Origin of the sequence: Paenibacillus mangrovi (assembly GCF_022898935.1) — a bacterium.
GTDB classification, from domain to species: Bacteria; Bacillota; Bacilli; order Paenibacillales; family Paenibacillaceae; genus Paenibacillus_AQ; species Paenibacillus_AQ mangrovi.
Genome location: NZ_JALIRP010000019.1, coordinates 1 through 57,671, shown reverse-complemented (window position 1 = coordinate 57,671; position 57,671 = coordinate 1). Strand labels below are relative to the sequence as shown.

General features: G+C 48.7%; 53 protein-coding genes, 9 tRNA genes, 2 rRNA genes and 1 other RNA gene. 7 read left to right on the top strand and 58 right to left on the bottom strand.

Features of this window, described 5'->3' with window-relative positions:
* The 6 genes from MUG84_RS26155 to MUG84_RS26130 form a co-directional block, all read right to left on the bottom strand.
* Window positions 1-120, bottom strand: a 16S ribosomal RNA gene (locus tag MUG84_RS26155); the annotation flags it as partial.
* Between the two features lie 504 nt (window positions 121-624).
* The gene (locus MUG84_RS26150) at window positions 625-855 is read right to left on the bottom strand and encodes a cold-shock protein (protein ID WP_244731085.1); all 231 of its coding nucleotides are present in this window, start codon (window positions 853-855) and stop codon (window positions 625-627) included.
* A gap of 95 nt (window positions 856-950) precedes the next feature.
* Window positions 951-1,154, bottom strand: a complete 204-nt coding sequence (locus MUG84_RS26145; RefSeq protein WP_244731083.1) for a cold-shock protein — start codon at window positions 1,152-1,154, stop codon at window positions 951-953.
* A 458-nt stretch (window positions 1,155-1,612) separates the two neighbouring features.
* Window positions 1,613-1,990 (bottom strand): steroid Delta-isomerase, encoded by a 378-nt coding sequence (locus tag MUG84_RS26140; RefSeq protein WP_244731081.1) that lies wholly within the window; start codon window positions 1,988-1,990, stop codon window positions 1,613-1,615.
* Window positions 1,991-2,066: 76 nt separating this feature from the next.
* Entirely contained in the window at window positions 2,067-2,819 is a 753-nt protein-coding gene (locus tag MUG84_RS26135; RefSeq protein ID WP_244731075.1) for an SDR family NAD(P)-dependent oxidoreductase, read from the bottom strand.
* A gap of 397 nt (window positions 2,820-3,216) precedes the next feature.
* Complete coding sequence (locus MUG84_RS26130; RefSeq protein ID WP_244731073.1) at window positions 3,217-3,777, bottom strand: MarR family winged helix-turn-helix transcriptional regulator; 561 nt, start codon at window positions 3,775-3,777, stop codon at window positions 3,217-3,219.
* Between the two features lie 163 nt (window positions 3,778-3,940).
* Between MUG84_RS26130 and MUG84_RS26125 the strand changes: the two genes are divergently transcribed.
* On the top strand, window positions 3,941-4,336 hold the full coding sequence (locus tag MUG84_RS26125) for a VOC family protein (protein WP_244731071.1): 396 nt from the start codon (window positions 3,941-3,943) through the stop codon (window positions 4,334-4,336).
* Between the two features lie 54 nt (window positions 4,337-4,390).
* Here the strand turns inward: MUG84_RS26125 and ssrA are convergent.
* The 11 genes from ssrA to MUG84_RS26070 all read right to left on the bottom strand — a co-directional run bounded on the left by ssrA (window position 4,391) and on the right by MUG84_RS26070 (window position 17,884).
* Window positions 4,391-4,757: a transfer-messenger RNA gene (gene ssrA / locus MUG84_RS26120) on the bottom strand.
* 238 nt (window positions 4,758-4,995) lie between these two features.
* The gene (gene smpB / locus MUG84_RS26115; RefSeq protein ID WP_244731069.1) at window positions 4,996-5,478 is read right to left on the bottom strand and encodes an SsrA-binding protein SmpB; all 483 of its coding nucleotides are present in this window, start codon (window positions 5,476-5,478) and stop codon (window positions 4,996-4,998) included.
* A gap of 208 nt (window positions 5,479-5,686) precedes the next feature.
* On the bottom strand, window positions 5,687-8,374 hold the full coding sequence (rnr, locus tag MUG84_RS26110; protein WP_244731061.1) for a ribonuclease R: 2,688 nt from the start codon (window positions 8,372-8,374) through the stop codon (window positions 5,687-5,689).
* A gap of 359 nt (window positions 8,375-8,733) precedes the next feature.
* Entirely contained in the window at window positions 8,734-8,967 is a 234-nt protein-coding gene (gene secG / locus MUG84_RS26105; RefSeq protein WP_244731059.1) for a preprotein translocase subunit SecG, read from the bottom strand.
* A 215-nt stretch (window positions 8,968-9,182) separates the two neighbouring features.
* A protein-coding gene (locus MUG84_RS26100; protein WP_425313284.1) for an IS3 family transposase occupies window positions 9,183-10,537 on the bottom strand; the annotation gives its coding sequence in 2 pieces (ribosomal slippage) (window positions 9,183-10,069 and window positions 10,069-10,537; 1,356 coding nt in all).
* Window positions 10,538-10,633: 96 nt separating this feature from the next.
* Complete coding sequence (eno, locus tag MUG84_RS26095; RefSeq protein ID WP_244731054.1) at window positions 10,634-11,920, bottom strand: phosphopyruvate hydratase; 1,287 nt, start codon at window positions 11,918-11,920, stop codon at window positions 10,634-10,636.
* Window positions 11,921-11,986: 66 nt separating this feature from the next.
* Window positions 11,987-13,531: a 2,3-bisphosphoglycerate-independent phosphoglycerate mutase gene (gpmI, locus tag MUG84_RS26090; protein WP_244731052.1), complete on the bottom strand. Its 1,545-nt coding sequence runs from the start codon at window positions 13,529-13,531 to the stop codon at window positions 11,987-11,989.
* Window position 13,532: 1 nt separating this feature from the next.
* On the bottom strand, window positions 13,533-14,285 hold the full coding sequence (gene tpiA, locus MUG84_RS26085; RefSeq protein ID WP_244731049.1) for a triose-phosphate isomerase: 753 nt from the start codon (window positions 14,283-14,285) through the stop codon (window positions 13,533-13,535).
* A 45-nt stretch (window positions 14,286-14,330) separates the two neighbouring features.
* Window positions 14,331-15,512 carry a phosphoglycerate kinase gene (locus MUG84_RS26080; RefSeq protein ID WP_244731048.1) on the bottom strand — a complete coding sequence of 394 codons (1,182 nt, stop codon included), beginning with the start codon at window positions 15,510-15,512 and terminating at the stop codon, window positions 14,331-14,333.
* A 196-nt stretch (window positions 15,513-15,708) separates the two neighbouring features.
* Window positions 15,709-16,719, bottom strand: a complete 1,011-nt coding sequence (gene gap, locus MUG84_RS26075) for a type I glyceraldehyde-3-phosphate dehydrogenase (protein WP_244731047.1) — start codon at window positions 16,717-16,719, stop codon at window positions 15,709-15,711.
* 112 nt (window positions 16,720-16,831) lie between these two features.
* Complete coding sequence (locus MUG84_RS26070) at window positions 16,832-17,884, bottom strand: sugar-binding transcriptional regulator (RefSeq protein WP_244731046.1); 1,053 nt, start codon at window positions 17,882-17,884, stop codon at window positions 16,832-16,834.
* 326 nt (window positions 17,885-18,210) lie between these two features.
* Here MUG84_RS26070 and MUG84_RS26065 point away from each other — a divergent pair.
* Together MUG84_RS26065 and clpP are read left to right on the top strand one after the other, a co-directional pair.
* Window positions 18,211-18,285: transfer RNA gene (locus tag MUG84_RS26065), tRNA-Arg, on the top strand.
* A gap of 186 nt (window positions 18,286-18,471) precedes the next feature.
* Window positions 18,472-19,068, top strand: a complete 597-nt coding sequence (clpP, locus tag MUG84_RS26060) for an ATP-dependent Clp endopeptidase proteolytic subunit ClpP (protein WP_342346149.1) — start codon at window positions 18,472-18,474, stop codon at window positions 19,066-19,068.
* Between the two features lie 112 nt (window positions 19,069-19,180).
* Here clpP and MUG84_RS26055 read toward each other — a convergent pair whose 3' ends face one another.
* The 13 genes from MUG84_RS26055 to MUG84_RS25995 form a co-directional block, all read right to left on the bottom strand.
* Window positions 19,181-20,299 carry a PdaC/SigV domain-containing protein gene (locus MUG84_RS26055; RefSeq protein ID WP_244731045.1) on the bottom strand — a complete coding sequence of 373 codons (1,119 nt, stop codon included), beginning with the start codon at window positions 20,297-20,299 and terminating at the stop codon, window positions 19,181-19,183.
* 212 nt (window positions 20,300-20,511) lie between these two features.
* Window positions 20,512-21,720 (bottom strand): DUF2087 domain-containing protein, encoded by a 1,209-nt coding sequence (locus tag MUG84_RS26050; RefSeq protein ID WP_244731037.1) that lies wholly within the window; start codon window positions 21,718-21,720, stop codon window positions 20,512-20,514.
* A 157-nt stretch (window positions 21,721-21,877) separates the two neighbouring features.
* A complete protein-coding gene (locus MUG84_RS26045) occupies window positions 21,878-22,873 on the bottom strand; it encodes a polyamine ABC transporter substrate-binding protein (RefSeq protein WP_244731095.1) in 996 nt (331 codons plus the stop codon).
* 132 nt (window positions 22,874-23,005) lie between these two features.
* Window positions 23,006-23,812: an ABC transporter permease gene (locus MUG84_RS26040; protein ID WP_244731029.1), complete on the bottom strand. Its 807-nt coding sequence runs from the start codon at window positions 23,810-23,812 to the stop codon at window positions 23,006-23,008.
* Window positions 23,809-24,660 (bottom strand): ABC transporter permease, encoded by an 852-nt coding sequence (locus tag MUG84_RS26035; protein ID WP_244731028.1) that lies wholly within the window; start codon window positions 24,658-24,660, stop codon window positions 23,809-23,811. The genes MUG84_RS26040 and MUG84_RS26035 overlap by 4 nt, the downstream gene beginning before the upstream one ends.
* Window positions 24,657-25,631 (bottom strand): ABC transporter ATP-binding protein, encoded by a 975-nt coding sequence (locus MUG84_RS26030; protein ID WP_244731021.1) that lies wholly within the window; start codon window positions 25,629-25,631, stop codon window positions 24,657-24,659. The genes MUG84_RS26035 and MUG84_RS26030 overlap by 4 nt, the downstream gene beginning before the upstream one ends.
* 381 nt (window positions 25,632-26,012) lie before the next feature.
* Window positions 26,013-26,765 carry an SIMPL domain-containing protein gene (locus MUG84_RS26025; protein ID WP_244731019.1) on the bottom strand — a complete coding sequence of 251 codons (753 nt, stop codon included), beginning with the start codon at window positions 26,763-26,765 and terminating at the stop codon, window positions 26,013-26,015.
* Between the two features lie 161 nt (window positions 26,766-26,926).
* Window positions 26,927-28,441 carry a methyl-accepting chemotaxis protein gene (locus MUG84_RS26020; protein ID WP_244731010.1) on the bottom strand — a complete coding sequence of 505 codons (1,515 nt, stop codon included), beginning with the start codon at window positions 28,439-28,441 and terminating at the stop codon, window positions 26,927-26,929.
* Between the two features lie 233 nt (window positions 28,442-28,674).
* Window positions 28,675-28,944 (bottom strand): HPr family phosphocarrier protein, encoded by a 270-nt coding sequence (locus tag MUG84_RS26015; RefSeq protein WP_244731008.1) that lies wholly within the window; start codon window positions 28,942-28,944, stop codon window positions 28,675-28,677.
* A 96-nt stretch (window positions 28,945-29,040) separates the two neighbouring features.
* Window positions 29,041-29,970 (bottom strand): DNA-binding protein WhiA, encoded by a 930-nt coding sequence (gene whiA / locus MUG84_RS26010; protein ID WP_244731006.1) that lies wholly within the window; start codon window positions 29,968-29,970, stop codon window positions 29,041-29,043.
* Between the two features lie 7 nt (window positions 29,971-29,977).
* The gene (locus MUG84_RS26005; protein ID WP_244731004.1) at window positions 29,978-30,964 is read right to left on the bottom strand and encodes a gluconeogenesis factor YvcK family protein; all 987 of its coding nucleotides are present in this window, start codon (window positions 30,962-30,964) and stop codon (window positions 29,978-29,980) included.
* Between the two features lie 14 nt (window positions 30,965-30,978).
* Window positions 30,979-31,848 (bottom strand): RNase adapter RapZ, encoded by an 870-nt coding sequence (rapZ, locus tag MUG84_RS26000; RefSeq protein ID WP_244731087.1) that lies wholly within the window; start codon window positions 31,846-31,848, stop codon window positions 30,979-30,981.
* Between the two features lie 266 nt (window positions 31,849-32,114).
* Entirely contained in the window at window positions 32,115-33,065 is a 951-nt protein-coding gene (locus tag MUG84_RS25995) for an ROK family glucokinase (RefSeq protein WP_244731002.1), read from the bottom strand.
* Between the two features lie 305 nt (window positions 33,066-33,370).
* Here MUG84_RS25995 and MUG84_RS25990 point away from each other — a divergent pair, with 305 nt between their 5' ends.
* The 4 genes from MUG84_RS25990 to MUG84_RS25975 are packed head-to-tail and all read left to right on the top strand — an operon-like array spanning window position 33,371 to window position 36,834.
* Complete coding sequence (locus MUG84_RS25990; RefSeq protein ID WP_244731000.1) at window positions 33,371-34,309, top strand: ABC transporter ATP-binding protein; 939 nt, start codon at window positions 33,371-33,373, stop codon at window positions 34,307-34,309.
* On the top strand, window positions 34,306-35,043 hold the full coding sequence (locus MUG84_RS25985; RefSeq protein ID WP_244730998.1) for an ABC transporter permease: 738 nt from the start codon (window positions 34,306-34,308) through the stop codon (window positions 35,041-35,043). Before MUG84_RS25990 ends, MUG84_RS25985 begins: the two co-directional genes overlap by 4 nt.
* Before the next feature lie 3 nt (window positions 35,044-35,046).
* Complete coding sequence (locus MUG84_RS25980) at window positions 35,047-36,201, top strand: sensor histidine kinase (protein WP_425313283.1); 1,155 nt, start codon at window positions 35,047-35,049, stop codon at window positions 36,199-36,201.
* A gap of 30 nt (window positions 36,202-36,231) precedes the next feature.
* The gene (locus MUG84_RS25975; protein ID WP_244730994.1) at window positions 36,232-36,834 is read left to right on the top strand and encodes a response regulator transcription factor; all 603 of its coding nucleotides are present in this window, start codon (window positions 36,232-36,234) and stop codon (window positions 36,832-36,834) included.
* Window positions 36,835-37,175: 341 nt separating this feature from the next.
* On the opposite strand, the gene trxB is transcribed toward MUG84_RS25975, so the two are convergent.
* The 28 genes from trxB to MUG84_RS25835 all read right to left on the bottom strand — a co-directional run.
* Window positions 37,176-38,123 (bottom strand): thioredoxin-disulfide reductase, encoded by a 948-nt coding sequence (trxB, locus tag MUG84_RS25970; RefSeq protein ID WP_244730992.1) that lies wholly within the window; start codon window positions 38,121-38,123, stop codon window positions 37,176-37,178.
* Window positions 38,124-38,143: 20 nt separating this feature from the next.
* Entirely contained in the window at window positions 38,144-39,895 is a 1,752-nt protein-coding gene (locus tag MUG84_RS25965; protein ID WP_244730990.1) for a tetratricopeptide repeat protein, read from the bottom strand.
* 331 nt (window positions 39,896-40,226) lie between these two features.
* Complete coding sequence (locus tag MUG84_RS25960; RefSeq protein ID WP_244730989.1) at window positions 40,227-41,174, bottom strand: ribose-phosphate diphosphokinase; 948 nt, start codon at window positions 41,172-41,174, stop codon at window positions 40,227-40,229.
* A gap of 23 nt (window positions 41,175-41,197) precedes the next feature.
* Complete coding sequence (gene hisJ, locus MUG84_RS25955) at window positions 41,198-42,022, bottom strand: histidinol-phosphatase HisJ (protein WP_244730988.1); 825 nt, start codon at window positions 42,020-42,022, stop codon at window positions 41,198-41,200.
* A gap of 14 nt (window positions 42,023-42,036) precedes the next feature.
* Window positions 42,037-42,735, bottom strand: a complete 699-nt coding sequence (gene hisIE / locus MUG84_RS25950; protein ID WP_244730987.1) for a bifunctional phosphoribosyl-AMP cyclohydrolase/phosphoribosyl-ATP diphosphatase HisIE — start codon at window positions 42,733-42,735, stop codon at window positions 42,037-42,039.
* Window positions 42,732-43,490, bottom strand: coding sequence for an imidazole glycerol phosphate synthase subunit HisF (gene hisF, locus MUG84_RS25945; protein WP_244730986.1), 759 nt, complete (start codon window positions 43,488-43,490; stop codon window positions 42,732-42,734). The genes hisIE and hisF overlap by 4 nt, the downstream gene beginning before the upstream one ends.
* Before the next feature lie 26 nt (window positions 43,491-43,516).
* On the bottom strand, window positions 43,517-44,248 hold the full coding sequence (hisA, locus tag MUG84_RS25940; RefSeq protein ID WP_244730985.1) for a 1-(5-phosphoribosyl)-5-[(5-phosphoribosylamino)methylideneamino]imidazole-4-carboxamide isomerase: 732 nt from the start codon (window positions 44,246-44,248) through the stop codon (window positions 43,517-43,519).
* Between the two features lie 57 nt (window positions 44,249-44,305).
* On the bottom strand, window positions 44,306-44,935 hold the full coding sequence (hisH, locus tag MUG84_RS25935; RefSeq protein WP_244730984.1) for an imidazole glycerol phosphate synthase subunit HisH: 630 nt from the start codon (window positions 44,933-44,935) through the stop codon (window positions 44,306-44,308).
* The gene (gene hisB / locus MUG84_RS25930; RefSeq protein WP_244730983.1) at window positions 44,936-45,544 is read right to left on the bottom strand and encodes an imidazoleglycerol-phosphate dehydratase HisB; all 609 of its coding nucleotides are present in this window, start codon (window positions 45,542-45,544) and stop codon (window positions 44,936-44,938) included.
* Window positions 45,534-46,841: a histidinol dehydrogenase gene (hisD, locus tag MUG84_RS25925; RefSeq protein WP_244730982.1), complete on the bottom strand. Its 1,308-nt coding sequence runs from the start codon at window positions 46,839-46,841 to the stop codon at window positions 45,534-45,536. Before hisD ends, hisB begins: the two co-directional genes overlap by 11 nt.
* A gap of 53 nt (window positions 46,842-46,894) precedes the next feature.
* A complete protein-coding gene (gene hisG, locus MUG84_RS25920) occupies window positions 46,895-47,527 on the bottom strand; it encodes an ATP phosphoribosyltransferase (RefSeq protein ID WP_244730981.1) in 633 nt (210 codons plus the stop codon).
* Between the two features lie 91 nt (window positions 47,528-47,618).
* Window positions 47,619-48,785 (bottom strand): ATP phosphoribosyltransferase regulatory subunit, encoded by a 1,167-nt coding sequence (locus tag MUG84_RS25915; protein WP_244730980.1) that lies wholly within the window; start codon window positions 48,783-48,785, stop codon window positions 47,619-47,621.
* Window positions 48,786-49,031: 246 nt separating this feature from the next.
* Window positions 49,032-50,234, bottom strand: a complete 1,203-nt coding sequence (locus tag MUG84_RS25910; protein WP_244730979.1) for an acyltransferase — start codon at window positions 50,232-50,234, stop codon at window positions 49,032-49,034.
* A 219-nt stretch (window positions 50,235-50,453) separates the two neighbouring features.
* A complete protein-coding gene (locus MUG84_RS25905; RefSeq protein WP_244730978.1) occupies window positions 50,454-50,954 on the bottom strand; it encodes an acyltransferase in 501 nt (166 codons plus the stop codon).
* A gap of 12 nt (window positions 50,955-50,966) precedes the next feature.
* The gene (gene ppaX, locus MUG84_RS25900) at window positions 50,967-51,602 is read right to left on the bottom strand and encodes a pyrophosphatase PpaX (RefSeq protein WP_244730977.1); all 636 of its coding nucleotides are present in this window, start codon (window positions 51,600-51,602) and stop codon (window positions 50,967-50,969) included.
* Between the two features lie 7 nt (window positions 51,603-51,609).
* Window positions 51,610-52,650 carry a prolipoprotein diacylglyceryl transferase gene (gene lgt / locus MUG84_RS25895; RefSeq protein WP_244730976.1) on the bottom strand — a complete coding sequence of 347 codons (1,041 nt, stop codon included), beginning with the start codon at window positions 52,648-52,650 and terminating at the stop codon, window positions 51,610-51,612.
* Window positions 52,651-52,662: 12 nt separating this feature from the next.
* Window positions 52,663-53,601: an HPr(Ser) kinase/phosphatase gene (hprK, locus tag MUG84_RS25890; RefSeq protein WP_244730975.1), complete on the bottom strand. Its 939-nt coding sequence runs from the start codon at window positions 53,599-53,601 to the stop codon at window positions 52,663-52,665.
* A 272-nt stretch (window positions 53,602-53,873) separates the two neighbouring features.
* Window positions 53,874-54,998 carry an ABC transporter ATP-binding protein gene (locus MUG84_RS25885; protein WP_244730974.1) on the bottom strand — a complete coding sequence of 375 codons (1,125 nt, stop codon included), beginning with the start codon at window positions 54,996-54,998 and terminating at the stop codon, window positions 53,874-53,876.
* Window positions 54,999-55,102: 104 nt separating this feature from the next.
* Window positions 55,103-56,263: a PucR family transcriptional regulator gene (locus tag MUG84_RS25880; protein ID WP_244730973.1), complete on the bottom strand. Its 1,161-nt coding sequence runs from the start codon at window positions 56,261-56,263 to the stop codon at window positions 55,103-55,105.
* A gap of 251 nt (window positions 56,264-56,514) precedes the next feature.
* A tRNA-Lys gene (locus MUG84_RS25875) sits at window positions 56,515-56,587 on the bottom strand.
* 7 nt (window positions 56,588-56,594) lie between these two features.
* Window positions 56,595-56,679, bottom strand: a tRNA-Tyr gene (locus MUG84_RS25870).
* Between the two features lie 8 nt (window positions 56,680-56,687).
* Window positions 56,688-56,760, bottom strand: a tRNA-Phe gene (locus MUG84_RS25865).
* Between the two features lie 73 nt (window positions 56,761-56,833).
* Window positions 56,834-56,910, bottom strand: a tRNA-Asp gene (locus MUG84_RS25860).
* Window positions 56,911-56,923: 13 nt separating this feature from the next.
* Window positions 56,924-56,999: transfer RNA gene (locus tag MUG84_RS25855), tRNA-Thr, on the bottom strand.
* Between the two features lie 5 nt (window positions 57,000-57,004).
* Window positions 57,005-57,080, bottom strand: a tRNA-Val gene (locus MUG84_RS25850).
* Window positions 57,081-57,090: 10 nt separating this feature from the next.
* Window positions 57,091-57,167, bottom strand: a tRNA-Met gene (locus MUG84_RS25845).
* 30 nt (window positions 57,168-57,197) lie between these two features.
* Window positions 57,198-57,289, bottom strand: a tRNA-Ser gene (locus tag MUG84_RS25840).
* Window positions 57,290-57,446: 157 nt separating this feature from the next.
* A 23S ribosomal RNA gene (locus MUG84_RS25835) occupies window positions 57,447-57,671 on the bottom strand; the annotation flags it as partial.

The following is a 57,671-nucleotide window of genomic DNA, read 5'->3' as shown; positions in this document are numbered from 1 at the left end:
TTACTCACCCGTCCGCCGCTAACCATCAGAGGAGCAAGCTCCTCATCAAGTCCGCTCGACTTGCATGTATTAGGCACGCCGCCAGCGTTCGTCCTGAGCCAGGATCAAACTCTCCAAGAAAGTTTGTGACTCATTTTGAATCTGACGAGATTTAAATCTCATTTGCGCTCCACAGTTCGGGGGACCGAACTGCTTTGCGTTTTGACTTCATTGCTGAAGTCTGTATCTCACTCGTTGTTCAGTTTTCAAAGATCAAGCAATCTCTCGACCATGTTGTGGCCGGATATTTAATATATCATATTTCACTTGCCATTACCACTTGTAAATAATACCATATGAACTAGTTCCTTAATTATTAATAACCAAGCAACCATTTAATCACCGGCTTTCATGCGGCCGGATTAATAATATATCACGCTGACTCTCTGATTACAACAGGTAAAGTATTCCAATTTACTTATTTTCGCTTATTAAGCTATTTCTAAATGGTCCCAATCTCAGATTATACTTTATCTCACACAGACGAAAGCACCGTGGTGCAATCCGAAAGTATCGCTTTTTTGGTACTGAGTATGGAAGCGAGCCGTGGATCGGGAAATCCACAATTCGGCGCCGCGTGATGCTCTAACGGTCTTTCTTGATCGTTTTGAGATCGTCATTCGAGTTTACAAGTAACGGCAGCATCCTTACGTCACTGACCATTGGTGATGAGCACAAACAACAAACTGGTTTATTTTCAAATGCAAAGTTATCCCGCATCCATCCCTTACATCTTTCTTTGGTGCACAACCAGATTTGAGTATTTTCAGTGGGGTGGTCCTCTGCATACTTCTTGTTGCGAAAGGTATTATACATTACATTCTTTACCTCCTTTGTATATTTCCTTAAAAAAAGAAACAAAGAAAAAAATAAAGCTGCTCCCTACATGTTAGGAGCAGCTTTGCTTTTAATTAATAAATTACTGTCACGTTCTCAGCCTGTGGTCCACGATTACCTTGAACCACATTGAACTGAACTCGTTGGCCTTCATCCAATGTTTTGAAGCCATCGCTCTGAATCGCACTGAAATGAACGAAAACATCGTTGCCGCCTTCGGCTTCAATAAATCCGAAGCCCTTTTCACTATTAAACCATTTTACTGTACCTGTTTGCATTTGTATTACCTCCACAAATAAATTTTAACATGATCATTTTCCATTTATACAAAAAAATTCACACATTGGAAAAAGCACCATCATAAAATGAGACTTTTTTCAATATGCGAATTAGTTTCAAATTATATATTTAATTTCATTATAACACAGCTGGATCCAAAAAGCCAATTGTCAAAGACCTCATGTTTAACAGTCCTGAACATAGCCTCCAAGCTGTCATTTCGTCCTTTGTTTCTGTAGATTACAGAAATCAATACTACAGGAAGAAGTTTAATAGATTGACTATAAATTGATCAATGCAGTGTCCGACCTATGATTGCGAACAGTTACCTTCGGTGCGGCATACGTTTCTCAAAAAAAGGGACATGGCCATGAAATACACGCCTGTCCCCTTTTGGAGTTTTTCTGGAATTTTAGGATAATCAATGTGCAATTATGTCAGCACGTTATCATTGGAGTTACAAGATATTGTAGTCTTCCTTACCCCAATATGCTCGCATGCTGGTAATTTTGCCGGATTCATCAAACGTCATGACATCGATGACATTGATATTGATCGGATTACCGTCCATGACACTTTCTACCACGAATGCCATCGCTGCCGAGTTGCTATGGGATCCGCGGATTGGGGTAACCAATTTAAGTTTGCTTCCCATGGGTATAACCTGCCGATAGAACGCGCCAATGGCCTCCTTGCCTTGTAACGTTGGGGAACCGACTGGGTCCTCGATCGTCGCATTGTCGGCATAGAGCGCAATGACTGCATCAGCATCTTCGGCATTAAATGCGTCAAGGTATTTTTGCATTACAGCTTTCATTTCGGATTGTGTTGGCATGTTATTCGTTCCCTTCTCAATTTTAATTTAGGTAAAACTGTCTGTTTCCCTTGATTGGATTTTCAGCACCAATTACCTATTGTGCTGAATAACCTCCATCAATCGGGAGTTCAATGCCTGTTACAAATTTAGATTCATCTGAAGCAAGATACAGGACACCTTCAGCAATGTCTTCCGGTTTCCCGAGGTATGGAAGAGGCGTAGCTGCCTTAAACCAGTTCAACATCTGCTTATTCGAAAAGAATGTCTCTGTCATCGGTGTTTCAATATAGCCCGGATGAACGGAGTTCACTCGGATATTTTGTTTGGCATAATCAACAGCTGCCGCCTTTGTGAAAAGTCGAATTGCTCCTTTTGAAGCTGTATAGGCACCGGCTCCACTGCCGCCAGTTAATCCAGCAATGGATGAAATGTTAACAATGGAACCACCCCCATTTTCCAGCATTACTGGAATCACATGTTTCATGCCAAGAAAAGTGCCTGTTAAGTTGATGTCCATCACTTTGTTCCATTGTTCAAGTGGTGTATCAATAAGCGGTATATTACTGGTAACACCCGCGTTGTTCACGAGAACGTCCACTTTACCAAATGCTTTAACCGTATCTTTTACCACTTGAATCCAGTTATCTTCGGATGCCACGTTATGGTAAAAGCCAATTGCATCCCCACCATTTTCCTTGATGATAGCTACGACTTGATTTACTTTGTCTTCCTGCACATCTGTTACGACTACTTTGGCTCCTTCTTTTGCGAAAAGAATCGCCTCAGCTTTTCCTTGCCCTCCGGCAGAACCCGTAATGATTGCAACTTTATTTTCTAGACGTCCCATGCTTGTCACTCCTCTGCTGTCATATTTTTTCCATTTAAATATAGCGTCGAGTAAATTCAAAAATCATAAGCCACTTTATAACTACGATGATTTATTTTCCTACCACCTCCTTTCATTTTAGTCAACGCTACGACAGCGGAAGGAATTTACCCACAATCTGCAACACGATAATACGGGACCGTATTATATAAGCAAAAAAATACGACTTCTATATTCTTAAGCAAAAGGCTGAAAATTGTAGGACTGAAATAAAGTTCGTAACCAGATAATACGGAACCGTACTATATAAGCAAAAAATACGACTTCTATGTTCTTAAGCAAAAATCAAGAAAAGTGTAGGACAGTGAAATGAAGTTCGTAACCTTATAATACGGGACCGAATTATTCATGAAAAAAATTAACCCTTCTGTCCCTCTAAGCTGCGCTTTAACTTCACTAATAGTTGAGCCAATAAATCCTGTTCCTCTTTTGTTACTTCACTGGTAATTTTGTCAGCAAGGGCGGCATAATAAGGCTGCAGTGTATTCATTAGATTCACTCCCGCCTCTGATAAAAAAATAAGGGTAATTCTGCGATCATCCCCTTCTCCTTTATAGATAAAGCCGTCACGTTCAAGACCATCCAGTACTCCGGTCATCGTTGATCTCGAAACACCGGAATTTTTCGCTAATTCAGATGGCATCATTGGCTTTTCTTGACTGAAAAGTGTCTGTAGTACTTTTACTTTCGCCACTGAAAGTCCAAATTTGGAAAGATGAACAGTTATTTCTTTAAATATTTCATGCGAACTCTCCATGAGAAAAATAAGAGTCGTTAACGATTGGGTATCTAATTGAGTATGTTGTTTCGACATTTTTTCTTGGTTAAAATTAATATTTTTCTCTTTATTTATATCGATATTGTCCACCATCTTATTTGTTTGTAACCTTATTATATATGACCGAATAATTTTCTTCAAATTGTCGCAAGAACCCCCTGAAGACAACGCCACATAAGGTCAAAGGAGATTTTCGTTACTGATTCTAGAATAATTTTTTCAATAATTACAATAATGAAGAAGGAGAATCAAAAAGAATGCATAGTAAAAGATTTAGGAAACCAAAACGTAGGAGGTAATCAGGATGGGTAGATTAATTCATTTCGAAATTCATGTAGATGACATGGAACGTGCTAAGAGATTTTATGGAGAGGTATTTGGATGGACATTTGAGGATTGGAGCGATTATGCTGGAATGCCCTATTTCGGAGCTGTGACAGGCGATGCGAATGAACTCGGAATCAACGGGGCATTGATGCAACGTCAAGGTGCTTCCCCAGAGCCTGGTCAGGCTATGAATGGTTATTCATGTACTATGGGAGTCGAAGACTACGATTCTACTGAAACAAAAATTATTAATCTTGGAGGCAAGCTCGCATTGCCAAAGTATGCACTGCCTGGAATGGCGTGGCAAGGGTATTACATTGACACAGAAGGAAATATTTTTGGTATACATCAGCCAGATAAGAATGCAAAATAGGATTTTTCTTCTTTACACAGAGAAAAACCCGACCTCGCGAGGTCGGGTTTTTCTAGATGGAGGCGAGGGGAGTCGAACCCCTGTCCGAAGACAACGCCACATAAGCTTCTACGGGTGTAGTGACAGTTTTGTTGTCACCCAATCAAGCTCCCCGTCACCGGATCTCAAAAGGGTCAGCCTGATTATCTTCTTCCGTCGACCCCAGGCGGAGACCGAAGCGGCGTATCCCACTACTTGTTAGCCCCTAGCCCAGTCACATGGGCGATGCTAGGTAGGAGCACGCTAACAGGTTATTAAGCTGCTAAAGCGTAGTTGTTTTGTTGTTTGCCGTTTAATAGGCTTTAGCGTTGATGAAGTGGACGCGTCCCCACTACCCGCAACCTATGCTCGAACTATCCCCGTCGAATCCAAGAACGCCCCCTTATTATAAGGGCTTCTTCGGATTAGATGAGCTGCTCAGCAGCATAAGAAGCAATCTATTCCGCATCCTTTCCCTCCATAAGAAAGGATGATCAGAAGCAAATTCATGACTCATGTAAAAGACCGAATGTTAACCTCGCCTCTTACATTACTTATTATATCACATCATCCGGCCAAAATGACACAGACGATGCAAGGAAACACAGGTGAAACTTGCTAAGTTTTCGCATAACAGCTTATTAACGCGCAATTTTCTGTTTCTCGCGCAGTGCGCGCTGGATATCACGCTGTGCATCGCGCTTCGCAGCGGATTCTCGCTTGTCATACTGCTTCTTACCGCGCCCGAGGCCCAGCAGCAGCTTGGCATAGCCGTTACGGATATAAATCTTCAGCGGAACAATTGAGAAACCTTCCTGCTTGGACTGTCCCAGCAGCTTATGAATCTGTTCCTTATGCATCAGCAGCTTGCGCGTCCGGGTAGGATCGCTCGGATTGCTCCGGTTGCCCTGCTCGAACGGGCTGATGTGCATGTTGTGAATATGAATTTCCCCATTACGGATCGTGGCAAATGCGTCGCCGATGTTCGCCTTCCCGTTTCGGATCGACTTGATCTCGGTCCCAGTCAGCACCATGCCCGCTTCGTACGTATCCTCGATGAAATAATCATGGGAAGCTTTCTTGTTCTGGGCCAGTACCTTCCCGTCACTCTTCTTACCACCCATGTCCTTCACTCCTCACCCATTACAAAATAGCATGACTTCCGGTCACCCGCATCACCATGACGCATCGTCCCAGAAGTCCATTGTATCAACTGATTCGGGCAAAATCAAGGCGGAGCCAAGCTCCGCCCTTTGCCAAAAAACAGCCGTTATTATCACTAAAATACTGCACAACGAAATGCAACCAGTACGACCGCATCTTCAGAAGCCGTCACTTTTTCTTCTTCCGCACAAAAGCTGCCGTACCGTTCTTACCCGCGCCTTTTTTCTTCTTACGCTTACGGGAGCCGCCTTCGCCATTGCTCGGTGTCATGCCTCCGGCTTCCTGCTCGCCACCGTGACGCTTCCGGCGTCCGCCTTCCGCAGGAGCTCCGCCTTCGCCCACGAAAATGCCGCTGCCGGACGTTTTCTTCTTCCGTCCGCTGCTGGCATTCTCGCCTAGTTCCGGCGAACTGTAGCCGCCCTTGCCGGAGCCAAAGCCGAACGTCATCGGCCGGTTGGCCTCGACGTTCCCATCCACGGCGGCCGGACCGCGTCCGCCGCCAGCACCCCGCTTGCCGCGTTTACCCGCCGCGGCTGCTCCCGCGCCGCCCGCAGCTTCGCCAGCTGCTGAGGTGCGCTCGCGCTTGCCTGGGCGGCCAGCCTTGCCGCCGCCATTGCCACCTGCTTTACCGCGACCACCGCCGCGCGCAAAGCCGCCCTTGTCGCCGCGCTCACCGCCGCGGCCTCCAAAACCACCGCCGCGATTCCGTTCGCGGCGCGGCTTCATATCCAGCAGTTCAAAGTCGATGGTGTGGTCGTCCATGTTCACGCGTGCCACACGGATTTTAATCTCATCGCCGATGCGGAACACCTTCGAGGTACGCTCGCCGATCAGCGACATCGACTTTTCATCGAAGTTATAGTAATCGTCCGTCATCGCCGCCAAACGGATCAGGCCCTCAACCGTATTCGGCAGCTCGATGAACATGCCGAAGTTCGTTACGCTGCTGATCATGCCGTCGAATTCCTCGCCAACCTTGTCCAGCATATATTCTGCTTTCTTCAGCTGATCGGTGTCGCGCTCCGCATCAACAGCCACGCGTTCACGCTCGGAGGAATGCTGCGCGATCTCCGGCATCCGTGATGCCAGGTATTCTTGCCGTTTCTCGGAGAGCACATTGTTGCTCTCAATGACCTCACGGATAACGCGGTGAATGACAAGGTCCGGATAACGGCGGATCGGTGACGTGAAGTGACTATAGAATTCCGCTGCCAGACCAAAGTGACCTGACATATCCGCATCGTATTTTGCCTGCTTCATAGAACGCAACATCATCGTGCTGATGACCGTTTGCTCTTTCGTATCCTTGATTTCCTCTAAGAGGTTCTGCAGCGCACGCGGATGAACCGAGTTGCCGCGGCCTTTGACATGGTAGCCAAAGTTCTCGGCAAAGGCCATAAAAGCCTGTAGCTTCTCCGGATCCGGATTTTCGTGAACCCGGTAAATAAACGGCACTTTAAGCCAGTGGAAATGCTCTGCCACCGTTTCATTAGCAGCAAGCATGAATTCCTCGATGATCTGCTCGGCAATCGAGCGCTCGCGCTTCACGATATCGACCGGCTTACCGTTTTCGTCCACAATAACCTTCGACTCAACAAAATCGAAATCGACTGCGCCGCGGTTCATCCGTTTGGAACGGAGTCTCAGCGCCAACTCCTTCATCAGACGGAAATCATCTACGAGATCCTTGTAGCGTTCCATTAGCTCCGGATCTTCATCCTCGAGGATTTTACGCACATTGTTATAAGTCATGCGTTCTTTCGTCTTAATGACGCTCGTGAATACGTCGTGCTTCACGACCTTCATGTGCTCATCGAATTCCATCTCGCAGGACAGCGTCAGACGGTCCACCTGCGGATTCAAGCTGCAGATCCCGTTCGAGAGTCGGTGCGGCAGCATCGGAATTACGCGATCCACGAGGTATACGCTGCAGCCGCGGTTATAAGCTTCCTTGTCGAGCTCAGAGTTCTCACGCACATAGTAGCCGACATCCGCAATATGAACGCCGAGACGGTAATGCCCGTTTTCCAAGCGCTCTACATTGACCGCATCGTCCAGGTCCTTGGCATCCTCGCCGTCGATGGTGACGATTTTTTTGCCGCGCAGATCGCGTCGTCCCTGCTTTACGATCTCTTCATCTGTGATCGAATCTGGTGCACTCTCCGCTTCCGCCATCACTTCCTCAGGGAAACCCTCAGGCAGCTGATGCTTGCGGATAATCGAAAGAATATCCACGCCCGGATCATCCTTGTGCCCCAGAACCTCGATGACTTCGCCTTCAGCCGCCGTGCGCCCTTCTGGATAGCTGACGATATGCACGACTACCTTGTCGCCGTCAACCGCGCCCGCCATTGACTCCTTCGGAATAAAAATATCGCGGACGATCCGCTTGTCATCAGGCAGCACAAAGCCGTATGCTTCAAGCCCCTGGAATACGCCCACCACCTGGCTGGTCGCGCGTGTGACGATCTTAACGACTTCGCCTTCCAGCTTGCCGCCGGCAGGACCACGGGTCGTAATGCGCACAAGCACCGTGTCGCCGTTCATGCCGCTCATCAGGTCATTCGCTCCGATGTACACATCGGGATGCTCCTTATCCTCAGGAATCAGGAACGCAAAACCCTTGGCATGCACCTGAAGCCGTCCGCGCAGTAAATCAAGGCGTTCAGGTAGACCATATCGGTCCGAACGCGTCATCATGATCTTGCCTTCTTGTTCAAGCATATTCAGGAGCTTCAGGAATTCCTTGAATTCCGCCGCATCTTCAATTCCAAAATGCTTCTCCAGCTCCTGATAAGTCATTGGTCTATAGTCCGGCGCCTGCATCAAATCCAGTATCGATTGTTCCGTTATCATGTTTATCCCCTCAGTTGACTCGCAGGTAGCAGAAAGCCTTCCGCAAGTATCTATGTAATGACTCGAAAGTGATTTTGCCGCTTTAGTATACACATACCCTAGTATACACGAATTTAATCGTTTGCATCCGTGCCTGACGCCCTACACTCCTTAAGACATCAGCAGCAAAACGATCGAAATATAAGAGAAAAATTGCGATCTACGTTCTTTCACTTAGGACAGACCGTATTTATGTAAAAGTTATTCTTGAGATTATATAACGCTTCAGCACATCTGGTAAATTATACATTCTGTAATCATTAAAAAACCCCCGCTCTTCTTCAAGGCAAGAGCGAAGGTTTTAAAGTGATCCAGCTATGTTATTTCGTAAAGACAGCCACTACAATGGACATAATAAAGAATCCGGCTGCGATAGCCACCGTTAAACGCTGCAGGAGCAGATCCATACCGCGTGCTTTCGTTTTTCCGAAAAGATGTTCTGCACCACCGGAGATGGCACCGGATAGACCTGCGCTTTTCCCTTTCTGCAAAAGAACAATTGCGATCAATGAAATCGCGAAAATCACAAGCAACACTCTCAAAAAGATTTCCATTCGTTCCACCTCCTAATAGCATAAACATCATTCTATGTTTGAATTTAACAAAATCCTTGTTCATGAATGCATAAGAAATCGTCCATAAAACAGCATTTTAATTGTACCATAGCCCATTTCCTAAAACAAGGACTTCCCTTCACCCTCAGGCTAAAAAAAGCCGCCCAGGCTACCCGCCCTGAAGTGACCCCCTAAAGTTAGACACGGTTATTTTATCAGGCAACTAGCTCAAAATGAGTTCGGTATTGTACCGGACTCATTTTGAATTTTGACTTCATCCGTTTCGTATTGTAGTATTCCATATATTTTTCAAGTTCTTGTTTAAAATGTTCTACACTTTCGAATTCCTTATAGTAAAAGAGCTCTGATTTCATAATCCCAAAGAAATTTTCCATCACGGAATTATCGTAACAGTTTCCTTTACGAGACATACTTTGTTTAATTCCTCTTTCTTGGAGGGTATGACAATATTGTTTCATCTGATAATGCCAACCTTGATCCGAATGCATCAGTAGTTTATGCTTTTCTGGCAAGTACTCTAGAGCTTTCTCTAACATCTCTGAAACGAGTGAATAGGTGGGTCTAGAGCCGATTGTATACGTAATAATTTCCCCGTTAAATAAATCTAATACTGGCGATAGATAAAGCTTCTCGTCAAATAATTTAAACTCCGTAATATCCGTTACCCACTTCTGATTTGGGGTATCCGCTGTAAATTGACGATCTAAATGGTTCGGCGCAATTTCACCTACAGTACCTTTGTAAGATTTATATTTTTTCATGCGAACCCTACATTTTAATCCAAGTTCTTTCATTAGACGTTGAACCTTTTTGTGATTCACCTTTTTTTCTCGATTTGCTAGCTCATCACGAATACGGCGGTAACCGTAACGACCTTCATGTTCCTCATAAATGGCCTTAATTTCAACTTTCAAATCACCATCTGGATCTGGACGATTCCTACGCTTCACCAGATCGTAGTATGTGCTACGTGGAATATTGGCGAGCTTCACGAGTTCATTCACCTGGTATTTATGCCTTAACTCATAGACTACTTGTTCTTTGTCTTGTTTGGTGATTTTTCCTTGTTTTGAACTAAGGCATTCAACTTTTTTAAATATTCATTTTCCATTTCTAGTTGTTTAATACGTGCTTCAAGTGCCTCGACTGATCCATCAGCTGGTGCTTGTTTTGATTGTTGAGTAGGTTTCTTTTTCATGAATGGACGCCCCTTTGGTCTCGGTTCAAGGGCTCCTACACCGCCAAGCTCCATCTTTTTCTGCCAATCATACACCATTGTATAACTAGAGATTTTAAAATGAGCTGCAGTATCCATTAATGACGCACCTGATTGAACCATGTAGTTTAGTACGTCTAGTTTAAATCCAATAGAATAGTCTGTATAGGTATTTTTAAGCCCTTCTTCTCCATGTAATTCATACAACTTCAACCAGTATTGAAATTGTGCTTTGTTAACACCTACTTGCTTTGCATAATCTGTTTGAGAAATCATTTTCGAGTCATAACCTAGAATAATCTTTGATTTTAAATCACTTGTATATTTAGCCATAATAAAAATGCACCTCCAACTGTTAGATTGTGTGTCTAACAATTGGGGTGCAGTTCGCCCGGACGGCTTTTCAAAATTACAGCCTAGCGGCTGTAATTATCTTTTCAGGTTGTAGAAGGATTTCAGGCCGTTGTATTGAGCCAGTTCAGCCAACTCGTCCTCGATGCGGAGCAATTGGTTGTACTTCGCAATACGGTCGGTACGGGAAGGCGCACCTGTTTTGATTTGACCTGCGTTTGTTGCAACAGCGATGTCAGCGATCGTGCTGTCTTCGGACTCACCGGAACGGTGGGAGATAACCGCAGTGTAACCAGCGCGTTTAGCCATTTCGATCGCGTCGAATGTTTCAGTCAGCGTACCGATTTGGTTTACTTTGATCAGGATCGAATTACCGATACCTTCTTCGATACCTTTGTTCAGGCGCTCAGTGTTTGTAACGAACAGGTCGTCACCAACGAGCTGGATTTTGCTGCCGAGTTTCTCGGTAAGAAGTTTCCAACCTTCCCAGTCGTCTTCGGAGCATCCGTCTTCGATGGTGATGATTGGGTATTTATCAACCCAAGATACGAGCAGGTCAACGAATTCAGCGGAAGTGAAGGATTTGCCTTCGCCTTCGAGATGGTATTTGCCATCTTTGAAGAATTCAGTAGAAGCAACGTCCATACCGAGGAATACGTCAACGCCTGGCTTGTAGCCTGCTTTTTCGATCGCTTCGATAATGGAGCTGAGCGCATCTTCGTTGGAAGTGAAGTTCGGTGCAAAACCGCCTTCGTCGCCAACAGCTGTGTTCAGGCCTTTGGATTTAAGTACGGATTTCAGGCTGTGGAAGATTTCAGCGCCTGTGCGAAGTGCTTCCTTGAAGGAAGGAGCGCCAACAGGCAGGATCATGAATTCTTGCACATCTACGTTATTGTCGGCATGAGCGCCGCCGTTAACGATGTTCATCATTGGTACTGGCAATTGTTTTGCGTTGAATCCGCCGAGGTATACATACAGCGGCAGGTCCAAAGCGTCAGCTGCTGCACGTGCAGTAGCCATGGAAACAGCCAGAATTGCGTTTGCGCCCAGTTTGCCTTTGTTAGGAGTTCCGTCCAGTTTGATCATCAATTTGTCGATGCCGAGCTGGTCCAGAGCGTCCATGCCGATCACTTCAGGAGCGATGATTTCGTTCACGTTTTTAACAGCGTTCAGAACGCCTTTACCGAGGTAACGGGATTTGTCGCCGTCGCGAAGCTCAACAGCTTCGTGAGCACCAGTGGATGCACCGGATGGAACGATTGCGCGGCCCATGGCGCCGGATTCGAGATAAACTTCAACTTCAACAGTTGGATTGCCGCGGGAGTCGAGGACTTCGCGAGCGTACACGTCAGAAATAATAGTCATTGTACTTGTTCTCCTTTGTCATTCATATTTAGTTCAGGTTAAAACACATCTATATCATTATACCGCTTATTTACGGCTTGCAATCATCGATTCTCCGGTCATTTCGGCAGGCTTCGGCAGCTGCATCAGGTCGAGAATGGTTGGAGCCACGTCGGCCAGAATGCCTTCCTCACGCAAATTCACATTCTCAGAAGTCAAAATGAACGGAACCGGATTGGTCGTATGCGCTGTAAAAGGTCTTCCCTCTTCGTCAAATACCATGTCGGCGTTTCCGTGGTCAGCGATAATGATCGCTACCCCGCCTTTGGCGATGACGGCGTCAACAACTTTACCCATGCATTCATCCGTTACTTCAACCGCCTTGATCGTTGGCTCCAGCATGCCGGAGTGTCCAACCATGTCCGGATTGGCAAAGTTCAGGATAATCGCATCATGCTTGTCAGCCTCAATTTCCTTCACACAGGCATCAGCTACTTCATAAGCGCTCATCTCGGGCTGCAGATCATAAGTGGCAACCTTCGGCGAGTTGATCAGAATGCGCGTTTCGCCCGGAAGCTCAACATCGCGTCCGCCGCTGAAGAAGAACGTCACATGCGGATACTTTTCGGTTTCTGCAATGCGGAGCTGCTTTTTGTTATTCTGCACAAGCACTTCACCGAGCGTATTGTCCAGGTTCTTCGGCTCGTAAGCCACATACCCTTCTACCGTCTCGCTGAAGAGCGTCAGACATACGAAATGAAGGTTCTCAGGGAACTTCGGTCCACGGTCGAAGCCGCGGAAGTCCTTGTTCGTGAACACTTGAGACAACTGGATAGCACGGTCCGGACGGAAGTTCAGGAATACGACGGAATCGCCGCTTTCCACGAGAGATACCGGCTGGCCGTTCTCATCCACGATCACCGTAGGCTCTACGAATTCATCGAATACCGATTTATTGTAGGATTCCGTCACAGCTTGCATAGGATCGGTATATTTAGGTCCATCTCCGTATACGATTGCACGGTAGGATTTCTCCACGCGCTCCCAACGTTTGTCGCGGTCCATCGCATAATAGCGGCCTTGTACAGTCGCGATTTTGCCGACGCCCACTTCTTTGATTTTGGCCTGCAACTCTTCGATGAATTTCTTACCGGAATCCGGAGCCACGTCGCGTCCGTCAAGGAAGGCGTGAATGTAAACTTCATGCATACCCTCTTTTTTCGCGAGGTCCAGCATAGCGAACATATGCGCAATGTGGCTGTGCACGCCGCCGTCGGACAGAAGGCCGTACAAATGAAGCTTCTTGCCACTGTTTTTGGCAGAACGTACTGCCTCCACCAGCGTCGGGTTAGCGAAGAACTCACCTTCACGGATCGACTTCGAAATACGGGTCAAATCCTGGTATACGATGCGTCCTGCGCCGATGTTCAAATGGCCTACTTCGGAGTTGCCCATTTGACCTGCAGGCAAGCCTACGGCTTCGCCGCAAGCTGTCAGCGTCGTATGCGGGTATTTGGCCATCAGGCGGTCATAATTCGGCTTCTTGGCTTGGGCAACAGCGTTGCCTTCATCCGTATTACGAAGACCGAATCCGTCCATGATGATCAATGCTACCGGTTTAGGTGCGGTCATCTTACTTCGCCCCCTCAACGAGCTGGATGTAGGAAGCAGGCTGCAGGCTGGCACCGCCGACAAGAGCGCCGTCGATGTCGCTTTGTCCCATGTACTCGGCTACATTCTCAGGCTTCACGCTACCGCCGTATTGAATGCGAACCTTGCTTGCAACGTCTTCTCCATACAATCCTTTCACCAGGTCGCGGATGTAGGAAATAACTTCGTTCGCGTCCTGTGCTGTTGAAGATTTTCCTGTTCCGATGGCCCAGATCGGCTCGTATGCAATGACAGCTTCAGCCGCTTGGTCTCCAGACAGACCTTTAAAAGCAGCTTCCGTTTGTACTTTGCAGACATCCTTCGTTTGGCCGGCTTCACGCTCTTCGAGCTTTTCACCCACGCATACGATTGGTGTCAGGCCATGGCGGAATGCCGCATGCATTTTCTTGTTGACCGTCTCGTCAGTTTCCGCAAAATAAGCACGGCGTTCGGAGTGTCCGATGATCACATAGTTCACGCCCAGATCTTTCAGCATTTCGCCGCTAATTTCACCGGTAAACGCGCCATTGTCTTCGAAATGCAGGTTTTGGGCACCAATTTTGATGGAAGTACCTTTAGCTGCTTCGACTAGAGCAGGAAGATTCGTGAATGGTGCGCAGATCACGCTTTCCACCCCGTTTACTTCTGCTTTGCCTTTCACCTCTTCGATGAATGCTTTCGCTTCAGGAACGGTTTTAAACATTTTCCAGTTGCCCGCGATGATTGGTGTTCTCACTTGTTTCAACTCCTTCTTATTCCTTACAGCTGTACAACTCGGATTTTACTTATCGTTCAGAGCTACGACGCCAGGAAGCGCCTTGCCTTCCATGAACTCCAGCGAAGCGCCGCCGCCTGTGGAGATATGATTCATTTTTTCAGCCAGATGGAATTTCTCCGTTGCTGCAGCAGAGTCGCCGCCGCCAATAATGGTGTATCCTTCCGTTTGTGCGCAAGCTTCAGCCACTTCACGCGTACCATTGGAGAATGGATCGATTTCGAATACGCCCATCGGTCCGTTCCATACGATCAGCTTGGAGTTCTTGATGATTTCGGCATATTTAGCGCGGGTTTTTGGTCCGATGTCCACGCCTTCCCATTTCTCAGGGATGTTGCCCACTTCGACGATCTCTACGTTTGCATCCGCTTTGAAGTCATCCGCAATCACGATATCGACCGGAAGCAGGAAGTTCTTGCCGAGATCCTTTGCTTTTTGGATAAATCCGAGCGCTACATCCAGTTTATCATTATCGCACAGGGATAAGCCAATTTCGTATCCTTGAGCTTTCATGAAGGTGTAAGACAGACCGCCGCCGATCAGCACGTTGTCAGCAATGTTCAGCAGGTTGTCGATAACGTCGATTTTATCCTTTACTTTCGATCCGCCGATAATGGCTGTGAAAGGACGCTCCGGATTGGAGAGTGCTTTGCCCAGTACAGACAATTCCTTCTCCATCAATAGACCGGAAACGGCTGGCAGGAAATGCGCGATGCCTTCTGTGGAAGCATGTGCGCGGTGAGCGGCGCCAAAAGCGTCGTTAACGAACAGGTCCGCAAGCTCAGCAAATTGCTTAGCGAGTTCTGGATCGTTCTTCTCTTCACCAGGATAGAAACGCACGTTTTCAAGCAAGAGCACGTCGCCGTTTTGCATTTTTGCAATTTCAGCTTTTACAGCCTCGCCTACTGCTTCGTCCGCTTTTACGACCGGTTTGCCAAGCAGCTCGGACAGACGCTCTGCAGCAGGAGTCAAACGCATGGAGTCCACAAATTGTCCTTTAGGACGGCCCATGTGGCTTGCCAGGATCACTTTTGCGCCGTTTTCGATCAAATACTTGATGGTTGGCAGCGTTTCACGGATCCGTGTATCGTCAGTGATTTTGCCGTTTTCCAAAGGGACATTGAAATCCACGCGTACAAAAACGCGTTTGCCGTTAACTTCCACATCACGTACAGACTTTTTATTCATTGTTCGTTCCTCCGCACCCATTTTTTAGTTTTATCAGGAATCCAGGGGTAACATAAGTATCGGGATTTTTGCAATCCTCGGGGTTCTATCTATCCAAACTCTCCAGTTTCTCTATCCAAAAAACCTTAGATATTTACAAAGAGCGGAAACAAAAGGTTCTGTTTCCGCTCCATATGTTCGTTAAACGGCGCCGTTATTACTTAGCCAGTTTAGCGAAGTATTCCAATGTGCGAACCAATTGAGCTGTGTAGGACATTTCGTTGTCGTACCAAGCAACAGTTTTAACGAGCTGCTTGTCGCCTACAGTCAGAACTTTGGTTTGAGTTGCGTCGAACAGGGATCCGAAAGTGATGCCTTTGATGTCGGAAGATACGATTTCATCTTCAGTGTAGCCATAAGTTTCTGGGTCAGAAGCTTCTTTCATGGCTGCGTTCACTTCGTCAGCTGTTACTTTTTTATCGAGTACAGTTACGAGTTCAGTCAGGGAACCTGTTGGAACCGGTACACGCTGAGCTGCGCCGTCAAGTTTGCCTTGCAGATCTGGGATTACCAGGCCGATGGCTTTAGCAGCACCTGTTGTGTTAGGGATGATGTTTTCAGCAGCTGCACGAGCGCGGCGGAAGTCACCTTTAGAATGCGGAGCATCCAAAGTGTTTTGGTCGCCAGTGTAAGCGTGGATTGTAGTCATCAGGCCTTCTACGATGCCGAACTTGTCGTTCAATGTTTTAGCCATTGGAGCCAGGCAGTTCGTTGTGCAAGATGCGCCGGAGATGACTGTTTCACTTCCGTCCAGAATTTCATGGTTTACGTTGTAAACGATCGTTTTCATGTCGCCTGTAGCAGGAGCGGAGATAACAACTTTCTTAGCTCCGCCTTTCAGGTGAAGCTCAGCTTTTTCTTTAGTTGTAAAGAAGCCTGTGCACTCCAGAACGATGTCAACGCCGAGCTCTCCCCAAGGAAGCTCTTCAGGGTTGCGGTTCGCAAGAACCTTAACTTCTTTGCCGTTTACTTTGAAGAATCCGTCATGAACTTCAACTTCTCCGTCGAATTTGCCTTGCGTAGTATCATATTTAAGCAAATGAGCCAACATTTTAGCATCAGTCAAGTCGTTGATTGCTACAACTTCGATTCCTTCCACATTCTGAATGCGGCGGAAAGCGAGTCGTCCGATACGTCCAAAACCGTTAATGCCTACTTTTACACTCATTGAATAGTCCTCCTAGAATTTCGTTTTTTGAGGATTCTGCTAAAAGCCGTTAAAGCGGCCGCACAATCCGGTATTTATTCAAAACAGGCAATTGCCTGTATTGATAACTCTGTTAATGGCTTTCGGAAGTCTGTTCATCAATCTGTCTGCAGATTTCGCTTGCCGCCGCCTCATCCGTAACGAGAATATTCTCGTGACCGAATTTCAGCACCGAGTGGATAGCATTCGCCTTGTCTTTGCCTCCGGCGATGCCGATTACAATCTCCGTTCTCATAATATCCTCAAGCCGGAGTCCAAGCGTAATCATCCGATGAACAACTTCTCCCTTTTCGTTAAAGTAGTAGCCAAAAGATTCGGCCACCGCGCCTTCCTTCTCAATTTCCTGTGCCGCGGCAGCATCCAGATTTCTGCGCCGGGTCATTTCCATGGCGTCCCCAATGCCGTGTACAATAATGCGGCACTGCCGGATTACCTGTACAATCTCCTGGATGTTGCGGTCCTGTACAAGCGATTGATAAGCGTCGTCGCTCAGCAGATCCGGTACATGAAGCAGCCGGTACTGTGCGCCTACACGCTTTGCCATGGTCGAGGCGATGGTGTTGGCCTGGAATTCCATACTCTCTCCAAGTCCGCCCCTGGCCGGTACAAACCAGCTGTTCTTCATCGGCACGGAACCTTGCGGGTTCAGCTCTCCTGCCACAGCAGCCAACGTGGATCCACCCGTCACGGCTACTGTGTCTTCCTGATTCATGACTCCCAGCAGAGCCTTGGCTCCTGCGCTTCCGAGATCCCTCTTGGTCAGCGGCGAGGAATCGCAATCCCCTGGCACGACTACAACCTTCTGCAGATTGTAGGCACGGCGGATCTTCTCACCGAGCTCGTTCAGTCCGAACAGCTCCTTCGCCATCGGGCCCATCTCTTCCAGCAGTCTTCGTCCCGCTTCACTGATCCTCATGCCGGAGCTCTCGATATCAATCAGCCCTTGGGACTTCAAGAGATCCGTCTCTGCACGCAGCACCCGCTCCGTCATATGAAGCGATGCCGCCAGCGTGCGTCGGCCTACCAGCTCTGATAGCATGATCTGATGAAGAATGGTGTACCTTGTCTTGAGAATGTCCATGAGATCAGGCAGAAGCTGCTTTTGTATCTCCAATAATTTTCGCATTGCTTTACACTCCTGCAACTTCGGCTTCCTTATCTCTGATTCCCTTGGCCTCAAAACGTCCCAGGTAAACGTTTTAAGTCCCACTTATATTCTACTCAATTTTCATGCCCGTTGCAAGTAGTCCAGCGTCTATCCTTCTCATTCTTCTATCCTCTTATACAGGCTCATTGAAAAAAGCATTATTCTTCCGCAGATAACCGCATTTTGTTCGATATTTGAACAGAGCCTCTTGCAATTTAGGTGAATTTAGCGTATAATCATTTTTGCTGTACTGATTGTAATAGAGCTTAACCTATAACTTGATTCCAATTTCAAGTTCAACCTTTGCGCCCGTGGTCCAATGGATATGACGTAGGCCTCCGGAGCCTGAGATCGAGGTTCAATTCCTCGCGGGCGCGCCATTATTATTTTTAAAGTTCTACCATATGTTTTACCCAACAGGACGAAAGCCAATCAACGGCTATTTTTTTTACCCCGAAGTTTGACTTTCTTTGACTTTTTGTTTGAAATTGTTTATCATGTGGTTAATACGGTAACAGTATGAATAGAATAATTACATTTGATCCATGAATAGGGAGGTTTTCCACGTGAGTTTTGTACCTATGGTCGTTGAACAAAGCAACCGCGGCGAGCGCGCGTACGACATTTATTCCAGATTGCTGAAAGACCGCATTATTTTCCTGGGTTCCGATGTCAACGACGTGGTTGCCAATTCGATTATTGCCCAGCTGCTGTTCCTGGCTGCCGAAGACCCTGATAAGGATATCCATCTGTACATCAACAGCCCGGGCGGCTCCATTACAGCCGGTATGGCGATTTATGATACAATGCAATTCATTAAGCCTGACGTATCTACCATCTGCGTAGGCCTCGCAGCTTCGATGGGTGCATTCCTTCTGAACGCGGGTGCCAAAGGTAAACGTTTTGCCCTGCCAAACAGCGAGATCATGATCCACCAGCCTCTGGGTGGTGCTCAAGGACAAGCAACGGACATCGAGATCCGCGCCCGCCGCATTCTCAAAATGCGTGATACGCTGAACCGCATCCTGGCAGAACGCACGGGCCAGCCGCTGGAACGTATTGAAAAAGACACCGACCGTGACTACTTCATGAGCGCGAAAGACGCTTCAGAATACGGCATTATCGATAAAGTATTGGAGCATCCTCCGGTACAAGGAGTGTAAATAAGAAAAAAGAGCTGCTTCCTTCATCGGGAAACAGCTCTTTTTTTGTTTGCAAAGGCCCCAGGCATAAGCCCGGGGCTCTTTTGTATATCCTGTGCGGTGGAGCAGCCGCTTATTTGAAATCAGCGAATGGATCGCTGCCCTTCGGCAGCAGTTCACTGAAGCTAAACGTATACGTCGGGATGCCTGCCGCATACGGCGCAATTTCATACTGCTGATAGAAGATGGCGAGGCCGCCTTCCTTCAGGTAGAAATTAGGCTTTTCATTTAATCCAGCCTTTATGTCCGGAAACGAAACTTCTTTCGTTTTTTGCTTCAGCATTTTGTCGAGTGCCTGCTTGTAGTTCGGTGCACTCTTCATCAGATCACTGAGCTCAAGCCGTTTTCCGTCCTTCAGTGAGAAGGTCCATCCCTCACGGTAAGTGCTGCCATGTGCACCGCCGGTATATCCATACTGGTCAACAACGATGTTGAGTACCCCTTCACGATTAAAGGTAACGGCGAAACTCTGAACGAAATCATACTTATTATCCTCAATCGATCCGTCTCGCTCAGCAGCTGCCTTTTCACTCTCTGCTGCGAAATTCTCCGCATCCTTCTTGAATGCATCATTGATTTTGGACTGTACATCCTCTGAGAGCCCGCTCACTTGCGGATAATGAACCACGATGCTGGCATTCTTGTTCGTTTTGGTCAGTGTTTCGTTGGAAATGTTGATGTTGTTCATCGTTTGCTTGCTGATGTCGAGCGATTTCAAGGAAGGATTCCACACGCCCGTAAAGCCCATATAATCGTTCAGTACCTTGAATGGCACATACAAATGACCGCCGATATTCTTCGCTTCATAAATATCGATTCCGTTATCGCCATAGCTGGAAATATAATAGCCGTTCACATTCGATCCTACGCCATATTCCGACACTTCCAGATTCATCTTCGATGTACCGCTTCCGACGCTGTATGTTTTCGTGCCCGGGTTATAGCTTAGCGGCAGGCCAAATGAGTCACGCAGGACCGTGATCGGAATCATGGTCAGGCCATTTACGATTTTCCCCTGTTGTTTCAAAGTTATGCCATTATATTTGAGGACTACGGACGGCTGTACATTCTGCTTTACCGCCGGTTTACCGGCAGCGGCCGCATTCACGAGAGCCCCTCCAGTCATATTCATCCCGCCAAACAGTACACCAGCAGCCAAGATAGCTGCGCTCCATTTCATCGTCTTATTCATTAATGATGTCTCCTCTCTCTCCATACATTTCTACATATGCTAGTCATATGAATGATTACTGAATTTATCCACATCCTTATTATATTAAGGCCCATGACCGATTTGATGACAAACGCGGTTACAGTATTGTCGTATAAGAAAGGAAAAAGGTATAATTTTGTTCATCATTTTTCCATATAGACACGAGAAATGACAGTTGGAGGAGCATTTTTTTACATTTTATCTTCCCGCGGACGCTTGTTGTAGCCCTTCTCATCGTACGGCTGGAGCTTCTCAAGCCACTCCTTTTCCATTTTCGCCACTTTGTCCTTGTAGATCTTCTGCTGCTTCAGATCATTGGCTGCCTGCGGATCGGGCTCAAGCTCCTCCAAAATTTCAAAAGCAAAGGCTTCCTCCCCCAGCTCCTTCCAGTCTTTCTGCAATGTCCGGCTGACATGGTAATCAGAGCTCAGTTTTGCTTTCTGACTGTTGATGGTCCCCGGCAAATTCGTGCTGCTAATGACGTAGATTTTCCCATTTTCCTTGTTGCGGATTTGAAAAACTCCCATGGGGCGCGGCGTGCTCATATATTCATCCACCAATTCTTTTCTTCGCTGGTTCTTCATATCTTTATTCCCCTTTCTCCCATCTCGAGGCTGCTTCACCCAATATTCGCTGCCGTCCGGCAAACGGTCGAAGAACCCATATTCGATCAAAAATCTCCTCATCGTCACGTAGTCTGCATACCGGGCTTCAAGCACTTGATTCACTTCTTTTTCGGTATATGTGCGTCCAATCTCGAAGTCTGAAGCCATATAGCGTAAAATGACGACTCTGCGCTTCTCCTGCTTGGGACAAGATTTCAGAGGCCCATGTAAGCCTTCCGTAAAATACTTACTCAGAATCTGACCGTTCTCTTCCTCCGTAATAGACAGACGTCCACCCAGCTTGCCTGGCAGTTTAGACTGCGCCGATTTGGATGATGCGGGTGGCGACGGCTGGCGGCCGGCGTTCTTCCCACCTTCTTCCATCAGCTCCATCACAGCCAGAAACAGCTTCGCCTGCTTCATCTTCTCACGCAGCATAAAACGGTGATTGCGGATAGTGGACGTACTTCCCCCGTCGATCTCGGCGATAATGTCCTGGTCACTTAATCCCTCGTGGAAAAATCCAATCAGCGTCCGCTGCAAATCCGTCAGCCCTGTCAGCTTCTTGTCGAGACTCAGCAGATAATCCAGCATGGAGTCATGCTCCTGCTTGATATGGCGGCGCATCGATTTCTCCGCTTCGTAAAACATCCCATCTTCCGGGTAGACGATTCCCTTTTCGGTTTGGTGGCCGCAAATCAGGCATGTATACGTATCAAGAACGGAATCTTCCGCATATCCGCGTTTAAGATCATGTATATCGGCATGCAGCAGTTCGTCTGAAACAGCATCCATCAACAAACAACTCCTCAAATCATTTATTATATATTAGACATTTTATATTATTGTCTATTTTTAATCAACTGAAGATATCTATATGCGCAAAAAAATCCCCTTTCCATAAAGGAAAGGGGACCGTTCAATTATAAACGCCGCTCACAGCGCATTCTTTTTAATCTCGTCCGCTCTTCAGTTCGGTCCAATATCGGTCATATACCTGAAGCGTGGAACCAACGTCGCCGAGCCATTCCGTACGTTTCAATTCATCTTCCGACAGATTAATCATATGGTTGTTGCGGTATTCTTCACTGTGATATTGCATCGCCTTGGCATTAGGATCGCTGTAGCCGATTGCTTCGTAGTTCTTCGCGCTCACCTGCGGATCCAGCATGTAGTTGATGAACTTTTCCGCCAGCTCCTTGTTCTTCGCGCCTTTCGGAATCGCGTAGTTGTCAGAGAAGATCGTTGCGCCTTCTTTCGGAACCACGAATTCGATATCCGGATTATCCTTCACGATAAAGGCTGCGTCTCCGGACCAAACAGTACCGATCCAGCCTTCTTCCTGAATCATTTTCTGCTTAATGTTATCGGTATCGTAAGCAAGCACGCTTGGCTGCAGCTTCTTCAGGTCATCCACGGCGGATTTGATCTCGCCCTCATTCGTGGAGCTGTTGGAATGGCCTTGCTTTTTAAGCGCCATGCCAATCACCTCGCGGTTGTCGTCCAGCAGCAGCACCTTGCCTTTGTAAGCAGGGTTCCACAGATCATCCCAGCTGTCAATCTTGTCCTTCACATACTTCTTGTTGTAGGCAATCCCGGTCACACCGGACGTGTATACGATCGAATATTTGTTGCCCGGATCATAGACAGGGTTCTTCAGAGAATCCTGAACGTTGACGAAGTTCGGGATATTCTTCATATCGAGCGGTTCAAGCAGCTGGCTCTTAATCATCGTGCTAACCATGTAGTCAGAAGGCTGGATCAAGTCATAGCCCCCACCGCCTGCTTTGATCTTGGCCAGCAGGTCCTCATTGTTTGCATAGTTGTCGATCGTAATATCGACGTTGTACTTATTCTCAAAATCGTTCAGTACATCCTCGTCGAAATTATCGGCCCAAGTATAGATATGAAGCGTCTCCTTGGAGGAAGAACATCCTCCCAAAGACATTAACGACAATCCAGCAATAGCCCCTGCCAGCAGCAAGCCGGCGATACCCTTTCTTTTCACAGTTACATATCTCCTCTCTTTCCGTTACTCCATTTTTTTGGATTATACTTAAATACAACAACTCGAATTATTCTAAATCGGCAGTGTCTTGTGCTTCTTCTGCCCTTTGCCGCGATTCAGGAAGAACTGTGCCAACAGAATCAGCGTCACACTCACCAAAATCAGCAGTGTACAAAGCGCATTGATCTCCGGCGAAATGCCCCGCTTCACCTGACTGTAAATATAGATCGGCAGCGTCGTCGAGCTTGGGCCCGAAACGAAGAAGCTGACCATGAAATCATCCAGCGACATCGTAAAGGCAATCAATGCACCCGCGATAATGCCCGGAGAAATCTGCGGAAGCGTCACATGCCGGAACGTTTGCCAGCTGGTCGCACCTAAATCAGATGCAGCCTCCTCCAGCTGCCGGCCCATGCCGGCCAGCCGTGCGTTCACGACCACATACACGTAAGATATGCTGAATGTAATATGGGCGATAATGACCGTCGTTTTTCCGAGCGGGACATGCATCTGGCTAAACAACACCAGCAGCGACAGACCCATAATGATATCCGGAATGACGACAGGCAGGTACATCAGGCCGTTTATGCCACCCTTCCATCTCTTATTCAGATTCCGAAGCGACAGGGCGGCGAGCGTACCCAGCAGCGTAGCTGCGAGGGTTGAAATGACTGCCACCGTCAAAGTGTTGGTGAGTGCCTCCATCACATGGCGGTCCTTCAGCAGCGAAGTGTACCATTCGAACGTAAATCCCTTCCATTCTCCGCTCAGTCTCGTGTTATTGAAGGAGTACACGATAATGACCAGGATTGGAACGTAGATAAAGATCATCATCAGCAAAGAGTGGATTCCCAAGAGGGGATGACTTTTCTTCTTCATGCGCTCCCCTCCTTTGCACGGTCAGCCCTGGACCGCATGGCCCGGTTAAACAGCAATATCAGAATCAATGACGTGATGACGAAAATAACGGACAATGCCGATCCGAACGGCCAATTGCGCGCTCCTAGGAACTGTGACTGGATGATGTTGCTGATCATCATGGACTTCGCCCCACCCAGCATGTCCGTGACTACAAACATCCCTGACGTAGACACAAACACCAGCACGCAGCCGGTCATGATGCCGGATTTGCTCTGAGGCAGCGTAATATGGCGGAATGCCTTCCAGCGCGAGGCGCCAAGGTCGCTGGCCGCATCCAGCAGCCGCTTGTCCATTTGTTCCAGTGCCACATAAATCGGCAGCACCATAAACGGAATAAAGTTGTATACCATACCGAGGAGAACGGCCCCCTTGGTATACAACATTTGTAATGGTTCCTGGATCCATCCAAAATCCAGCAGCAAAGAGTTTACAACTCCCTGCGTCCGCAGCAAAAGCACCCAGGCATAAGTACGGATCAGAAAATTGATCCAGAACGGAATTGTAATCAGCACAAGACCCCATGTCTGGATCTTGGGAGAAGCATTGGCGATGTAATAAGCCAGCGGATAGCTGACGAGCAGACAAATCACGGTCGTCACCACTGAAAGAACAAGCGTATCCCAATAGATGCCGAGATACAACGGATCAAAAAAAGTTTTGTATCCGTCCAGGGTGAAATGATAGACAACATTGCCCAGTGTGTCGCGTTGCATAAAAGACATAGCCACGACAATAACCATCGGGATCAGAAGGAAAAGCGCCATCCACAGCAGCACAGGAATCATCAAAAATTTCGACTTTCTCATACCCCGATGACCACCTCGTCCTTCGGACTCCAGTTCACCCCGATCTTCTCACCGATTTGCCACGGTCTTTCATCCGTAAAATCAAGCGCAATGGTGACGGACATAGGCTCATTGTCGAGATGTACCGTCAGCTTGTGTACATTCCCCAGATACAGTACGTCCTGGATCACACCCGTTACGCGCGCTCCTTCTAGTTCACGCACCGGACGAAGCTTCTCCGGACGAACGGCAAAAAGCCCTTCGGCAGAAGAGAAAATGTTATTCTCTCCCACAAAGGTTGCGGCAAACAGGGTCTTAGGCGATGCATAGATTTCTCTAGGCGTACCAACCTGCTCAACCTTTCCTTTATTCATAATGACGATCCGGTCGGACAGCATCATCGCTTCCTCCTGATCGTGCGTCACATACACAAAAGTAATGCCCAGCGAGCGCTGCAAATGCTTCAGCTCGGACTGCAGGTTTTTACGGAGCTGCAGATCCAGCGCGCCAAGCGGCTCGTCCAGCAAAAGCACCTTAGGCTTATTCGCAATCGCGCGCGCAATGGCCACACGCTGCTGCTGGCCTCCGGAAAGCTGATGCGGGTAACGGGAAGTCAGCGCAGTCAGCTGCGTCATCGCAACTGCTTCTTCAATCCGCTTCTTCTGCTCTGTCTTTGGCATCTTTTTCATTTTCAGCCCGAAAGCGATATTCTCTTCCACCGTCATATGCGGAAACAGCGCGTAGTGCTGGAACACAAGGTTCAAATCCCGCTGGTTTGGCGGCAAGTTAGTCACATTCTGACCTGCCAAAACCACGTCACCATGGGTTGGCGTCTCAAAGCCGGCAATCATTCGTAGTATGGTCGTTTTACCACAGCCGCTTGGACCGAGCAAAGTCAGGAATTCTCCCTCTTCAATGTTCAGTGACAGCGGATGCACGACCACTTGTCCTTCAAAATGCTTTTCTATTTGGACAAGATCAATCATATGCATCTACCCCCTATCCTGTACTTCAAAAATTCATAGATCATGATGATGACACCGAAACTTCCCTTAACACGAAGAAAAAACGTCTTGCGACGCATTTTGTGAAATTTCTGATATCTTAAGAAAAAAAAGCCATATCCATGGGTATGGCTTACCAGGCTCGAAATTATGCAAATATGTGAAGTTTCACTGCATTTTATACGTCAAAAACCCTTGCAAGTACAAAATTTCGCATATTCACTATACCGTTTTTTCCCCCCGGGTACAACACTTTTCTGTAATATTCGACAGGAAAAAGCTTCACACCCTAGTTTACAAGCAAAAACCGCCCATTCCCTTAGAGCTTGTTAAGCTCAGGAATCGGCGGTTTTATTTTCGCAGCAAAGCCTATTTCAATTCATATTGCACGCTGAGCTGCGTCGAAATTTTCACTTCGCCTGGCGCTACTGCCGTGGAATTGTTTGAAGCTGCATCAGCCATAGATTCCATTTTAGCCTGTGTATAAATAACCGGACTGCTTACATCGCCTTGGCTTACAGTAAGCACTGCACCCAGTTGGCGTTTAGCCGCCTTGGCAATCGCTCCAGCTTTCAAATCAGCGTTCGCCATTGCCTTTTGAATGACCTGCTCTTCATACTGGTCGCGATTTTCAACCGAGAAGATAACATTATCGATGTTATTGGCGCCTGCATTCGACGCGTCATCCAGCAGCTTGCCGATTTTGGACAGATCGCGGTAGGAAACTTGCAGCGTGTGATGAGCCGTATAGCCCGTTACTTTTTGGCCTTCTTTGTCATTGTAAGTGTAGTTCGGCTGCACGTAGAAGGATACGCTTTGAATGTCCTTGTCTGCGATTTTCCACGTATTTTTCAAGGCATCGGTAATCTTTTGGATTTTCTCGGCGTTCGCCTTCTGCGCGCTTTGCGCTGTGCTCGCCTGTGTATCCACCCCGATCGACAGATAGGCGATGTCCGGCTTCACGGAGACCTCGCCTTTGCCTACCACGTTAACTACATTACGCTGTACATCCTGATCCGCAAAAACAGTGGAGGTGCCTCCGATACCACTCACACCTGCTACTCCAATCATTAATGCACTGGCAATCAGTACCGACCCTACAGGTTTAATCCATTTGTTCATTTCATTGACCTCCTCTGATTATTGAACAGTCTCTCCAAAGAGGTGAAAGTGCAAAAGTTAGCCGAATCTTCCTTTAGGCAACCTATCTTTTCACCTGATTTGTCTACTAGACGCAGAGGATTGGTAAATGTTGCAGGAATACGAAATTTTTTCTGCCCAATTTAAGTGAGCGCCTGTAGATTGCTTTGGGTTTTCTTGATGCCTTGCAGACTATTTTCATTGCTGCTGAGAAGAGACTGGAGTGTAGCGGTCAGCTCCTGCAGCGTTGCAGAGGTTTGTTCATTCACAGAAGCCAAGTGCGATGTGGAATCGTCAATGGAGCCGGAGAATACGGCAATTTCGCGAATATTTCCACGGTAACTGTTAGACACTTCCAGAAGCCCTGCAATGGATTGTTTAATCGAGTTAAAGGCGTCGTACGTTTCTTGGGTCAGCGTGCTGCTCTTATCCATCCGTGCTGCAACCTGTCCCATACGTGCAATCGTTTCATCCATCAATTTTGAAAAGCTGTTCATCTCGGAAGAGATCTGTTCGGCCGATCCCGAAGCCACCTCCGCCAGCTTGCGAATTTCCTTGGCCACAACGGCAAACCCTTGTCCGTGCTCGCCTGCTCTTGCTGCTTCGATACTGGCATTAAGCGACAGCAGATTGGTCTGGTTGGCGATTTCCTGAATGGTCTGGCTGAATTGCGAAGTCCGGTTAACCCGTTCGGTCAAGCTTTGGATATCGGTAGACATGGCGTCAATTTGTTGTTTGAAGTCGAGAATCGCCTCGTTCAGCAGCTCCACCTTATCCTTACCAGTCTCAGAGAGACGATTCGCGTCATCCGTTTGTTCCAGCAGCGTTTCCGTTGAACTCGACATCTGCTGCACCATCATGTTCATCTGTTTTACGGATTCATTGATGGCATAGGTCGAATCAACCTGAGCGGATGCGCCGCTGGAGATCTCTTGGAATGCCACGTTCATCTGTTCAAAGGAGGCCATATTATCCTCGACGCCATGCGTAATATCATTGATATTGCCCGTGACCAGCATTACACCGCTCATTAGACTTTCCCTCTGAACCTGCTGCTCACTCAGCAGCTGTACGCTCTGCTCGCGCGCCTTATTCATGTTGTTCATCAGGGTGTTGGTGACGCGAAGAAGAAGGAAGGCCATAATAGAAACGAGTACGATCATAAGAGTAGCCTGCTGCTTGTCTTTCAGAGACATTGGAATCCCTGTATTCCCGAATGCCAGATAGATCGTAATAATCATCGAATATACCAGCGTAATCGAAGTGACCAGAAGCTGAAGTGTTATGATAGCGAGTATGATCAGATAATAGACCGCGAAGAAACTTGCCATCGTTGGCTGAACGAAGGACTGAACTCCGATATTCAGAGCCATACTGAACACACTGATATATGAAATGTGGCGGATATATTTTTTGCGAATATGCAGGTAAATGTATGTAATGAGCGCAATGACATTAATGACAAAACAAACATTGGACCAGCTAATGAGACGGTCTGTATCTATTGTAGTCGACGCAAAAAACGTCGTAATGATAATGGCCGCCAGCAAAATTTTGTTTCTGCCGCTCATATCCTTTTCTTCAAGCGTCAGCGTTCTTCCAGCTCCTTCGCCTTCCCTCCTGGCTGCTTCATTTCTCCTATTGTTCCATTTCCCCATACACATACCCCTTTTTTTAATTTTCCCTACCTCAAAATAAAAGTACGCCGCCGTTTTCATGGCAGCTATAGTATATAATCGGATAGATCGTTATGTTTGATAATAGGAATTTTTCAAAAAAGCGGACATTTGTAGGGCAGCAAAACAGCCCTATCTTCGTCTTGAAGAAAGGGCTGTTTTTGAAAATGGCCGCGAGGGATCATCCCTTCTTGGCAGAGTATGAATCATCCATATTATTGGTTCTCGAGTTCTTCCTTACCCACCAAAGCGACTAAAGCGGTTACAGCCTGATCTGCGTCCGCACCTTCGGCACTGATGATTACTTCGGTCCCCGAACTGATTGCAAGGCTCATAATTCCCATGATACTCTTGGCATTCACTTTTTTATCATCTTTTTCCACGAAAATTTCAGATGAGTATTTATTCGCTTCTTGGACGAACAACGCTGCCGGTCTGGCATGAAGACCCGTTTTTAAGCGGACAACTACCGGATGCTTTGTCATGGAAACCTTACCCCCTAATTAAAAAATCTGCATAGCTCTCAAGCCATATTTGGTAACATTATAACATTATAACATGAACGACACTAGAAGAAAAAACTAGCCGTTTCGAATCTTCTCAGCCAGCTCATCAATCTTGCGGAGCCGGTGGTTTACGCCGGATTTGCTGACGGTTCCCTTGAGGAGTTCTCCTACTTCCTTCAGATTCATGTCCGGGTGAGCCAACCGGATTTCAGCAACTTCACGCAGCTTGTCGGGTAGATTCTCAAGCCCCATTTCCTTCTGCAGCAGCTTGATGTTGTCGATCTGCCGGACGGCTGCTCCAATTGTCTTATTCAGATTGGCTGTTTCGCAGTTGACGATCCGGTTCACGGAATTCCGCATGTCGCGCATGATGCGCACATCCTCGAATTTGAACAGGGCTTGATGCGCTCCAATCAGGTTTAGGAATTCAATGATTTTCTCGCCTTCCTTGATGTACAGAATAAATCCCTTCTTCCGCTCAATCAAACGGGCGTTAAGCTGAAATTCATTCGCAAGATCCACCAGCGCCTGGCAGTGCTCCTCATACATGGACGAAATCTCCAGATGGTAGGAGGAGCCTTCCGGATTGTTGACCGAGCCCCCGGCCATAAACGCTCCGCGCAGATAGGCGCGCTTGCAGCAGTTCTTCTTGACCAGAACCGGGTCGATGTCGGCACGGAATAAAAAGCCTTCCGAAACAATCTTCAGCTCTTTCAGTATTTCCTGAACACGGGCCGGAATACGGACGATGTAGACATTATTTTTTTTCAGACGCATCTTCTTGCGGACAAGCAGCTCGGTATGAGCCTGAAAATGCTTTTTAATGAGCGAGTAGATACGTCTGGCAATCGCTGCATTCTCGGTGGATACATCCAAAATGACCTTCTTGTTCGAAAGCTGGACCGCCCCGTTCATGCGGATCAGTGCCGACAATTCGGCCTGTTCACAGCAGGCGTCTGCCTCGATCATGGTCAGTTCTTTTTTAGTCAGCGCCGCAAACGACACGGGACTCTCACCTCTTTCGTAAAATCCAGTCCTGAACCAGCTGGTAAATATGATGGCTCAGCTTGTCGGCGTCATGCCGCAGATACGTCCGGAAAAGCACGAGCGTGTCGGCAATCACCTTGTATCCAAGGTTGGTCACCTCGTCGTAATCGAGTTCCACCGGCTTGGCGCCCTTTTCAGCATATTTATCCTGAACCTGAGGCGGAATATCCCCACTATTCACGATGACATAGTCAAATAAGTGCTTGCCGATATGATTGTAAACAGCCTGGAGATGGTCGCTGACGGTATATCCGTCCGTTTCCCCCGGCTGGGTCATGACGTTGCAGACAAATATTTTGATCGCTTCCGAAGCCATGACGGCTTCAGCCAGCTTGGGAACGAGCAAATTCGGCAGAATACTGGTATACAAGCTTCCAGGACCGATCAGGATCGCATCCGCCTCTTCAATGGCTGCGACCGCTTCAGGGAGCGGCTCTACTTCGGATGGCTCTAGAAAGACTCGTTTGATCCGCAGGCCAGCTTCAGGAATTTTGGATTCACCGGTTACAATGGTGCCATCCTCCATCTCCGCCGACAGCACAACGGCTTCGCCGGCAGCAGGCAGCACACGGCCCCGTACCGCAAATAAGCGGTTCAATTCCCGCACTGCCGTGACAAAGTCACCGCTGATGTCGGTCATGGCGGCCAGAATCAAGTTGCCAAGACTATGTCCCGCCAGGCCCGAACCGCTGCTGAAGCGGTATCTAAGCACCTCTGACATCAATGGCTCCACATCAGCCAGTGCTGTCAGAACGTTGCGAATATCGCCCGGAGGCGGCATTTGGAGCTCACTCCGCAAAATACCTGAGCTGCCTCCATCATCCGCCACAGTGACAATCGCTGTGATGTCTAGCGGCATTTCCTTCAAACCGCGCAGCATGACCGACAAGCCTGTGCCTCCGCCCATGACAACAATACGCGGACGCTCTCTATTTTGTTCAGCCACTCTCATCACTTCCACTCTCATTAATGCCGATCACGTTCAGAATCCCGGTGGCTGACCGAAGCCGATTCTGTTTCACTGGCTCCCAGCATTTTGCCTAAATATTCAGCGATCGCTACCGAGCGGTGCTTGCCACCTGTGCAGCCGATGCCGATAATGACTTGGCTTTTGCCTTCCTTTCGGTACTGCGGGATAAGAAAATGCAGCATATCCAGCAGCTTCGTCAGGAATGCCTGGGTTTCAGGCCACTTCATGACATAATCGTATACTTCGCTATCCTGTCCGGTCCGAGGCCGCAAATTCTCCACATAGTGGGGGTTCGGCAGAAAACGGACATCAAATACCAGGTCGGCATCAATCGGAATCCCGTACTTGAAACCGAACGAAGTAATATTGATAGATAGCGCGTTGCTCTCCAGATGGGAGAACCGCGAGATGATTTTGTCCTTCAGCTCTCCCGGTTTCATGCTGCTGGTATCCAGCACAACGGTAGCAGAGCTTTTAAGCTCCTCCAGCATTTTTCGTTCCAGGCGGATGCCATCAAGCGGCATGCCCTCCGGAGCAAGCGGGTGCCGGCGCCGGCTTTCCTTGTAGCGCTGCACAAGCACCGAGTCCGTTGCTTCCAGAAACAAAATTTCGCAATGTATCGTAAAATGGTCCCTGATATAATTTAAGGATTCCGATAAAGCTGTAAAAAATTCACGTCCGCGCAGGTCAATGACCAGTGCTACCTTCGCGATTTTACCCTTCGACTGCTCAATCAGTTCAGCAAATTTAGGAATGAGCACCGGAGGCAGATTATCCACACAGAAATATCCGAGATCCTCCAGGCTTCGTACCGCTAGCGTCTTTCCAGCCCCCGACATGCCTGTGATGATAATCAGGGTGGCCATGGCCGACGCAGTATTGTTACCGTCCAGCACCAGCTTCCCCTCCCTTAGTATGGTATTCAGAAAGCGAAAAAACGGGCCGCAAATACTTAAGAAAAACTTCTATCGACGTATCTTCAGAGAAGACAGACCGCGTTTAGATGAAGTTTTTCTTGCGATATAAGGATGCAAACTCTTTGAAGTTTATACTTTCTTATATCTTCAAAAAGGTATTACTCCACCGCCCGCTGTACTTCTAATCTTACATTCAAAACACTGCTTCAGGCGTCCTAGGAACGAAGTAAAAGTCCGGCTGCGCCGACAACGCCAGCATCATTTCCGAGCTGTGCAGGCAGGATGGTAACGCCCTTCTGCAGAGGCTCAGGAGTCGACTTGGCAAATACGTCTCGCACTTCGCTAAACAGGATATCTCCCGCTTTCGAGACGCCGCCGCCGATGATGAACACTTCCGGATTGAGCGCAGCAGCTACAGCTGCCATCGATTTGCCCAGGTAGAAGGCTGCGCGCTTCACGATGCGCTGAGCCACTTCATCCCCGGCTTTTGCCGCGTCAAATACTTCCTTCGCTGCGATATGCTGCTCCAGCGCAAGCGATGTGCGGTCTCCGCGTTCAACGGCATCCTTCGCCATGCGGATAATGCCTGTTGCCGAAGAGACTGTCTCAAGACAACCCATTTTGCCGCATCCGCATTGGATGGCTTCCAGATCCGGAACAACGGAAATATGACCAAGCTCACCGGCCAAGCCAGAGAAGCCTTGATAGATTTTGCCGTTGATGATAATTCCGCCGCCTACACCCGTACCGAGCGTATAGCAGACGCAGTTTTCGATGCCGCGACCCGCGCCGCTCCAGGCTTCACCGAGGGCAGCAACGTTTGCGTCGTTGTCTATTTTAATAGGCTTGCCGATTTTTTCTTCCAAAATGGCACGAATCGGCACATCACGGAAACCTACGTTTGGCGCGAAAATAATGATCCCCTCACGTACATTGGTGAAGCCGGCAACTCCCGCTCCGACACCTGCCAGCTGATCCCAGCTGTATGGGGACTGGTCAACAATATGTCGCACATATTTCTCGATATTATCGACGACAACATCAACGCCTTTTTCCGTTTCTGTGGGTCCTTCATACGTTTGAATAAGCTGTCCTGCTTGATTGCAGATGCCGACCTTGATCGCTGTTCCGCCTAAATCGACACCAACGTAGATTTGCTCAGACATGTTACAAGCCACCTTTTTTTCTCAATAATTAGTTTGCTCCTACTGTACCAACTATAATTGAAGCTATTCTATCGGTCAAGAGATGTGAGAACCTTCACAAGCCCCGCCAAAGCCCGTGCTGCGGGCTTCATCCGCTTTTTGAAGATTTCGTGAAACGGTACGCTTGCCCTATTCCTATCCTCTCACATGATATGACAACTGTCACATTCTTTTCATGACAGCACACACTAACCGGTCCGACTCTGCGCGTTTAGAATGGAAATATAAGGTATAAAGCCAATGAATCTATACAACTGGAGGTTAGTATGGAAAATATAGCAGAGCTTGAACATGTCTCTAAGATTTTCGCTGGCAAAACGGCCGTGGAAGATGTCTCCTTCGTCATTCCGCGGGGCAGCGTCACAGCTGTTCTTGGCCCCAACGGGGCAGGTAAAACGACGGTGCTATCCATGCTGCTCGGACTGCGCGAGCCCAGCTCCGGCAGCGTCAGAATATTCGGCCAATCCCCGAAGGACGCCCAGGTCAAAAGGCGCATCGGCGCCATGCTTCAGGAGGTTAGTGTGATTGACGGGCTGAATGCGCGTGAAGTGATGTCCATGATTCGCAGCTACTATCCCCATCCTCTTAAGCTGACGGAAATGGCCGATCTCGCCGGCTTCACGCCAGAGGAGCTGAATAAACGCGCGGATAAGCTGTCCGGCGGGCAGAAGCGTAGGCTTGGATTTGCACTGGCACTGGCGGGGGATCCCGACCTGCTATTCTTCGACGAGCCGACTGTAGGACTGGATTCAACGTCGCGAAGAACGTTCTGGCAGCAAGTCGAGGCACTGGCCCATAAAGGTAAGACGATTCTCTTTTCTACGCACTACCTACAGGAAGCGGAGGATGCCGCAGACCGGATTCTCCTCTTTAATAAAGGAAAAATCGCCGCAGACGGCACCCCGGATGAGATCGTATCGAGATTGACCAGCCGCTCCGTATCTTTTATCGCGGATTTGGAAGACGGGGACTCCTATGCCGTAGGCGAAATGATCCATCGGATGTGCTCCATTCCCGGGGTGCGGGACTGCAAGGAGGAGGAAGGAAGATGGTCGGTTACGGCAGACAACACGGACACGGTCCTGGCAGCCATCTTCAGATATAACATTCCCGCACGGGACATCCGCACCGGACAGGGGCGGCTCGATGATGCTTTTGAAGTGATGCTTACGCATGATCAAGAGAAGGAGGCGGTCTCATCATGAAAATGCTGCTCATGCAGTGCAAGGTTGAAATGCTGCGGATTATCCGCAACCCCTATTATGTTTTTTGGTCGCTCCTCATGCCCATCGTGTTTTATTATATATTCACAAAAATCGTTAACACCGGTGTCGATGACGCGAAAGCCTGGCAGGCGCATTACCTGATGTCGATGACTACCTTCAGCGTTATGGGCTCGTCCATTATGACAGTCGGCATCCGTATGGTCCAGGAACAGAGCTTGGGCTGGTCCGTCTATATGAGGATCACACCGCTCCCGGGAAGCATTTATTTCATATCTAAAATGTTCGGGCAAACCGTCATGCATGCTTTTTCGGTCATCGTCATTTTTGTCGCAGGCTTCCTTATGAACGGGGTTCAGATGTCTATCGGCCAATGGATCGGCAGTGGACTCTGGATTCTGGTTGCCTCCATCCCGTTCCTTGCTCTTGGCACGCTATTCGGAACGATGAAAAGGGTCGACACCACGAGCGGCTTAAGCAATATCACATACATGCTGATGGCGGTGCTTGGAGGCATGTGGATGCCGATCGACAGCTTTCCTTCCGTACTGCAGACCATCGGCCAATGGCTTCCTTCCTACAATTACGGCAGTGGGGTGTGGTCCATCGCGGCAGGGGAGGCTCCTGGCCTTAAACCGATACTAATTTTGGCCAGTTATTTAATCCTGTTTATGGTACTATCCATATATATTCGAAAAAAACAGGAAGCGGTGTAACCTTTGAAGTGTTCCCGATTTCATTTATTTCCGAGTGAACTGGGCTTCTTTCCTTATGTGTGGCTGATTTATATGTCCATGCCGATTTTTTACATGAGTCAGGAGCAAGGCTGGCGCAGAATCGTAGGTTACCTGATGATCGCCCTGTTTTTGGTAACCTACCGGCAGCTTTATTTCGCGAAAAAATCCTTCTCTTACTGGCTGAGCCTGCAGATGCTGCTCGCATTTTTTATTTGCGTAGCATACAGCCCTTACAATTTATTTTTGGGCTTCTACACAGCCAGTTTTATTGGATATTACAAAGATCAAAAGCGCTTTGCCATTGCACTGGCCGTCTTTTACGTCATGCTGATCCTGCCGCTCATTCTCAATATTCCTCGTTTGGTAAGACAGGACGTCTTCGTCGTTCTTCCCTTTATGGTCGTCATGATGATGACTCCGTTCGGTATGCGTTCCATGTTTAAGCGGCAGCAGCTGGAACGCGATCTGAATGAGGCCAATGAACGGATCAAGGAGCTGGTGAAGCGTGAAGAGCGCATGCGTATTTCGAGAGACCTGCATGATACGTTAGGACATACGTTATCGCTGATCACCTTGAAAAGCCAGCTCGTGACCCGGCTCCTCGAGCGCGATCCGAAGAAGGCGCTACTGGAAGCCAGGGAAATTGAACAGACCTCTAGAGCCGCTCTGCGCCAGGTACGGGAGCTGGTGACCGGGATGCGGACATTGACAGTTATGGAAGAGCTGAAGGCTTCTGAGAGGATACTGGAGAGTGCAGGAATACAATATCAGGCAGAGGGAGATTTCCATCTGGAAGGCATCTCGGGACTCATCCAGAACATAATCAGCATGTGTTTGAAGGAAGCCGTCACCAACATCGTCAAACACAGCCAGGCAAATGCTTGTACCATCGCCATAGAGCAAACTTCAGGTGAACTCCGGCTGACCATCAGCGATAACGGAATCGGTTGGAACGAAAGCCATGAACCCCCGGTAACCAATGGCAACGGGCTTAAAGGCATGAGGGAACGCTTGTCATTGATTGACGGTACCTTGGAGCTCTCTTCCTCCAGCGGTATGACCGTATTCATCCGTATTCCGATTGTCATTAGAACCACGCCCAGCGACGACATCCTAACGAAAATAGAACAAATCTAAACATGAACCCGGCAAGGAGTGTGAAACTGCATGATCCGTATTGTGATTGCCGAGGATCAGCGTCTTTTGCGCGGCGCCCTTGCTTCGCTGCTGGATCTCGAGGATGACCTAGAGGTGGTAGGCCAAGCTGCAGACGGTCAGGAAGCCCTCTCTATGATTCTGAGACTCCGGCCCGATGTCTGTCTATTGGACATCGAAATGCCGGTGCAGACCGGCATAGAGGTCGCGGAGCGGCTGAAGAAGGATGCATCGCCATGCCACGTAATTATTCTGACCACCTTTGCGCGGCCTGGGTATTTTGAAAGAGCTGTGAAGGCAGGCGTCAGTGGCTATCTACTGAAAGACGAGCCAAGCGACAGGCTCGCTGAATCGATCCGGCGAGTCATGCAGGGACACCGCGCCATCTCGCCCGAGCTGATCTTCGACTCAGCCGCGCAGAAGAACCCACTGACTCCAAGAGAATGCGAGATTTTGCAGTTGATCGCTGCGGGCCGGACCGCGAGCGAAATCGCCCGCTCGCTCCATCTCTCGCACGGAACCGTCCGCAACTATATCTCCGAAATTCTAAACAAGCTTCAAGCAAAAAACCGGATCGAAGCGATCAGTCTGGCGGAAGAGAACGGCTGGATATAGGCGCTACGGTTTGAGGCGCTACGGTTTGGCGCTATCCGCTCTGTTGCTCGCCAGTTTATTTGATTGGAATAGGTCTACGGGGAAAACTGGCTCACAAAGGATCGGCTATCCCCAAACCTCCGCTGGTTAGTATAAAAACACGGAATAGCGCCTACCTTTTTAGATAGGCGCTTTATTTACTTATTGATCTTGCAGTCGCTTCGCTTCTTCAAGATCAATTCCGTTCCCCTCCGCTATCTTTGCTTATATCGAGAACGAATGATGATGCCCAGACAAAAAAAGGAGCTATCCCGAAGATCAAATTGATCTTTGGGGATAGCTCCTTTTATTATAAACCGCTGTTACAGTGTTCCACTCCAGTCATGAACCATATTGCCTTCAAGGAACTTCTCACAGTCCATCGCAGCCATACAGCCGGTACCGGCTGCAGAGATGGCTTGGCGGTAGCGCACATCCTGTACATCGCCGCAGGCAAACACGCCCGGAATATTGGTTTCCGTTGTGCCTGGTTTGACGAGAATGTATCCAACCTCATCCGTGGTAATCTGATTGTCCAGGAATTTGGTGTTTGGTGTATGTCCGATGGCCACAAAAATACCGTCGGCTTCAATCAGCTCTTCCTGTTTCGATTCATTGTTGTATACCTTCAAGCCTTTTACGCCGTTATCGGCAACCACGACTTCCATTGGTACGCGGTTCAGTGCCCAAATGATTTTGTCATTGGTACGCGCACGGTCCTGCATGATTTTGGATGCTCTCAGCTCTTCTCTGCGGTGAACCAGCGTGACGCTGGAACCGAAGCGGGTCAGGAAGTTTGCTTCCTCCATCGCGGAGTCGCCGCCGCCAATCACGAGGATCTTTTTGCTACGGAAGAAGAATCCGTCGCAGGTTGCACAGGTGCTGACGCCGCGTCCTACATTTTCCTGTTCTCCAGGAATGCCGAGATATTTCGCGGAAGCGCCGGTAGAGATAATGACAGATTCAGCTTCAATCTCGCCCATGCCTTCTACGGTCAGCTTAAATGGACGTTTGGAGAAATCCACTTTGTCCACCCAGCCGGTTTTGAACTCAGCGCCGAAACGCTCGGCCTGCTTACGCATGTTGTCCATCAGTTCCGGCCCCATAATGCCATCAGGAAAGCCAGGAAAGTTCTCGATCTCTGTCGTTGTAGTCAGCTGTCCGCCAGGCTGCATACCTTCGATCACCAGTGGCTTCATATTAGCACGCGCCAGATAAATAGCCGCCGTAAGTCCTGCAGGACCCGTACCGATTACGATTGATTTGTACATAACATTGATCCTCTCTCTTCTTATATATTTTCTGTAAAAGGACGGAAAATATCATCCTTTTCTTCCTTGAGTGAGCATACACTGTTGATGCGCTTCGCATAGCGGCTTACCGTTGATACGGAGACTCCATACCGCTCTGCCACTTCCTGATACGTCATAGAACTGCCGTGTTGTTTGGCCGTTAAGTATTCCAGCGCTGCAGACCATCCTTCCGTATGACGGATTATCGGCGTGTCCGGGTGCAGCTTGCCAAGAAACTGGGTCCACAGATTTTGCAAATGACTCTTTTGCTCCCGGTCCGCTTGGTCGTCCATATGCAGGAGCGCCTGATCCACAACAGCCTGCAAGGTATCGCCCCCGTTGTGAGAATCGTTTGACACCTGCGTCTCCTCAATCATCGGCTCCGAAGCCACGCTTACTTCTAAAGCTGCTTGAACAGAACCTTCAAGCCCCATCTCCTGTAGAATGCGCATTGCTTCCCGCTTCAGTTCTGCCGCCTCATCCGGCTCTTCAAGGAAGACCTCAAGTGTCTCCTTTACTTCTTCGTCGGCGATCCAGCCGAGCGCACGGATGACCTGAAGCTTGGTCCCCTTGTCTCCATACCGAAGCGCCCAGAAGAACGAGGAACGGATTAGCGGATTAGTTTTGATCTCTTCGTACAGCTCGCTTTCATCCTGCTCCCAGCGTTTCAGCTGCTCCTCGAACGGTAGATGATAATGATAGCTTAGTTCAAGCCGCTGCGTACTCGTCAGATCCAGTTCTTCTAGCTGTGCCAGATAGAAGCGCGGAATATCGGATACAGGATCCAGCTTGAGCAGCTGGCCCCAGTACCTTTTCGCTTCCTTGTAGCGTCCGCTGTTAAAGGCGGCCACCGCTGTATAGTGGTAGAGACTCGGATCTCCGTTTACTTCGTCATCCTTGAGGAGCCGACGAAAATGCCCGTAAGCCGATTCATGCTTGCCCAAAATCCCCATCGTGGTAGCCAGCTTAAACACATGCTCCTGATGAAAAGGGATCGTGATTTCGAGCAGTTCCAGCAGAGGGTTCAAGGAATTAGTATCCCCCTCATGCTGGTAAAATATCGCCAGGTTGCACAATCCGTGAATATTTCCCGGTTCCAGCTCCAGCACCTCGCCAATCGTAGCCTTGGCTTTGCGGAACAACCCCATATAATAATAAGCCAGAGCCAGATTGTTTCGTGCTGCCAGGAAATCAGGTTGCTCCTGCACAATGCGTTCCAGCAGCTCGGACGCTTGGGAAAACTTCCCTTCCTCCATCAGCGTCCGTGCCTCTTCGTGTTCAACCATACCCTCGCGGCTGCGGATCCGGCTAGGCTTCACCGGACGTTCCAGTTCGTATTGGAACAGCTCCATCATCTCTTCAGCCTCGTCCAAAAACTGGCCAGCAGAATCCTCCTCCAGGTACTTGATCAGCACACGTTCAGCTTCTTCAAAATTGTCCATATTGGCATAATTATTGGCCATATAGAAATAGCATTCCGTCACGGATGCATCGACATGCTCCAAAATATCGGCAAGGACGGCGTTTGAACCCTCATAATCGCCCATCTCTGATAATATGCCCGCCACATTGCAATGATTCACCGGATTTTCCGGTTCATATTCAACAGCTTTGCGAAAATATTTTAATGCCTTATCATAATGAAGACGGTCCATTGACCGGACAGCACGTTCAAAAAAGAAATTGGCATCCATATGAATGGGTATTACTTTATGTTGTAGGTCCTCAGCCTGCAGATGATTTTCCTCCATGTAAGCAAGGCACCTCCCTTAAGTTGCATATAACATTTCTATCAAAGAGAAACAATAGATTCATCTGGATATCATTCGAACTTAAAAAAGGCATGGTACCTCATGCACGGCAAAACGCAAAAAGGATTACCAGTAGAATAAGCCCTAGTTCGTTTATCTATCCAGAACAGTATACCATATCTTTAAAGGTGCATCTAAGGCAATATCTATTATATAAATACTCTCCGAGTGCCTGTCTTGTCTGGAAATCAAACCACCTTTCTAGCGAAAATATTATCATGAGAACCATCCCGTTTATACTTTCTGGTATCTAAAAAAGACGCCGGAGTTATTAAACTCCAGCGTCTTTGAACATGGTTGCAAGCGATCCGCCTTCCAGAATAATCCTTACGACTGCGGACAGCAGCGGGGCAACTGTCAGCACCATAAGCCGTTCATGCCGTTCCTTCGGAATCGCAATCGAATCTGTGACCACGATCTCTTTAATATGGGGGTGATTCAATCGTTTCAGCGCATCTCCTGAAAAGAGCCCATGCGTTGCGCAGACAATCGCCTCAGCGGCCCCCCGCTCCTTCAGGCTCTCCACGACATTCACAATCGTCGATCCGGTATCGATGATATCCTCGATAATGATCGGTGTCCGTCCCTCCACGTCTCCGATGACATGAGTAATGACCGACTCATTGTGAGCGGGGCGCTTTTTGAACATGATCGCGAACGGTGAATCCAGATGATTGGCCAGTTTCTCAGCCGTCTTGGCCCGTCCCGCATCAGGCGACACGATAACGGGCTTGATCAGGTTCAAGGAATTTAAGTAGCCGCCTATCAAGTCCAGTGCCGTAAGATGATCCACAGGGATATTGAAAAACCCTTGAATTGCCGGCGAGTGCAGATCCATCGTAATCACCCGGTTCGCTCCTGCCGTCGTCAAGACGTCGGCGACCATTTTGGCGGAGATCGGCTCACGCGGTGCTGATTTCCGTTCCTGCCGGGCATATCCGTAGTATGGAACGACGATGTTAATCGTACGCGCAGAAGCGCGCTTGGCCGCATCGATCATAACCAGCAGCTCAACAAACATCTCGTTGATCGGATGCGAAAGAGACTGTACGATAAACACATCGCAGTTGCGGATGCTTTCTTCATAATTCACGTAAATCTCACCGCTTTTAAAGCGGGATAACGTAACACTCCCTAGCTCCGCGCCCAGCTTCTCGCACATGCTCTCGGCAAGCAGGGGATTGGATGACCCGGAAAAAATACGCACCTTATGCTGCATACGCTCCTCCTGATACCCGTTTTTTAGACCACCAAAGGAATCATTGATCTCTGTCTCTTCTTGAATACCGCTAGTTCACGAAAACCTGCTTCCCACAGGACAGCCCGGGCTCGGTCCAGATTCTCCCCGAGCTTTATCGGATCATGTGCATCCGATCCGACCGTAAGCGGAATACCTAGCCGATACGCTTCGTGCAGCATCCGCTCCGACGGAAACATTTCCGCGCATGGTTTGGATAATCCTGAGGCGTTCAACTCCATCGCCACGCCGCTCTTCGCTACCGCGGCAAGCGCGGCGTTTTCCAGCGCCTGCACTTCATCAGCAGCTTCCTCTCCCGGATGGTACCCAAACCGCTTAATGACGTCCACATGGCCCATGATGTCATAGAAGCCGGTCGCAGCTGCCTTTTGAACGGCATCGTAATAGGTTTGATAGACCTCTAGCTTATCACGGCCTTCCCAGCCCTGAATCTGCCGATGATCCGTAATATCCCATTCCCCAAGGAAATGGACGGAGCCGATGACATAATCCCAAGGATAAGCCTCTACGATCCGCTCGATCGCTTCTTCCCATCCTTCAATATAATCTCCTTCAAGGCCTAATCGTATATCAATCTGTCCCTTATACTTCTCCTTCAGCCTCAGACATTCCTCCACATAACGCGGAAGTTCGTCCATCGGCATGGCCATTTCCGGATAATAGTTGGCTGGATTAACGTGAAGCAGCGGCATATGATCAGATAAGCCGATCTGGCCCAGTCCAATCTCTATGCCGCGGCGCACGTACTCTTCAAGCTCTCCAACCGCATGACCGCAGCGCACATGATGCGTGTGATAATCGATCAGCATGATACACCCGCCCCCTAATCCCGGCGAGGACGCTCATGACGGCGATCCAGCTCAGCCATGATCTCATCCAGCGGAAGCTTGCGTTCCTGAAGCAGAACGAGTAGGTGATAGATCAGGTCGCTCACCTCAAGCCGGAGCTCGGCGTTATCCTTATTTTTGGCCGCGATAATGGCTTCCGCCGTCTCTTCGCCGACCTTTTTCAGAATTTTATCGACGCCTTTATCGAACAAATAGGTGGTATAAGCGCCTTCAGGGCGTTCCTTTTCACGCTGTGCAATAACCTGTTCCAGCTCCTCTAGCACCGCAAACCGGTGTCTACCTTGGACAGCATTCATACCAGCTTCCTCAGATGCTATTGCAGGCGATGGGATCTCGCGGTAGAAGCAGGTCGTCTCCCCAGTATGACAAGCCGGTCCTGCCGGCTTCACCAGAAACAGTAGGGTGTCGCCATCGCAATCATAGTGTGCGGATACGATTTTTTGCGTATTGCCGGAAGTTGCGCCCTTATGCCACAGCTCTTGACGTGATCTGCTCCAAAACCAGGTTTCTCCGGTTTCGATGGAACGTTTCAGCGATTCGCGGTTCATATACGCCATCATCAGGACTTCCTTACTGATTGCATCCTGAACGATTGCCGGGACAAGCCCTTCCTGATCAAAGCTGATCTGCTCCTGCACCTGCTCAAGTGATTGCTGTTTTGATTGTTCGCTCATCTGATTTCAACCCCTTTTAGCTTTAAGTCCTGCTTCAGTTCCGGAATGGAAATTTCCTTATAGTGAAAGATCGTGGCTGCAAGCCCCGCATCCGCTTTTCCCTGCGTAAATACTTCGACAAAGTCATCCTTTGTTCCCGCTCCGCCCGAAGCAATTACCGGAATCCGGATTGCATCCGCCACGGCCGCCGTCAAGGCAATGTCGAAGCCGTCCTTCGTGCCGTCGGCATCCATGCTTGTCAGCAAGATTTCACCCGCTCCCAGCTCCTCAGCTTTCCGCACCCATTCGAGCGCACGGATTCCTGAAGCTTTACGTCCGCCATGCGTATAGACTTCCCACTCGCCCCACGATTCGTTATATTTGGCATCCACAGCGACAACGATGCACTGCGAGCCGAAACGGCGCGCCCCATCCGCAATCAGCTGCGGGTTAAGGACAGCCGCCGTGTTAATGCCAATTTTGTCTGCGCCGGCGCGAAGGATTCTTTTCATGTCCTCTACCTGGGAGATCCCTCCGCCGACCGTAAACGGGATCGCGATCTCCCCAGCCGTCTTCCGCACAACTTCAACCATGGTCTGCCGGCCTTCAACGGAAGCCGAGATATCCAGAAACACCAGCTCATCAGCGCCCTCCCGGTCATACAGCGCTGCCAGCTCAACCGGATCGCCCGCATCGCGCAAATTCTCGAAATTGACTCCTTTAACCACCCGTCCGTCCTTCACGTCCAGGCACGGTATGATGCGTTTTGCCAGCATAGCCTTCTCTCCCTCTCCGTCACTCTTTATTTCAGCGTTCTTACCGCTTCAGCCAAATCAATGCTGCCCGTATATAATGCTTTGCCAACAATGGCCCCACCGACGCCTTCTTGGCGATACTGGTTCAGCTTGACCAGGTCCTCCATCACACTCACGCCGCCCGAGGCGATGACGGTTTTTCCGCTGCTCTTAGCCAGAGCAACAATGGCATCCACGTTAGGACCCTGCATCATGCCATCGCGAGAAATATCCGTAAAGATAAATGTCTCCGCACCTTTGGAAGCAAGCTCTTTCGCAAGCTCTTCAGCCTTGACTTCAGAGGTCTCCAGCCAGCCGCGCGTTGCCACGTATCCGTTTCTGGCATCAATGCCAATCGCAACCTTATCGCCGTATGTGCCAAGCACCTCTTCGGTGAACGCTCGGTCTTCAATCGCCGCTGTTCCGATAATGACACGGCTTACGCCAAGGGAAAGCAAACGTTTGACGTCGTCCACAGTCCGCAGCCCTCCGCCGATCTGTACCGGAACGTTAACGCCGGAGGCAATCGTTCCAATCACCTCGTCATTTACCGGGTGTCCTGCTTTGGCTCCGTCCAAATCGACAAGATGGATATAAGAACCGCCCTGAGCTTCCCATGCCTTCGCAGCCGCGAGTGGACTGTCGTTATAGACTGTTTCCTGATTGTAATCCCCTTGAATCAGCCGGACGCATTTGCCTCCGCGGATATCAATGGCCGGATAAATGATGAATGATGACATCGATTGACTCCCCCGCTTCCCCATTTTCTAATCTTTAATATCATACATGGACTAAATTCATTGTTTATCTTTTTTGGTCCCGCACAGCTTCAGAAACTGCCCGAGCAGCTGCATGCCAAGCTCACCGCTTTTTTCTGGATGAAACTGCATACCATACACGGAACCACGTCCGACAATAGCCGTCACCGGCCGTCCGTAATCCGTTACGGCGATCAGATCAGACTTCACTTCCGGAAGAACATGATACGAATGCACGAAATAAACATGCCCTTCCGCAAGTCCCGCCAGCAGCGGATTGTCTTTTTGCAGAAACCCCAAACGATTCCAGCCCATATGCGGCACCTTGTAATCTCCGTCTGTAAACCGGATGACCCTGCCCGGCAGAATGCCAAGCCCATCATGTTGGCCGTACTCCTCACTGCTGCCAAACAAGAGCTGCATGCCAAGGCAGATGCCGAGAAGCGGTTTTCCCGCCGCGGCGGCCTCCTTCATGACTTCACCTAGCCCACTTGCGCGGAGATGCTCCATAGCATCGCCAAAAGCACCCACACCGGGCAAAATAATACCCTCCGCGTTCATAATCTCTGTACGGTCGCCCGTGACGAGCGCCTCTGCTCCAAGACGCTCCACGGCCTTACTCACGCTGTGCAGATTGCCCATGCCGTAATCAACAATCGCGATTGCCACTTACAGCACTCCCTTCGTGGATGGGACCCCCGTCACCCGCGGATCAATGCTGGTCGCTTCATCCAGTGCGCGGCCCAGTGCCTTGAATACCGCTTCAATCATGTGATGCGTATTCTGTCCGTAATGAACGATGACATGCAGCGTTATCCGTGCCTCAAGCGCAAACTTCCAGAAAAATTCATGAACAAGCTCAGTGGTGAAGCTTCCAACCTGCGCGGAAGGATACTGCGCGCGGTACTCGAAATGCGGCCGGTTGCTGATATCGATCACGACCTGTGCAAGGGCCTCATCCATCGGTACAAAGACGCTCGCGTAGCGTTTGATGCCTTTTTTGTCACCCAAAGCCTCCCGTAGCGTCTGACCGAGACAAATGCCGATGTCCTCAACCGTGTGATGGTCGTCGATCTCGATGTCTCCCCGCGCCTGCACTTTCAGATCGAATTGTCCATGCTTGGTGAACAGATCGAGCATATGATTCAGAAACGGCACATCCGTCGCAAGCTCCGACACCCCGTTTCCATCGACGGAAAAAGCCAGCTGGATATCTGTTTCATTCGTCTTGCGGCTTACTTGAGCGCTTCTTGCGCTGTTATTCTGATTAAATTCCATTCTCTTCTCCTGCCTTTCCTTCGCGCTTCAACCGGACTTCGATCGCCCGTGCATGTGCTTCCAGCCCTTCGCCGCGTGCCAGCTCCATGATCGCTGCTCCGTTCTTCATCAGGGCTTCCTTGCTGTAATAAATCATGCTTGATTTCTTAATAAAATCATCCACATCCACTGGCGATGAGAATCTCGCTGTACCATTGGTCGGAATAATGTGATTCGGTCCCGCAAAATAATCCCCTACGGGTTCCGAGCTGTATGCACCCAGGAAAATGGCTCCCGCATTTTCAATAAGGCCTACATGTGCCATCGGATCCGCTACCATCAGCTCCAAATGCTCCGGTGCCAGACGGTTCACTACGGAAATGCCTTCACGTAGCGATTCTGTTACGATGATGGCTCCATAATGCTGAATGGATGCAGAAGCGATATCACGTCTTGGCAGCAGCTCCAGCTGGCGCTGAACTTCGACGGATACACGGTCCGCCAGCTCACGTGATGAGGTAACCAGAATAGCCGATGCCATCTCGTCATGCTCTGCCTGCGACAGCAGGTCTGCTGCCACATATTCCGGATCAGCCGACTCATCAGCGAGTACGACGATTTCGCTTGGTCCGGCGATGCTGTCAATATCGACAGCGCCATATACCTCGCGTTTGGCAAGTGCCACATAGATGTTGCCGGGGCCGCATATTTTATCGACCGGAGCGATCGTTTCCGTACCGTATGCGAGGGCCGCGATCGCCTGCGCACCTCCGACGCGGTATATCTCATTCACGCCAGCTTCGGCGGCCGCCACCAGAATATAGGGATTGATTCCCTCTGCGCCGCCGGTTGAAGGCGGTGTAACCATCACAATCTCAGGGACGCCTGCTACCTGGGCCGGAATGACATTCATCAGGACGGAGGAAGGATAAGCCGCCTTACCACCGGGGACGTAGACACCCACGCGCTTTAGCGGCCGGATAATTTGGCCCAGAATGCTGCCATCCGGTTGCAGATCCATCCACGAATTCCGTTTCTCCCGCATATGGAATGCACGGATATTCTCGGCAGCGGCTGAGATCGCTTCGATAAAAGAATCATCAACCTGTGCATAGGCTGCATCCAGCTCGGCCTTCGTCACCCGCAGCATCCCGGCGGACAGCTCAGTACGGTCAAGCTCTTTGGTGTAGCGGAGCAGCGCTTCATCGCCTTCAGCCTTGATGTCACTTACAATCTGTTTTACCCGTGCATTTTGTTCCGGAGTTCCGTAGTCGACTTCTCTCCGCAGATCAAAATCCTGTACAGATACAACTTTCATCCTCTTCTCTCCTCGCTCTCTCCAGCCTTCTCCCGGTTCCTGTACCCGATGCTTTATACTTCAGCGGCAATAGCCTTCTGCAGACGGTCGCACAGCGATTGGATCGGTCCGTTTTTCATCCGGTAACTTACCCGATTGGCAATTAGGCGGCTTGTGATTTCAAAAATCTGATTCATTTCAACAAGTCCGTTTTCCTTCAGCGTTTGTCCGGTTTCCACCATATCGACGATCCGGTCTGCAAGACCGATCAGTGGCGCCAGTTCAATCGAGCCGTTCAGCTTAATAACCTCTACCTGCTGTCCCTGCTCCCGGAAATACTGGGATGCCACATTCGGATATTTCGTTGCCACCCGCTGCTGAATCCCCGGCTGCCAGTTGGGCAGTCCGATGACCGACATCCGGCATTTGGCAATGCCGAGGTCAAGCAGCTCGTATACATCGCGGTTCTCCTCCATGAGCACATCCTTGCCGACAATTCCGATATCTGCTGCCCCATACTCCACATACGTCGGAACGTCTACCGGCTTCGCCAAAATAAACTCCATATCGAGCTCAGGCAGGGCGATGACCAGCTTGCGGGTCTCATCCACCTCTGTGGGTATTGGCAGTCCGGCAGCACGGAACAAATTCGCCGCCTTTTTATAGATCCGTCCTTTCGGCATGGCTACTTTTAATGTTTCCGACAAGGTACTCCCTCCTCAATATCCTGCATTCTTTAGCCCTGTTCAGTGCGTATACACCAGGGAACCACGTCATGATCTAATGTTAAAAGAACTCCTAAGAGAACGTTTCTACTTTATCGTACATACCCGCAGGCTCCTGTAATCTTTTACTCTTATCCTGGATAAGCAGCGTCACAACCGCTCTCCCCTGTTCTCTCAGCTCAGCTGCCTTTGCAAGCCCCTCTCTTCGGCGTGAAGCGGTATACCTAATCAAAACAGGCCGCCTTTCTTCTTCGACTGCACCTTTAACGCCATCGAGAATGCGGTTTGTCTTCAGCGCAAAGCCCGTAGCCGGCACATCCCGTCCGAACTGGCGCAGCAGGTTATCATACCTGCCCCCGCTGCATACTGGAAAACCAAGCTCAGCCGCATAGCCCTCAAATGTCATCCCGGTATAATAGGAAAAATCACCGATCATGGTCAGATCAATCAGGACATGCTCCGAAACACCATACGCCTCGAGCACCTCCCACACCTTGCACAGATGATCGATGGATGCCTGCGCGAGTGGATGCCTGCTCAGATCAAATGCCTGATCGCAAATTTCCTTGTTCCCTCGCAGCCTCAAAATACCTTCAAGCTCTATTTGCTGCTCGTCGTTGATCGCAAGCTCCCGGATCGCTTTCCGGAAACCGACGTAGTCGCGGTCAAGCAGATGCTTTTTCAGAGACTGCTGATCATGGGTTCGACCGGCTAGCACTTCCTCAAATAGTCCGTTCAAAAAGCCAACATGGCCCATTGCAATTTTGAATGATTTTACCCCTGCCGCCTTCAGCGATTCAATAGCAAGTGCCACCACCTCGGCGTCCGCTTCCGGCGAGTCGTCGCCAACCAGCTCAACACCAGTCTGGAAGAACTCGGCTTCGCGCCCTGCTTCTTCTTCAAAAGCACGAAATACATTCGCATGATAGGAAAGTCGTATAGGCAGCGGCTCCTCCTTGAGCAGTGAAGACACGACACGGGCAATCGGTGCCGTCATATCCGAACGGAGTACCAAGGTGGTGCCCCGATTATTCAGCAGCTTGAACAGCTTCTGATCGGACGTGGAGCTGGCTACGCCCACCGTTTCGTAAAACTCCATCGTTGGCGTCATGATCTGCCGGTAACCCCAGCGGCTCATACAATCCAAAACATTGCGCTCGATCGCGCGGAGTTTGTCGACGGCATACGGCACATAATCCCGGACGCCGACCGGTTTTTCAAAACCCTTTGGCTTCGACACTTGCTTTCACCCCAATATTTGAATTATATATCTTCATCACATTAAAGTGCTACCATTCTACCAAAGTAAAGATTATTGGATATATTAACATGAAGTGTTTGCCTTCGTCAATGAAGACTGGTTCAGCATTTACATATTCGCGTTAACTCCTGAATTACCCTTGTCCAAGCTGCTTTTTTTGTAACAATAATTGGAATATTTTGTGATATACAAAAAACCGTCCGGCAATGGCCAGACGGTTTTCATTTACATATTAAGCTTAACAGTCTTGTCTTTCATATTTGTCTGCGGACGTTTCGGCGCTGTACCGAAGAATACCCAGGACCAAGGTATGTACCGGAAGGCAATATAAACAACGATCCATGAAACTCCGAGAGAAACGATCCATCCTCCCCCGATACGCAGAGCATATTCCACCGAACCTCCATGGACCGGTATTTTACGGTACAAGAACAGCACCGCCGGATGCAGCAGGAAAATTCCGAAAGAGCAGGCCCCCATGGACGTCAAAGCCGTACTGAGCCACTTCCAGCCGTACCGGTAGATCATATAAGATACCTGCATCAGCACGATACAAGACAGAAGGGAATGCACATCCCACATCAATTCATACCATAAGCTGTTGATCTTGCTGCCCCGTGTATTTAATCCGTAATACAAATTCACGTGAATAATGCCTGCTGCAAGCCAGGCCGCCCATACAAAAAGCCAGACGATGCCCTTGCCGCTTTTAAAGCCTTCGCGCGTAACAATCAGCCATTCTTTCAACCGGGAATAATACGCAGCGATGAATGCACCGAAGAGATAAAAGGACATATATGAGAACGCGACGCTTCCCTTCGGGAGGGGAAGGCGGATTCCCGTTCGATACACACCTGCTTCAGGCAAATGAAATCCATATTTGTACAGGTACACAAACAACCACTGAATCGCAAGGCCAATGATCGCCACCCACGGCAAAATGGAGCGCTGCTTCTGGAACCACCACAGAAACAGTGGGAACACGATATACAGCTGCAGCATAATAATCACATAATATAGATGGGTATGCGCAGTCCCTTTTAACAGCTGCAGGCCAAAATCATGCGCCAGCTGCGTAAACGGAAGGCCCAGCTTCCCTTTGACGTAGCAGTTAAGTAGAAAATAGAACAATGAAAAAAATATGTAAGGTACAAGGATATATAACAAACGTTTGGTATAGAAGGATTTCAGCATCGATTTATTCAGCGGCTTGTCCAAATAATTGTAGAAAAGCACAAACCCGCTCAAAAAGATAAATACCGGCACGGCAAACTTACTGAATATGTTAATAAACAAAAACGGATAGTAGGAAGACGTACCCAGCGTTTTAGCTAGAGTAGTCGATGTCGCATGGATAAAAATGACCGCCATAATCGCAAGCGAACGGAAAATATCCAGCTCCATGATACGTTCTTTTTTCTCAAGCATGTGAACTCTCCCGTATTAATATTATTTCTTTCCATGTTACGGTCCAGTTGTTGAAACATTCCAAATAATCTCCTATTTAAAAATACTATATTTACTGCCTAGTACGCCACATAAACTTCAAAAAAAACATCCAAAGCAGGCTTTGAATGTTTAGGCTTTATACTATATTGTCTGCCGAGTATCTATCTGGCTGATTATGATGTTTGGGCTAGTAGCTCTTTACGAAACGTCAGCATCCTTACTCCGATTGATTTCCCGAAGCGGATTACCTCCCACAAAAGCTCCTGCAGCCACATCTTTATGTACGACTGATCCCGCCGCAACAACCGCCCCATCGCCGATTGTTACGCCGGGCAGTATGGTTGTGTTCGCACCGATCATGACATGATCCCCGATGATGACCTCGCCCAGGCGGTATTCATGGATTAAATACTCATGCGCCAGGATGGTGGAGTTATATCCAATAATCGAATTTTCCCCAATGGTAATCTTCTCCGGAAAAAAAACATCGACCATCACCATCAGCCCGAACGCGGTATGCTCGCCGACCTTCATGCCAAGCAAATGACGATAAATCCAGTTTTTGAGCGAAAGAATCGGACAGTACCTTGCCGCCTGAATACAGATAAAGTTTTTGACCCCTTTCCAAGGGCTGACGGTCTTGTAAATCTGCCAGAGCGCGTTGGGTCCCTCCACCGGATACCGTGTCACTTTTCTCACAATGCCTTACTCCTATTCTAAGAGCGAAAATAGATCATTCATATCCTGCAGCATATAGTCCGGATGATGTTCCAGCAGTGCCTTCTCACCTTTTAATGACCAAGCCACCCCTGCAGACTGAACGCCTGATGCTTTTGCCGACTCAATATCCATCGGGCTGTCTCCCACCATTAATGTCCGTGAAGGATCAGAACCCAGCAGTTCAAGAGCCTTTAAGATCGGTTCAGGATGCGGCTTGGGATGTTCAACATCATTTAGCGTGATGACGGCTTCCATATATTTTTGAAGACCGAACAATTCCAGAACCCGGATCGTACCCGGTTTGTTCTTTGTTGTTACTACACCGAGACGCAGTCCCTTGGCATGAAGCTGACTTACAACCTCCTCCACCTGTGGAAACAGCCGCACCATGGCGTCGTGATGTTCATCATTATAGCTTCGATATGACGTAATCAGTGTAGTGGTATCCCCCATGCCGGAAAAATGCTGAAGCTGCTGCTCCAGCGTCGCTCCCATCTTCGGAATAATCTGCTCCCGCGTCAGCGGTGCTAGCTGATGCTTCTCCAGCACATGCATAAATGAGGTGATAATCAGTTCATTGGTGTCAATAATCGTTCCGTCGAGATCAAACAATATGGTATCAATCATGCTGAAATTACTCCTTTTTGTCCTCCGCTTCCTCTGTCTCCTGTTCGGAAATAGGTTCTGTGCGGGTTACTTCACGTTCTGCAGATGCTTCCTCCGGAACAACTTCAGATTCTGGTACATTGTCCGGGCTTGCTTTGGTAGAGTATATCGGATCCAGGTAACGAACTTCAGCTCTCCCCGTTGCACGGCGTACGATAATGATCACGATCGCTGCGATAATAATAGCGATCGATACCAGCTGGGAAATACGGACGTTGCCGTATGTCGGATCGAGCGCCCCATGCTCAAATCCTAGCCATTCCATAGGCTTCCACAGTGCATTCATAAGCGAAGCCATCCAGTCCTGTCCCATATAGGCCAGCGAGTCCGTACGCAGTCCTTCGATAAAGAAACGTCCAATGGAATACCAGATGAAGTAAGATAGAAACAGCTCTGCTGACCGCAGAAATTTCTGGCGGCGGAGAATGAGTAAAATAATGATACCCACGAGGCTCCATAATGATTCATACAGGAATGTCGGATGATGGTACACACCCTGCACATTCATTTGATCTACAATAAAATTCGGAAGATGAAGCGTTTCCCGCAGGAACGACTCAGGCACAGGTCCGCCATAAGCTTCCTGGTTAACAAAGTTGCCCCACCGTCCGATCATTTGTCCGAGCAAAAGGCCCGGAGCACAAATATCAGCAATCCGCCAGAAATTATAGCCTTTATAACGGAAATAGAAGAAGGCACAGATAATGGCGCCAATTAAGGCTCCGTAAATAGCGATGCCGCCGTTCCAAATTTTGAATATATCAATTAGATGATCTTTATAGTCGTCCCATTTGAAGGCTACAAAATAGATGCGCGCACCAATAATGGCTGAAGGTACGCCAAGCAGCATCATATCCATAAAGAATTCGGGCGGTATGCCGAATCGCTTGCCTTCACGGATTGCTACCATAAGACCCGCCAGTGCACCGAATCCTAGAATAAGACCGTACCAGTGTACAGACAGGGGTCCAATCGAAAAAGCGATCGGATTGAGAAGCAATGTGGCCATTTTTTCACTCTCCTAATCCATATCTTCCATGTCTTCCGCGATCGTAGCGGTCAGCTTGTTGGTAAACTGCAGAGCTGCGTTGAGGCCCATTTGCTTCAAACGATAGTTCATGGCAGCCACTTCAATAATGACTGCAAGGTTTCGTCCAGGACGAACCGGAATCGTAACCAGCGGAATATCGGTGTCAATAATTCTAGTCGTTTCTTCATCCAGCCCAAGCCTGTCATACTGTTTGTCCTGCTGCCAGGCCTCCAGTCTGACGACAAGCGTAATTCTCTTGTTGTTCCGGATCGCTCCGGCGCCAAACAGGGTCATCACATTAATAATGCCGACACCACGGATTTCCAGCAGGTGACGAATCAGCTCCGGTGCTGTACCATGCAGCTGAGCGTCTGATGTTTGACGGATTTCGACCGCATCATCGGCAATCAGTCGGTGTCCCCTTTTAACGAGCTCCAGAGCGGTTTCACTCTTACCAATACCGCTGCTGCCCGTAATCAGCATTCCGACACCGTATACATCACATAGTACGCCATGAATTGTCGTAGTCGGTGCCAGTCTCCTTTCCAGAAAGCTTGTAATCCGGCTGAGCAAAATCGTGGTTGCCACACTGCTGCGCAGCACAGGGAGCTGCTTCTCCTGGCTGATTGTCACGAGCTCCTCAGGCACATCCAAACCGCGTGTAACGACGATGCATGGAGTGACATCGGTGCAGAGACGTTCCATCCGCTCCTTGCGTTCCTCTGATGTAAGCATGCTAAAAAAGGCCAGCTCCGTTCTTCCGAGCAGCTGTACCCTTTCTTGGGGATGATAATCAAAATAACCAGCCATCTCAAGACCTGGTCGATTCAAATCATCCGTCGTAATAATGCGCTTCAAGCCTTGTTCTCCGGATATGACTTCCAGCTGCAATTGCTGTACCAATTCTGCTACTTTAACCTTTTTAGCCATTCCATGTCTCCCTTTCTGTCCGATTGGCTCAGAATCCAGCCCGATTGCTGTCCGAGACGATTCGATAAAGATTCCATTGTACCCATCGTAAATGAAATTTCCAATGAATGCAATCTTGGCAGAGCGAAGGCATACATTCTTTCATGCCAACAAAATAACCCCACAAAGTGGGGACTTTGCTTCGAAGATGATTCAGGTACTTTGTGGGGGGTCCCGGAAATTATAAAAGCCGCCCCGAAGGGCGGCTTTGGATTTCAGGCATACCGCCTGGATTAGTCCGTCAACAATACATTCAGCTCGGATTCTTTGTCGAAGATATGAATCTTGTTCATATCCACTGCAAGACGAACGCTTGCGCCTTCACGAGTGTTGGAACGTCCGTCTACACGGGCGATTACAGTGTCACTGCCAACTCCGCTCAGGTAGAGGAGCATTTCATGACCCAGGTTTTCGGTAACGTCTACATGGGAAGTGAAGATTGTGTTTGGAGAAGCTTCCAAGAATACTGGCTCTTCATGGATATCTTCTGGACGCACGCCCATGATCACTTCTTTACCGATGTAACCTTTGCTTTTCAGAAGCTGTGCTTTTCCGCCTGGAACTTCAACATCCAGTCCTTGACAACGGAAACGTACAGAACCGTTAGATTCGCTCAGGGTTCCTGCGATGAAGTTCATCGTAGGGGAACCGATAAAGCCAGCAACGAACAGGTTCGTAGGGCTGTTATAGAGCTCTTCTGGAGAAGCAGCTTGTTGAATGATGCCGTCATGCATAACAACGATCCGATCACCCATGGTCATGGCTTCTGTTTGGTCGTGTGTTACGTAGATACAAGTCGTCTCAAGACGCTTAACCAGCTTTGTGATTTCAGCACGCATTTGACCGCGAAGCTTAGCATCCAAGTTAGAAAGCGGTTCGTCCATCAGGAAGACTTGAGGATCACGCACGATTGCACGGCCCAAGGCAACACGTTGACGCTGACCACCAGAAAGTGCTTTTGGTTTACGGTCAAGCAAATGCTCGATGTCGAGGATTCTTGCTGCTTCACGAACACGCTTGTCAATCTCGTCTTTCTTCACTTTACGAAGTTTCAGACCAAATGCCATGTTTTGATATACGTTCATGTGAGGATACAAAGCGTAAGATTGGAATACCATCGCGATATCGCGGTCTTTAGGAGCAACGTCGTTCACGACGCGGTCACCGATGTAAAGTTTACCTTCGGAGATCTCTTCCAAACCAGCGATCATACGAAGAGTTGTAGATTTACCACAACCGGAAGGTCCTACCAGCACCAAAAATTCTTTGTCTTGAATGTCAAGGCTGATATCCTTAACCGTTGCTTTATCCGAACCCGGATATTTTTTGAAAATATGCTCTAAACGTACACCTGCCATGAGATTTTCCCCCTTAAGTGTATATTATGAAATCGAATACATTTTTATATTATTATATTACCTAACATCTCGGAGACTGGCTATACACAAACTGCACAAAAAACCTATTTTCTTTTCGTTACTTTATACAATAGCATCGTCAACTTCACTAAAACCGCGTCACCAAAGCTTCTAACATCCAGTCCGGTCTCCTGTTTGATCTTATCCAAGCGGTATAAAAGAGTGTTACGATGAATATATAAGCGCTTGGCCGTTTCACTTACATTGCAATCGAGCTGGAAAAAGGTTTCGAGTGTAGATAGTGTCTCATTGTCGGAAAACAACACGCCATGGTCACCGGCCTGCTCCAGGAACAGCCTGCGCTGATCCACGGGGATGCTGTAGATCAATCTCTCAAGCAGTAGCTCCCACGGAAAATGGACATGCTCGGTAACATGAAAGGTTCGTCCCAGAAAAATGGTCTCCCTAAGGAGCGACACCATGGAAGGCAGCCATTTCACTGGTGAAAAGGAAGGACCTACAGATAAATGGAAGGTACCACCCCATTCATTCGCAGTCAATTCATACAGTCCTTGGCAAAAAGCGGATGACATGTCCGTTTCTGATTCCGAGTTTTCCTCTTCTTTATCTTCCCCAGCACCGATGACCAGTTCTTTCTTCGCCAGTATCAGCCATTCATGGCTTCGCAGAGGTACAAGTACAACCTCTCCATCAAAATAGCTCTTAAGCAGCTTCTTAAGCTGGCTCCGATTGACGTCCACCGTATGAACACTCTCACAGGTTAGCAGAAAAGGTATCATTTCACCCGTTAAGCGCCGCTTTAGCTCGAGATCATCTGGTATCTCACTGTCTCCACGTTCTTGATCCAGCTGCTCCATAATCCATGCACTAAACCGTTGGATCTCTCGTTCCTCATCACCTTGGACGGGTACAGACTTATCTGCTTTCGGTCTGACTTGAGAAACCAGAAGCCCAATCAGCCGCGATACCTCGGTACTCATCTCCCGCACAGGAGCTTCCAGGACGTAAATTTGCCCGTTTTTCGAGTAAAGGGGATACCAGATCATATCATCAACAACGACCGAGTCACTAAGGGTGTGATCATGTCCAGCATGACCATCGCTGTTGACTGAGAATTTAGGCGAATCCTGAAGTTCGGCCCGATTATATACGCTTTCAGACTGCTGTTTAGTCAGCTGTTTGATGCGCAAGGGCGTCCCGATAATCTGCTCTAACTTGTTACGTAATGTCTCCATCTCCACCATCGATGTCATCCACCACTTTACCGTTTTTGTTTCTTATTCTATCATATTGTGAAGGAAATTCCGAAAGTCGGTAAAATGTCTTCTGTAGAAAGCCAAAAATTCATACGAAAAACGTCTATCGACATACTTTCATACAAGGCATATCGCTTTTAGCAATCCTTTTCACAAATTCAACAACCAAAATCGTATACATTAGCATATCGAATACACAGCAAAAAGACCATTAACTGTAAGGTTAATGGTCTTTGGGATGAGCCATGAAGGACTCGAACCTTCGACACCCTGATTAAAAGTCAGGTGCTCTACCAACTGAGCTAATGGCTCTTAAAACTGGTGGAGGCTGATGGATTCGAACCACCGAACTCGTAGAGAGCAGATTTACAGTCTGCCGTGTTTAGCCACTTCACTAAGCCTCCATATAAGGTGGCTCGGGACGGAATCGAACCGCCGACACGAGGATTTTCAGTCCTCTGCTCTACCGACTGAGCTACCGAGCCTTAACAGAAAAATAAAGTGGTTGATGTTACTCTTCCCACTTTCTCTTGTGGAAATGCATTGAATTAAAATAAATGGCGGGACCGACGGGATTCGAACCCGCGGTCTCCTGCGTGACAGGCAGGCATGTTAGGCCTCTACACCACGGTCCCTCATTATTTTAAATGGTGCCGGCGAGAGGACTTGAACCCCCAACCTACTGATTACAAGTCAGTTGCTCTACCAATTGAGCTACACCGGCATATATGGTGGAGGCTGAGGGGATCGAACCCCCGACCCTCTGCTTGTAAGGCAGATGCTCTCCCAGCTGAGCTAAGCCTCCAGAATATGTATGGTAGCGGCGGAGGGGATCGAACCCCCGACCTCACGGGTATGAACCGTACGCTCTAGCCAGCTGAGCTACACCGCCATATTATTCATATCTTATATAGTATACAGATGGCGGAGAGAGAGGGATTCGAACCCTCGCACCGCTTACGCAGTCTAACCCCTTAGCAGAGGGTCCCCTTATAGCCACTTGGGTATCTCTCCAAGCATATCGCTGTATATTATAAAGATAACATATTCAAGTGAATTGATCACCTGAAAACTAGATACGAAACGATTTGCTTGTTTTAGAATTTGTTTTCGAAGCTGCTTCGATGCAAAGCGTAACGCTTCCGAAGCCAGTTCTTCTTCGAAAAACTATTAGGATAAGCCCTCGACCGATTAGTATTGGTCAGCTCCATGCATTGCTGCACTTCCACCTCCAACCTATCTACCTCGTCGTCTTCAAGGGGTCTTACTAATTGGGAAATCTCATCTTGAGGGGGGCTTCACGCTTAGATGCTTTCAGCGCTTATCCCTTCCGTACGTAGCTACCCAGCCATGCTCCTGGCGGAACAACTGGTGCACCAGCGGTACGTCCATCCCG

What these genes read in the sequence shown, in the direction of transcription:
- MUG84_RS25960 (WP_244730989.1), bottom strand. Translation starts at nt 41,174, where the DNA reads ATGCAGCATAAGGTGCGTATTTTTTCCGGGTCATCCAATCCCCTGCTT.
- lgt (WP_244730976.1), bottom strand. Translation starts at nt 52,650, where the DNA reads ATGGCCACATTGCTTCTCAATCCGATCGCTTTTTCGATTGGACCCCTG.
- hprK (WP_244730975.1), bottom strand. Translation starts at nt 53,601, where the DNA reads ATGGCTAAAAAGGTTAAAGTAGCAGAATTGGTACAGCAATTGCAGCTG.
- MUG84_RS26080 (WP_244731048.1), bottom strand. Translation starts at nt 15,512, where the DNA reads ATGAATAAAAAGTCTGTACGTGATGTGGAAGTTAACGGCAAACGCGTT.
- smpB (WP_244731069.1), bottom strand. Translation starts at nt 5,478, where the DNA reads ATGGGTGGTAAGAAGAGTGACGGGAAGGTACTGGCCCAGAACAAGAAA.
- MUG84_RS25885 (WP_244730974.1), bottom strand. Translation starts at nt 54,998, where the DNA reads ATGGCAGGTGTACGTTTAGAGCATATTTTCAAAAAATATCCGGGTTCG.
- MUG84_RS25985 (WP_244730998.1), top strand. Translation starts at nt 34,306, where the DNA reads ATGAAAATGCTGCTCATGCAGTGCAAGGTTGAAATGCTGCGGATTATC.
- gap (WP_244731047.1), bottom strand. Translation starts at nt 16,719, where the DNA reads ATGAGTGTAAAAGTAGGCATTAACGGTTTTGGACGTATCGGACGACTC.
- eno (WP_244731054.1), bottom strand. Translation starts at nt 11,920, where the DNA reads ATGACTATTATTTCTGACGTGTACGCTCGCGAAGTCCTCGACTCCCGC.
- hisJ (WP_244730988.1), bottom strand. Translation starts at nt 42,022, where the DNA reads ATGCTGATCGATTATCACACGCATCATGTGCGCTGCGGTCATGCGGTT.
- hisF (WP_244730986.1), bottom strand. Translation starts at nt 43,490, where the DNA reads ATGCTGGCAAAACGCATCATACCGTGCCTGGACGTGAAGGACGGACGG.
- MUG84_RS26150 (WP_244731085.1), bottom strand. Translation starts at nt 855, where the DNA reads ATGTATAATACCTTTCGCAACAAGAAGTATGCAGAGGACCACCCCACT.
- MUG84_RS26005 (WP_244731004.1), bottom strand. Translation starts at nt 30,964, where the DNA reads ATGAGAGTGGCTGAACAAAATAGAGAGCGTCCGCGTATTGTTGTCATG.
- MUG84_RS25880 (WP_244730973.1), bottom strand. Translation starts at nt 56,263, where the DNA reads ATGGTGGAGATGGAGACATTACGTAACAAGTTAGAGCAGATTATCGGG.
- MUG84_RS25995 (WP_244731002.1), bottom strand. Translation starts at nt 33,065, where the DNA reads ATGTCTGAGCAAATCTACGTTGGTGTCGATTTAGGCGGAACAGCGATC.
- MUG84_RS26145 (WP_244731083.1), bottom strand. Translation starts at nt 1,154, where the DNA reads ATGCAAACAGGTACAGTAAAATGGTTTAATAGTGAAAAGGGCTTCGGA.
- MUG84_RS26015 (WP_244731008.1), bottom strand. Translation starts at nt 28,944, where the DNA reads ATGACAAAGCATCCGGTAGTTGTCCGCTTAAAAACGGGTCTTCATGCC.
- hisD (WP_244730982.1), bottom strand. Translation starts at nt 46,841, where the DNA reads ATGAAAGTTGTATCTGTACAGGATTTTGATCTGCGGAGAGAAGTCGAC.
- MUG84_RS26025 (WP_244731019.1), bottom strand. Translation starts at nt 26,765, where the DNA reads ATGAACAAATGGATTAAACCTGTAGGGTCGGTACTGATTGCCAGTGCA.
- MUG84_RS25965 (WP_244730990.1), bottom strand. Translation starts at nt 39,895, where the DNA reads ATGGAGGAAAATCATCTGCAGGCTGAGGACCTACAACATAAAGTAATA.
- MUG84_RS25910 (WP_244730979.1), bottom strand. Translation starts at nt 50,234, where the DNA reads ATGCTTGAGAAAAAAGAACGTATCATGGAGCTGGATATTTTCCGTTCG.
- hisIE (WP_244730987.1), bottom strand. Translation starts at nt 42,735, where the DNA reads ATGAGCGAACAATCAAAACAGCAATCACTTGAGCAGGTGCAGGAGCAG.
- gpmI (WP_244731052.1), bottom strand. Translation starts at nt 13,531, where the DNA reads ATGACCGCACCTAAACCGGTAGCATTGATCATCATGGACGGATTCGGT.
- MUG84_RS25990 (WP_244731000.1), top strand. Translation starts at nt 33,371, where the DNA reads ATGGAAAATATAGCAGAGCTTGAACATGTCTCTAAGATTTTCGCTGGC.
- secG (WP_244731059.1), bottom strand. Translation starts at nt 8,967, where the DNA reads ATGGAAATCTTTTTGAGAGTGTTGCTTGTGATTTTCGCGATTTCATTG.
- MUG84_RS26055 (WP_244731045.1), bottom strand. Translation starts at nt 20,299, where the DNA reads ATGAATAAGACGATGAAATGGAGCGCAGCTATCTTGGCTGCTGGTGTA.
- MUG84_RS26050 (WP_244731037.1), bottom strand. Translation starts at nt 21,720, where the DNA reads ATGGATGCTGTTTCAGACGAACTGCTGCATGCCGATATACATGATCTT.
- MUG84_RS26040 (WP_244731029.1), bottom strand. Translation starts at nt 23,812, where the DNA reads ATGAAGAAGAAAAGTCATCCCCTCTTGGGAATCCACTCTTTGCTGATG.
- MUG84_RS26140 (WP_244731081.1), bottom strand. Translation starts at nt 1,990, where the DNA reads ATGCCAACACAATCCGAAATGAAAGCTGTAATGCAAAAATACCTTGAC.
- MUG84_RS26035 (WP_244731028.1), bottom strand. Translation starts at nt 24,660, where the DNA reads ATGAGAAAGTCGAAATTTTTGATGATTCCTGTGCTGCTGTGGATGGCG.
- hisB (WP_244730983.1), bottom strand. Translation starts at nt 45,544, where the DNA reads ATGGAATTTAATCAGAATAACAGCGCAAGAAGCGCTCAAGTAAGCCGC.
- MUG84_RS26070 (WP_244731046.1), bottom strand. Translation starts at nt 17,884, where the DNA reads ATGCGAAAATTATTGGAGATACAAAAGCAGCTTCTGCCTGATCTCATG.
- MUG84_RS26020 (WP_244731010.1), bottom strand. Translation starts at nt 28,441, where the DNA reads ATGGGGAAATGGAACAATAGGAGAAATGAAGCAGCCAGGAGGGAAGGC.
- MUG84_RS26045 (WP_244731095.1), bottom strand. Translation starts at nt 22,873, where the DNA reads ATGTCTTTGGGAGGATGTTCTTCCTCCAAGGAGACGCTTCATATCTAT.
- MUG84_RS26135 (WP_244731075.1), bottom strand. Translation starts at nt 2,819, where the DNA reads ATGGGACGTCTAGAAAATAAAGTTGCAATCATTACGGGTTCTGCCGGA.
- hisA (WP_244730985.1), bottom strand. Translation starts at nt 44,248, where the DNA reads ATGTCATCATTCATCATTTATCCGGCCATTGATATCCGCGGAGGCAAA.
- trxB (WP_244730992.1), bottom strand. Translation starts at nt 38,123, where the DNA reads ATGTACAAATCAATCGTAATCGGTACGGGTCCTGCAGGACTTACGGCG.
- rapZ (WP_244731087.1), bottom strand. Translation starts at nt 31,848, where the DNA reads ATGGCCACCCTGATTATCATCACAGGCATGTCGGGGGCTGGAAAGACG.
- MUG84_RS26125 (WP_244731071.1), top strand. Translation starts at nt 3,941, where the DNA reads ATGGGTAGATTAATTCATTTCGAAATTCATGTAGATGACATGGAACGT.
- rnr (WP_244731061.1), bottom strand. Translation starts at nt 8,374, where the DNA reads ATGATAACGGAACAATCGATACTGGATTTGATGCAGGCGCCGGACTAT.
- ppaX (WP_244730977.1), bottom strand. Translation starts at nt 51,602, where the DNA reads ATGATTGATACCATATTGTTTGATCTCGACGGAACGATTATTGACACC.
- MUG84_RS25975 (WP_244730994.1), top strand. Translation starts at nt 36,232, where the DNA reads ATGATCCGTATTGTGATTGCCGAGGATCAGCGTCTTTTGCGCGGCGCC.
- MUG84_RS26030 (WP_244731021.1), bottom strand. Translation starts at nt 25,631, where the DNA reads ATGCATATGATTGATCTTGTCCAAATAGAAAAGCATTTTGAAGGACAA.